This is a genomic window from Methanobrevibacter gottschalkii DSM 11977, from assembly GCF_003814835.1.
Taxonomy (GTDB): Archaea; Methanobacteriota; Methanobacteria; order Methanobacteriales; family Methanobacteriaceae; genus Methanocatella; species Methanocatella gottschalkii.
In genome coordinates, this window is record NZ_RKRG01000002.1 from 516093 (window position 1) to 573763 (window position 57671).

Genomic DNA, 57671 nt, shown 5'->3' on the forward strand with positions numbered 1-57671 from the left:
GTGAAGTTGAAGTTCCAAATGATTGGAATGATAATTTATCTTTAAGAAAAGCAATTTACAGGCCTTTTGGACAATCCTATCCTGAAGCTTATGTAATTGACATGGAAAACTGTTCTAAATGTGGAGATTGTTTTAGAGAGTGCACTATGAAAGCTATTAGACTTAAAGGAAAACCTGAAAGGATTCCGCTTCAAGTAGGTTCTGTTATTGTAGCAACAGGCCATAAGTTATTTGACATGGAAAAAAGACCGGAATATGGATACACCCGTTATGATGATGTAATAACACAATCTGAATTAGGTCGTATTACTGGTGTTAACGGACCAACCAAAGGTAAACTCTTAAAATCTAATGGTGAAGTTCCAAAACGTGTTGTTATGATTCAATGTGTTGGTTCAAGAGATGAAAAACCAGAAGGACATAGATATTGTTCTAAAATCTGCTGTACAATAGCACTAAAAAATGCCAATATCATTAAGCATAAATATCCGGATACTGATGTTTTAATTTGTTATACTGATGTTAGAACTCCTGGAATGTTTGAAAAATATTATAAGCACACTCAGGAAAATGAAGTTAGGTTTATTAGAGGACGTCCTGGTGAAGTAGTTAAAAAAGGAGATAACTTCATTGTAAGAACAGAAGATACAATTAAAGGTGAATTTGTAGAAATTGAAGCTGATATGGTAGTTTTATCAACTGCAATGGAACCATCTGAGGGCACAATAGAAATTGCTGAAATTTTAAATGTTGGTACTACTGAGGATGGATTTATTAAAGAATCACACCCTAAAATCAAACCGGTAGCGACTGATGTTCAAGGAATATTTGTATGTGGAACCGCACAAGATCCGAAAGATATCACTGATTCAATTATGCAGGCAACTGCAGCAGCATCAAAAGTAAATGAATACAATTATGGTGGAGTGGAAATTGAACCGTTCATTGCAGAAATTGACACTGAAAAATGTATAGTCTGTGGTGACTGTATAGAGAGATGTAAATATAAGTCTATGAGCATACAAAATGATGAGATTTATATCGATCCGATGAGTTGCACTGGTTGCGGAAAGTGCCTTGTTGGATGTAATCAAAGAGCAATTACAGTTAATGGTAACATTGATGAGAAAATCATGTCCACAATAAAAGGAGTATTGTCTAAAAAACAAGAGGGTCAACGTACAATATTGGTATTTTTAGATAACATTGGTTATACTGCTGCTGATAATATTGGTGTAAATAGATTGTCTTACCCTGAATCTATCCATATTATTAAAGTGATTTCAGTAAATCGTGTAAGGCCAAGACATATTCAATATGCTCTTGAAAATGGTGCTGATGGTGTATTTATTGGCGAATTCCCTGGAGATTTAATGTATGATGAAGTGGAACGTAAAATCCAAAGGGTAAAAGATAGAATTTATGAAATGGGTGAAAATCCGGAAAGAGTAACATTTTCGAAGGTATATATTCCATACTTCTCAGGATTAGCTCGCAAATTCGTTGATTTCGATAAAAAAATTGAAGAATTAGATGAAGCTGAATTATGATGAGGATAACCCTCATTATTTTTTTTAGATTTTAATTTTTAAGTTAAACAATATCCATGAATCTATTTTTAATTTCTACTGGACTTAAATCAATAATTGGAGCTTTTGAGTTTCCGGGTTCTGTGTGATATACAATAAAACTTGCATCATCACTTTTTATAAATTCCTTTAGATTAATATCTTCAAAATCATAACTATTTTTAAATCCAACTCCTCTTGCAACATCCACTAAATCAAGTTTTTGAGCATAAGTATCTTGATTACCAGTTGATCCGTATGCACCATTATCTATTACAATCCAAGTTAAGTTTTTCGGATTATTTGCAAATATGGTTACAAGTGATCCCATATTCATTAAAAGTGCTCCATCCCCATCAATTACAACAATGTTCCTGTTAGGCTGTGCTAATGCAAGACCAAGTCCAATTGAAGATGCAAGTCCCATTGATCCAATCATATAAAAGTTTTCTTTCCTATCTTTGATATCATATAATTCTCTTGATGGAAATCCAATATTGCAAACGACTAATTCATCGTCAATACAGTTAATTATGTTTTCAATAGCTTCTCTTCTTGCCATATTATCACCAATACTTAATTTCAAGTAATACACTTACAGGTTTTCCTTCTTCAACTGATAATTCCCAAGCTTCTTTTACATCTTCATATGCTCCTTCAGGAGTTCCTGGCTTGAAGAATTTATAATTCATTGCTTCCAATATTAATGGTGTTGACTCACCCATTGGGACCTGTCCACAAATATTTTCTCCTTCAGTACCTCTATGGCTCATTACCATAAGTAAAGGAAATTCATATAGTTCTGTTAGGGATTTTAATGCATTAATTGAATTTCCAAGCCCTGAATTCTGCATTAAAATTGCTGCTTTTTTACCTCCGAGATATGCTCCGGCACATATTCCTATTCCTTCTTCTTCACGAGTAACTGGAATATGAATAATATCCGGATCTTTATCAATCATATTTAATAATTTTGATAAGTTAACACATGGAACACTAACAATAAAGTTAATTCCTGCATCTTTAAGTCCATCAAATATAGCTTCACTACTATCCATTGTATCACTTTGTTACTTTACTTTATGACATATTTGTTAGATTTATTATAAAAAACTATTCAATTATGAATTTTTTAAGTTTAATTAGATTATATTTTTATAAATTCTTAAAATAGAATAGTAATCTTTTTATTTAATTTAAAACTAATAATGAATCATGTTTGATAGACTACCAATTTCTTCTAAAACAGAGAAGATTTTAACTAAATCTTTAGATGAACAAATAACTGTTGGGGAAGCAAATTACTTAATGAATATTAAAGGTGCTGATTTATACCCATTACTTGCAACTGCTGACTATTTAAGGCAAAAAATCGTTGGAGATAATGTAACATTCATTAATAATTGTAATATTAACTTTACAAACATTTGTACAGTTAGATGTGGATTTTGTGCATTTGGAAAAGATGCAGATAATCCTGATGCGTATATTCTGGATGATGAAGCAATCCTTAAAAAAGCTCAAAGCGCTATTAAAAAAGGCGCCCATGAATTCTGTGTAATGGGAGGGGTACTTCCTGATGCTGATATTGAATATTATGAACATTTAATGCACTTATTAAAAGACGAATATCCGAATGTAATGATTCATGGATTTTCACCAACTATGATTGCTGATGCATGTAAAGTATCCGGAATCAGTATTGCTGAAGGTTGTGAAAGATTAAAGGATGCTGGTCTTGATACATTACCAGGAACTGCCGCTGAAATTTTAACAGATCGTTCAAGAGCATTGATATGTCCTGAAAAAGTAAGTGTTGATGAGTGGATAAATATTATTAAAACAGCCCATGAAGTTGGAATTCCAGGTTCTGCAACTATTATGTATGGGCATGTTGAAACTTTAGAAGAAAGAGTGGAACATATTGATATTATTAGAAGGATACAAGAAGAAACCCATGGATTTACGGAATTTATTCCAATGACTTTCATGCATGAATATTCTCCAATCTTTTTAGAAGGTCAGTCAAACCTTGGAGCTAGTGGAACACAGGATTTAAAGTTATATGCTGTTTCAAGATTAATGCTTAGGGATTTAATTCCGAATATTCAAGTATCTTGGGTGAAAATGGGTTATAGATTTGCTCAAGTAGCTTTAACTGCAGGAACTAATGATTTAGGTGGTACTTTAGGTGGAGATGAATTATCTGAAGCTTCTGGCGCACCAGATGGAGTTGAAGCATCTATTGATACATTAAGTAGGATGGTTAAAGATTTAGGTAGAAATCCAATTGAAAGAAACTCTAAATATAGCGAGTTTTATCCAATTGAATAATTATTTTGGTGTTTTTAATGAAGAAGTTTATTGTCATTGACGGATTAGATGGATCTGGTAAAGATACGCAAGTGAAATTAATAGCCGAAATGTATGAAAAACAAGGACGTAATGTTGTTATTAGGTCACATCCATGTTTTGACAATAGGTATGGTAGAAAATCAAAAGAAGCACTATTAAAAACAGGTAAAATTAATCATTTGCTTGCAACTGTTTATTTTGGGCTTGATGCAATCAGATCTGTTGTTAAATACACACATGATGATAATGTTGATGTATTAATATTCTCCAGATACATTTTAGCAGTGATGTATCTTCCAAACGGAATAAATACTATTGTTTATAAAATTGTGGCATTTATTCTTCCAACATCAGATTGTATGTTCTTTTTAGATGTAAGTCCAGAAGAATCTCTTAGAAGAATTGGTTCTCGAAATGAAAACACTGAAATGTTTGAGAATATTGAATGTCTGAGAAAAAACCGTCTAAAATCACAAAAATTTACATATAACTGGAATGTAATTCCAGGCGATGATTCGGCTGAGGTAATTTCTGAAAAAATAAAAATGAAATGCATTGAAACAGACAAGTTACTTAATTAACTTTTTATAATACTTCCTTTATTCCTTCATTTGTTATAATCATTAATGAATTAAGATTTTCTAGAACAAGTGAAACAATTGGATGAGTTTGAATATCTTTATGCATGAATACTATCTCATTTTCAATTATGTCAATCCAGTTAACGTGATATACAACAACACCATTCACAATTAATCCTAAAAATTCAGGAACATATCTGTCAGGATTTATTTCTTCAAAATACTGATTATTTCTTAATATATCTCTTAAAACCTTATCCATATTATACACCTTTTCTTTCATAAACAAATTTAGGGACTGCCTTGTCTAGAGGATCAAAATTTTCTCTGTTTTTAACTTCCATACATTTCATACTTACTTTTGAGTGAAGTGATGATGGGAGTCTTAAAATTCTTTTTAAATCAATTGAAACTTTTGCATCAATAGTTGATAGATTAACACGAGCCATAGCAGCAACAAGATTTTTATATCTTCTAGGGCCAATATCTCTTTTAAAATAACCCCAATTATCATTATCTAAGTGATGTCTTGATGACAGGATATCTTTCATCAATTTTGGATTAATGCCATCAATTTTCTCATTTCCAACTAAATGCTGAATATTAAATTTCACTTTATCAGTGAATATTTTAGAGTATCCAACAGGGATTGTAAAATGCTCAAAGTTAAAACTTTTATTTGAAATTTCAGGATTAATAAATTGAGATTTCGGAACTTCTGCTCCTGCAGCATATTTTAAAACTTCAGATCTGAGTTCGCTATTAGCACTCATCATTTCTTCATCTAAAATTCTAATATGATATCCTCTTCCTGAATAAATTAAATGAATATTTTTTAATCCTAAATCTGACTGTAATGTGTCAATTAATGAGTTAACAATTTCTAAAGCTTCACCAAGACAAACCTCACAAACTCCATTGCATTGGCAAGTCCTAATTGGAATGTCTTTTGCATCTACATCAAAAATATATTCTGCTTTCAACCAGTCCTCCCTTCTTCTAGGATTATTATAAAATGCTACTGAAATATATGCTGCAAATGGGGATTTGAATTTTAAAAATTTTCCTAAAGATTCGGGTCCTCTAAATACTTTGTATCTATCATTAGGTCCTCTCCCATTATGGTCAAAACCGAATTCCCTTTTTTTTAAATCAGTAGCAATGAATTCTGGCAAGTCTTTTACTGACCATTCTTCACGATAATATTGTCTTCTTTCTTTAAGTGTAGCTTTAGAAAACATGTTTATAAATTACTCTTTTAAAGTATTTATTTATTAGGTAAGTGTGCATTTGCAAAGTAATTATTTTGCACACTTTTATTAATCAAGATAATTAAAAATAATTTTATGGAAGAAGTAGTTAAAGTAATTGGGATTGAACATTTAAAAGTTATATTATCTAGCCTTACACCTGAAGATATTGTAAAACCCGCTTATGAAAATTGGCAAACAGGTATGAAAACAGGTTATACTAGACTAAACTTAGAAACTGGTGAGATTTATGGGATAGGGGTTGAATTAAATAATCTTCCACTTCCAAATAATATTTTCATTGATTTGTTTAAAATAGATTCATATGATGATCCAATTGATGAAGAGGAATTTTTCTCTTCTTCGGAATATAATGAATTCTTAGAGTTTAGCAGCAGTGAACCTAGTGAATATATTCCGGATATTATCACAGAGTTTTGTGAGCTAAAAGGTATTGATGAGATGAAACGTAAAATAGGCCTTTTAGCATATAATTTTGAAAAAAATGAAAGATCTAATTATAATATGTGGGAATCATCCATTTTAAATAAGTATTATGATGCAATTTATGAAGACCATAATCCATTCATGTTTTCACAAAACAGTTTGTAGTTATTCTTTCTGTGCATTATCAAGCTGGAATTTTTTACGTCCATAACATGACAAAGGGTTATTAATACCTTTACAGGACTTGTCTGGATGACATAGATTAGGCAGATGTATTTTTATTTTCTCGCAACTCATTGGAGTGTACCATTTAGTTTCCCCTTCATGATTAATGTCTAGTCTATCATGCATTCCAAAACCTAATTTTGATATAATATTTATTTTTTCTTGTGGTTGATCTTCGAATAATGGTGGTGTACAGTTATCTGCTGCATCAAAAATTAAAGGTAAAATCTCATTTTCTGTAATTGTTAAATCAGGATCCATATCTGAAACTTTAACATTTTCCTCTGATGCAAAAATTCTTGGATACAATCTAGCATAGGATGCAAATGATGTTAATAATAATACAATAGCATCATTACGACCACCTGAAGATACTCCATTAACTGTTTCTTGAATACAAGGTGGAAAAGCATCTGGATTTAATTTTCCAGCTTGAACACTACCATAGATTCCTCCATTGCCTGCATAATATTGATTATATTTTCCAGTTTCATCGGGAATGAATTCTTTTAACTCCTCTCCAATTTTAATAATTGCAGGATGAATTTCAATTCTAGAAGACATCTCTTTAATTCTTTTAATGTATTCTTCGGTTTTTTGCATGACTAATCTTGATAATATTTGTTCTTTAACACTATCTCCAATCAATATGCTATACATTCTATCCGGACTTCTGTCATGGAATCTATCGGCAAATCTATTTAAAAAATCGTCTTGCTGAAGAACAATATCTCCACGATCTATTAATAAATCAGTTAATTTTAGCCTTTTGCTTGCAACAATATCTTTAAGTGATTTCCATTTAATGCTGCCATCAATTTTAACTTCATCAAGTACATCATCAATAATTTCAGCTCTTGACATTGGTGGTATTTTAGCGAGACGTTCTAGGATGAGTGTTCCTTGTGATTGGACAAATAATCTTGTTTCACGTGAACCTGTGTTAAACTGAACAGCAATTGCCTGACATAATATATGGAAAGTTACTACATCTTGTAAGTATAACTCATCATTTGTTAAAAATTCGAATTCCGCTTGAGTGAAGTTTTTGTTATTCTTTTTTTCTATTGCCCATTGGATACGCTTAAGAGCCAGATCATGGTATGATTTTGGAATATAATCATCTGAAAGTTTCTGATTTGCAGTATGAGTACAAATTTCAATTAAGGAATCATCCTCTTTAAAAATCTGATTTAAATCACCATAATTTCGAATGATTCCTCTTCCTTCGTTTGATAATGGGTTAATATAAGAAACTTCAGTCATGCTTTTAATTTTTTATTTTATATTTTAAATAGCTAACTCATTTTTAAAATCAATATTGCTATTGGGAAATTAATTAAACATAGGGAAAATTTTAATGAAATCAGATATTATGTTGATGGTTTTTGGAAAGGTATGATTAATCGGATTTTATCTGGTAAAATCATTCATGATGAATCAAATAAAGTATTTATGATATCTGCAGGTTTCAGCATTAAATTTAGAGTATAATGCAGATTCTTTAATATAATAACTTTTGTAATTGAATTTGAATTTTATATAGTTTATCAATAGGATTGATTTTGTTGAGTATTACAAATTTGATTAGTAATACTTTCTTTCTTTGTTTGAATAGGATATTAATCATTGAAATTTTTTATTATCGGCCTCAAATATTGTATTAAACTAAATAATACTAATTATATATAACAATTATTATATTAAACAGAATAATAATTTCATTGATATTTTTGTTAACATTTTATAAATACAAATTATTATTATTATTACTTTTACTTATCTTTTTCTTAAACAAATAATAACTTAAATATATATTATTATTACTATATTATATAATTCATTGCATGTTTAATGAGCATGTTATAAAAATTAAGGAGGTTTTTAGAATACCAAAAGTTTTGATTAGTGGAAGGGGAGGTTGTGGAAAAAGCACTATCGTTTCACTTCTTGCTCGAAAACTAAAGAATAATGGAAATAGAATTTTAGTTGTCGATTGTGATGAGTCTAATTTTGGCTTAAATAAAATTTTAGGTATAGAAAAACCAAAAAAAACATTAATGAATAATCTTGGAGGTAAATTAGCTGTCAGGGATAAATTGCTTGAAATTGTTCAGAAAGATGAAAATCATCTTAATATTTTTGATGTAATGTCATTAGATGATTTATCTAACGATTATGTTACTTGGGATGATAATTTAGGATTTCTTGAGATTGGTAAAATTGAACATTCAATGGAAGGTTGTGCATGTCCAATGGGGGCTTTATCACGAGATTTTTTAAATCATCTCACAATCAATGAAAATGAATGGATTTTAGTTGATACTGAAGCCGGAATTGAACATTTTGGAAGGGGTGTTTTGGAAGGAGCAGATTTTATAATTGCTATTGTTGATCCTTCTGAAGATGCAATATTGCTGGCAAATAAAGCATATAAATTATCTTTCGAAAATAATAAAAATTTCGGTGTTATTCTAAACAAAATTGATGATAATCTAGAAGAAATATTAAAAAGTAAATTAGATTCCAATATTGCTATTTTAGGAATCATTAATTATTCTTCAGATATAGCTATGTTAAATCTTCAAGGAAATTCAGTAGAATCTGTTTCTATCGGTGTATTGGATGACATTATAACATGCATTAATTAAAAGTGTATCTTTGTATGTGGGTGAATTTATGAAATTAAAAAATTTTAAAAGAGAAAACATGATTCCTCTTCCTGTGACTTTAATATCTACAGCAAATAAAGAAGGAATTAGAAATATTGCTCCTTATTCATGTGTAGTGACTATATTGAGACCAACAAATCTTGTTTGCATAGCTTCTGCAATGATGAGGGATACATATGTAAATATTGAAGAAACCGGTGAATTTGTTATTAACATGATATCTGCAGATATGGTGGATGCAGTTATACCAACTTCATCTCATGTGTCTTTTGAGGTGGATGAGTATGAACTGGCAGGTTTGGAAGCTACTGAATCAAAAAAAGTAAGTGCACCAGGTATTAAAGGAGCTTATTCGCAAATGGAGTGTAAACTAACAAAAATTTATAAAGACAAAGATCCAATTGGAATTCCATATTTGCTAATAATAGGGGAAGTAGTTCATCTTGAAGTTGATGACGATTGCTTGGATGAGGAATATGGTGTTTTGGATTTAAATAAAGTGAAACCGTTAATGATGCTGGAATCTGATAAAGGAATGCATTTCTGTACAATTGAAGATCTTAATAAATTCGAAACTTTTGGAGCGATGTTTTCAGATGGAAAAGATCCTTTGGAATGGATGTATGAAGGAGATTAAATGAAAATTGAAAGTATAACTGATTTTGAAAATTTAGATAGTCCTCGTGTTCAAAGAATACCCGGATTTTATGGTGAAAAACTTATAGATGGTGTTGTTATTAGAAAACTTCCAATGTTTAGTGATGAAAGAGGATTTTTATGTGAATTTATCAGATTAAATGATGAAGAACTAAAAGCTAGCAATATAAAACAAATGATTGCTTCATATTCTTATCCAGGCATGATAAAAGGATGGCACCTTCATTCTAAACAAGAAGACCATTTATTTTGTGTAAAAGGAATGGTTAAAGTTGTTCTTTACGACTTTAGGAAAGATTCTCAAACTTATGGTATGATAAATGAAATTTTCATGGGAGATAAATCTCCTATAATTGTATATATTCCACCGGGGATATTTCATGGAACAAAAAATATTGGAATTGATATGTCGATAGTTATTGGTATGCCTTCTTTGTTTTATGATATTGATGATGTAGATGAAAGAAGAGTTAATCCAATCGATAATGATATTATCCCCTATGAGTGGGATTGTAAAATGGAATAATTTAAAAAGAAGGAATCTAAATGAATAAAAAACTGTTGATTATAAGTGTTTTAGTAATATTTATATTCATTAATGCGGTATCAGCTGAAAATTCGACAGATATTAATTTAGAACTCAATCATAACAATGATGAATGCATTAAGGAAATATCTGATGAAAGTTCAACAGATATTGATTTAAAAATCAATTACGAATATGGGGATGAAATCAATCCGGAAATTTCCATATCTCATTGCAATAATAATATGAACTATACAAAAAATATAATTCATTCAAACAATTACAGAATTACCATGAATAAATTGAATGACGGAGCAGAATGTTCTGTTTCAGTTTCAGCTCTAGGGTACATAACTCAGATTCAAAATATAACCATAAATTCCCAATCAAACAAAACTACTATTTTTAATCTAAAAGCTACGGATATTTACAAAATGGGATATGATATGACAAAATCTGCAGATAGATTACTTAATTTTTCATCTGCTGATGATGTTCTGGTTATTACCACTGCTGGAATGACAAGGATTAATGATATTACTACAGAAAATGCATTGGATGGAATTTATAATGCTGCTGATGGCCATATAACTTATGGAAAAGGTAATCTTTTAACATTACATGCCATAAGAACAGATCCAACTAATTTTGCATTTTTTATTAAAAAAGGAAACAGGTTGACAATGGCATTCTATCAAAATGCTTCTACAACTCCAGTATATACTGGAATTGGAGGTGTTGGATTAACTACAAATCAATGGAAAAAATTAAAAGGATTAATAGGTGCTGATGATGCTTATACTTATGTAAGTATTGCTAATGCATGGAATGCTGGGTTATATTCAGATATTCTGACTTTAGCTTCGTATCATGGACATGTATGTACTGGTTTAATTAGTGGTCAGGCTATGGTTACTACTTTAATTAAATATTATCCGCCACGTGGTGAAACTGGCGCCCAGCCTCTTGAAAATACTGCTTATTATGTGTTGGGAGTTCCGGGTGGTTCTGATGACGATGCATTTACATGGACACTTGATATTACTCAGGGCAAAATGTCATACATTGGGTTTGACACTATGGAAAATAAAAATATGAATGGTTTCATTAGATGGAATTCCTCATCAAATACTGGACTTTTAATTATAATGTCTTATGATGAAGCAAAAATAAAAAATACATTTAAAAGTTTATATCCAAATATTAATCCAGACAATAGTGTTACTGAAGATTTAATATATCAAAATTGGTTGATTTCAACTTTGATGAGTAATCCTGAATCATTAGTCACAATTGAAGCAGCTTATAAAGATCTTACATTGGAACAAAAAAATCAGTTAATAGGAAATCAATTATGGAGTGCGTCGAATATTACTGCTCGGGGATTGGATTTGGATTACATTAACAGTTTAAATTTGCCAGATGCTGAAATGGAAACTGGAATCTTTAATAATGTACATTTATCTGATTCACAGTTAAAACAAATTGGTGTTGATGCTTCTTTAAAAGCTGTAGATTACTTTAAAAATATCAATGTTACTATAGAAAAAGACATGTCTAACTTTTATGTTTTGACTGGTGCGGGATTTGTACGTATTAATGATACTGCAACATCTATGGTATTTGATGGTATTGAAGATATTTTTGGTGCTAGATTAAGTAGAGGTAATCTATTACCAGTTCATACTGCATTGTGGAAAGATTTGATAATTGAATTTTATTGGTTGAATACTTCTGATATTTATAATTCAGTTACTTATAGTCTAAAATATAATTCAACAACTGGTCAATTATATGAATGTTCACAGCAATATAATATTCAGGATCGTAGTTTAAGGTATGACCCTCCTTATGATGCTTTAATGGGCTGGTTATTCCATAATCATGTTTGTACTGGTAGTTCTCCCGGCGTATTGTTGGCGGATAAAATATTTGATGATTTGCCTTTAGGTGAAAATGAAAGTTATGTTTTGGTTTCAACTTATACTTATTGTAAGGATGATATGTTATCCAGATTGCTTGGCGTGTCTCCGGGTATGGGTAATTATTATAACCTGGCTTATTCCAATAGTGATGTAAATGCAGGAGCATTATGGACTGCTGATTCTGATATAATTATCAGATGGAATTCAGAGACTAATACCGGAACTGCTACAATTATTAAGTTTGGTTATCCGATCTTTAAAGATGGTGCTGATGAATATGCGGAATGGATGAGATTTGTAAAAGGCGATTATTCTTCTGAAAATATTGTCTCTTTACCAACTTTAAGTTTTGAAGTTACTAAACCAATTACCAGAGATGATTATAATAAGATTATTTCCGGCAAATCCGATGATGAAGGAATTAATGTATTAAGTTATATTAGAGCTCTGCCAGATAAAATTCCTGCTGTTCTAATTGATAACAATGGAATTTCTAATGGAAATGATGGTAATTCCATTAATAAATATCCAAAAAAATCTAATAACAATAGTGCAAACACCAATAGTATTTTTTCATCTTCAAATAATTATAATTCCCCGAGCAAGGGATTAAATCCTAATGTTGGGGTTTCTTCCTATTCTCTTTCAGGCGATAGTGATGTTGAAGATAAAGGTGAAGCAAGTAGTAATGGAAAATCCTATGAAGTATCCAAGACTCCTGCAACTAAATCCATTGATTCTAATAGTTTAATTTACGCATTAGTTGGTGTTTTGGCTATTGGTATTTTAATCGGTTTAGGTTTTATGAAACGTAGAAAATAATTAATTTAATAAATATTAATAACTCTTAGAGTTATTATTCTTTTTTTATTTTTTTTAAGATTGGGAAATAGTGATCTAATTAAACCACTATGCATTTATTTAAGTAATTTTATTGTATTTTTTGTTATTGATTTAACATATGCTTATCCAGGACATGGCGAGTATATGGGAAGTCAAATCCAATAATCATGATTCAGCCGTTTTATTATTTTCATTTTACATAATAGCATGTTTGTTTAACTGAAAATTAAAATAATAGTTATGGGTGTCCGCCAAAAATCTAAAATTAATTTTTGAAACTGATTAAAAATACTTCAATTCAAAAACAAAGAAAAATTTACATCGAAAAAATTACTTTTGGCGAACAGTCTTATATTAAACAATAATTCTAATTTTAAGATAACTCGGCCAATAATCAATTTAATAGCTTAATATATATTTTTTCTTAAAAAATTACTATTTCTTTAATTTATAGTTTCTATTAAAAAGATTAAATATTATAAAAATATCCTAAAAAAAGCTAATTTTATTATACATGAATAACATAATTATTTAATGTTTAAACTTAAATATGGGGATTAGAAAATGTCAAAAATATTTATTTCATGTGCACTTCCTTATGCAAATGGGCCATGTCATTTAGGTCACATCCGTTCGACATATCTGCCTGCAGATATCTATGCAAGATATAATCGTATGGCTGGAAATGATGTGCTGATGGTTTGCGCTACTGATGAACATGGAACACCTATTGCTGTTAAAGCAGATAAGGAAAATAAAAAACCAATTGAAATTTCTAAAAGATATCATGATATGATTGTTCGTGATGTTGAATCAATGAACATATCTTTGGATAATTTTTCAAGAACTACTGATGAAAAACATTATGAAATTGCTCAAAATTTCTTTAAAGAATTATATGAAAAAGGATTAATTTACAGACAGGATTTAGAGCAGCTGTACTGTCCAAATTGTAAAAAATTCCTCCCGGACAGATATGTTGAAGGGTTATGCCCTGTTTGTGGAGCAGAAGCTCGTGGAGATCATTGTGAAAAATGCGGTAGGGCTCTAGATCCAACAGAACTTGATGAACCGCATTGCATTACCTGTGGAACTACTCCTGTTATTAAAGATACTTATCAATATGCATTCAAATTGTCCGAATTTGAAGATGAACTTAAAGAATATATTGATAATAATGAAAACCTTCCTTCTAATGTTAAGAACTATGCATCAAACTGGTTAAAAGAAGGATTGAAAGATTGGATTTTAACAAGAGATATGGATTGGGGTATTCCAGTACCGTTGGATGAAGCAAAAGGCAAAGTGTTATATGTATGGATTGAAGCATTCTTGGGTTATATTTCTTCTGCATCACAATGGTCAGCTCAGTCTGGCAAAAAATGGGAAGAATACTGGAATGACTTTGTAGTTCATTTCATTGGAAAAGATATTATTTATCATCATTCAATTTTCTGGCCAGGATTATTGAAGGCTGCAGGATGTAAATTACCTGATATGATTTATGCAGGCGAATTTTTATCTCTTGAAGGAGAAAAAATGTCTACAAGTAAAAATTGGGTTATTTGGATTGATGATTTTGTAAAAGAATATGATCCTGATATTCTTAGGTACTTTTTAACAATTAATGCTCCATTAAATAAAGATTCAGACTTTTCATGGGATGACTTCCAAAAAAGAAACAATGATGAACTTGCTGATGTGATTGGAAACTTCTTACATAGAACATTCACATTCACACGTAAATTCTTTGATAATAAAATTCCGGAATATGCAAATCCATCTCGGGAAGATGAGGAATTCAGAAAATCTATTGAAAGCTTACCGAAAGTTGCTGGTGAATTTATAGCTAACTTTGAATTTAGGGAAGGTTTACTTGAAATATTTAAAGTAGCTAAGAAAGGAAATAAATATTTCAATGATCAGGAACCCTGGAAAGCTGTAAAAGAAGACATGCAAAAAGCAGCTAACTGTTTATACTTATCTAACCAGTTAGCTAAAACATTAGCTTACACCTTAAAACCTTATCTGCCAACTAAAGCTGATGCAATAGCTAAAATATTAAATATTGATGAGTTATCTAACTGGGCAGATGCAGCAGTATTCCTCCCGTCAGGATATGAAATCAATAAAGCAAAACCTCTATTTAAAAAGATTGAAGATGAAGAAATAGAAGCTCAAAAAGAAAAATTACAAAAAAACTTAAAAAACAATGAGGATGAGAATATGAGTGACTTAATTACTATTGATCAATTTGATGAAGTTATAATTAAAATTGGACAGATCAAAGAAGCAGAAAAAATTGAAAAATCTGACAAATTATTAAAATTACAAGTTGAAATCGGTGAAGACAAACCCAGACAAATTGTTGCAGGTCTTGCAAAATTCTATTCTCCAGAAGAATTAATCAGCAGAAAAGTATGTGTTGTTGCAAACTTACAGTCTGCAAAATTATTCGGAACATTATCTGAAGGTATGATTCTTGCTACTGGAGAATCTGGTGCATTATTAACTCCAGATGTAAAAGCGGAAGTTGGGGAAAGAATTCAATAAATAGATTAAAATGCCTGAATCTGTCCTAGTAAACAAAGCCGAAAACTACTTAAAAGCAATAGCAAATGATGCTATTAGTCTTGATAATATCGAAGATTTCGAGTATTTCAAAGACCTGTACTTTAAACTAGATGACAGATTAAACTTTTTACAAGAATTAAAAGAGGATATGGATGCACAAGGTTACACTACACCTTTTACATCCCTAAATAAATATGGATCAAAAGCAGTAGCTGATATTGATGTTGAAGAAATGGGTGAAAACAGCCGACACAACAAAATATTTAGAATGAAAGCCAATGCTAAGAAAAACATTCTGGATAGAGTTAAATCAGCTATTGATTCACATAAAATTGCAATTGGTAACTTGGAACAATTTGGATATGTGAAATGTGATTCATGCTATAAAAAATATTCTATGAGCGAATATAAGCAAATAGAAGGTAAATGCAGTTGTGGATGCACTATTTTTTCATTTAAAATCCGAAAAGATGCAACCCATAGAATAGAAATAATTCCCTACTTGCCATTGTCTGGCAATTATATGGTTTTGCGAAACCAGCTTAATACATTTGGTCGTGAATCTCTTAAACAAGTTTTAAACATACTTAAACAGGAACGTAGAGGTGTTGTTAAAACAATAGCTCTCGTTATACGTTTTAGAGATAAAAACAATCGTTTAGTTAGAAAAAACATCACTTTAGATTCTGAATATATTAATAACTATGAAGAAGAAGTGAGAAGAATATATGGTAAACGTGTAAGAATTGAAGCATTAAGATTTCATAGAACAAAACCTGCCATTATCGATGATAAACATGCCAGAACTGCCCTGGCTATTGGTTATGTCAGATATAGCGAGCAAATAATCGATGATATTAAGGATGAAATATTAAAAAGAAAACTATCTGATTTTAAAAGAATTAATACTTATGATGAAATCTTTGCTGAATATGAAAATAAAACTCCCAACTTCATTGACAAATATGATTTGGAAGCAATTGATAAATGGAGAAAATCTCAGATTAAAGAGAATTTCAAACATTTGGGTTTTTATGATAAATATGGGAATATAAATAGGTCTCTTAGCCGTGATTTAAAGAAAAGGGAAAATATTTATAAAAACATTCTTAGAAACATAGCATCTGCATTGATTATTTGGGATATCTTCAGGTATTATATTACAACATCAAATAATTCACGTAAAATTGACATCAGCCCATTTCCCTATATCAGAGTGGAACTTGACCGTGAACAAAGAAAAGTATTCCAAACAACCCACAAAAAAGTAATCGAAACTTTAAATACCTATACGAATATTAAAATTATTCCTGTTTGTGAAATGGATTTGTTGTTGCATGATAAATTTAAATTTGAAAAGCAAATCAAAAATTCCAATATTAAATTCAATCATGTTGCATTGGGGGCTGCTTTAATTCATGAGAATTCAGACATTGAACTTGAAGACATTAGTAATGCGTTAAATATTAATGAATCTAAAATTAAAAAAGAAATTAAAAATATTGAAAATATTAAAAATCCAAAAAGTGACAAGTCAAAGAAATTCTTAGATTTAATTAAAAAATAGTGATTATATGGATGAAGATGTAAAAACAGTTCATATAACAAAAGCCTTAAGTTCTGCAGTTATTGTGAATCTGATTGAAAATTATCCCAATCTTGAAGTAATTACTTGTTCTCCTAGTGTGTATGATAGAACTTCAAGCAAATATATTGACGCACTTTCCCAGCTTGATATTGAAGTTAAAAAAAAATATAATTGGGGAGCTAAAAGCCAAACTAATGGTGCTGAGTTTGAAGTTTTAGAATTATCAGATAACGGTTTAAAACCAAAAGAAATAGCTCAAAAATTAGATTTAAAACTTAATCGCGTATATTATCTTTTAAAAAAAAGTAATGCAAAATATGACAATAGAAAAAGGAAACATGATCATGAAGAGATTAAAGAACTTAAAAATGAGGGATTATCTGCAAAAGAAATTTCCCAAAAATTAAATATTCCATTAAGGAGTGTTTATTATATTCTAAATAAAAAATAATTACTTTTTTTAATAATGAATTTTATATAGTTTATTATGATGATTTTACCACAAATTCCTTTGTATGGAATAGCCATAATCTGTGGATTACTATCTTTTTTTGTAAGCAGATTAACTATGCCGAGGATTATAAGAAAACTTGAAGCGGCTGATATTGTTGGGAAAGATATTCATAAATCCTGGAAACCCGTTGTTGCTGAGATGGGTGGATTCGGTATTCTTTTTGGATTTATTATAGGAATATTTTCCGGAATATATATGCATGACATTCTTACATTTAATTTAGTTGTTGTTCTTGTAGTAATATTGCTTGTTGGAATAATTGGTATTGTGGATGATTTACTTGCCTTATCTTCAAAGGAAAAGTTCTTTTTACTTTTCCTTGCAGGTCTTCCTTTAATCTGGGTGGCACCTCCCAATGTAGGATTATTATATCTGATTACAATTCCTATTGCATTATCTGTCGGATCTAATCTAACAAACATGCTTGCAGGTTTAAATGGAATTGAATCCGGTCTGGGCATTATTTCAATGGCATCACTTACAATAGCCTGTATTATTTTAGGCAAATATGATGTAACAATTATTTCCATGAGTATGCTTGGTGCATTAATTGCATTTTTATATTATAACAGATATCCCGCTAAAATTTTCCCTGGAGACACCGGTACATTAATTATCGGTGCTGCAATTGTTTGCATTGCATTCATTGGCCGTGTGAAATTAATTGCATTTATTGTATTAATGCCCAATATTATTGATGCAGCTTTAAAATTCTATTCTGCAGGTTTTATGAATCGTCAGCAGCAAAAACCAACACAATTAAACGATGAAGGTAAATTGGTAAGGCCTGATGTTGGTTTTAAATCATTGATCAGATTAATTTTAAGAAAACCGATTGCAGAAAAAGATGCCGTTAGATTAATCTGGGCTATTGGCTTTGTATTTGGCATATTGGGTATTGCTGTGGCTCTAACAATGCCGGGGGTACTTGAAAGCAAAACATTAATGAACTTCTTACAAATCAAGGAAATGTTGTATCATATTTAGGTGAATTAAATGATGCCCTATGTAATTTTAAGTGCAGCTATGACATTGGATGGTAAAATCGCAACAAAAACCGGAAGCTCAAATATTTCAGGAAAAAAAGATCTTTTAAGAGTTCATGAGCTTAGAAAAGAATGTGATGCGATTATGGTTGGAATCGGAACTGTAATTGCTGATGATCCGAGATTGACTGTTCACAAAGTTGATGCAAAACCGGATGATAATCCTGTACGTGTGGTTGTTGATAGTAAATTTAGAACCCCTGCTGATGCTAGAATTACAAATTCTGATGCTGAAACAATTATTGCCTGTGCAAGAGAATATAAAGATGAATTGATTGCATCTGATAAATACGAAACATTTAAAAAAAGAGGAGTTAAATTTTTCTACTCCGGAAGTAAAAGAGTGGATTTAAAGTCATTGATGAGTTACCTTCATGAAGAGGGGATTGATAAGCTAATGCTTGAAGGCGGTTCTACTTTAAACTTTTCCATGATAAAAGCAGGCCTTATTGATGAGATAAGAATTTGTGTTGCCCCAATGATAGTTGGTGGCTGTGATTCTAAAACATTTTTTGATGGTGAAGGTTTTGATCTGATGGGTGAAGCAGTTAAGCTTGAGTTAACTGACTCATATCAATTAGATAAGGATCTGATTCTAACTTATAAAGTTTTAAAATAAATCCATGAATCCGACATTTTTGCAGACACAGTATCTGCACAATGATTTTTCATCATGAATATATTTTATGCGGCCTCTGCAGTAGTAAGAGCCATTTGAATAGTAGACTTCATCTTTTTTATTTTCACCATAGGGATGAAGTGGCTTTTTAGCTATTAGTGCCAGGTAGAGTGAAATGTTCTCAGCAAATATCTTATGTTCATCTTCACCTCCGCCATACTTATCAAAATAAAATGCAATGTCTTCCCTTATTTTTTTAACTACCTTATCATTTATATCAAAATCATCTATTATGACTGTCTCATATATATCATCATATGCATTTGAGTTATATTCAGCAAGCTTTTTAGTTAAAGGATCTTTGTACCTATCATCGGCTACTTTATTTTTCAAATATTCAATGGGATAATACCTAATATTTTCCTTTATAGCCTCTAAAAGTTCAGATGCCTTCATAATATTCCTTTACTTTTAAGTAATCTGCGGGGATTGTCAACAATGGCTTTCATTGCATCGTCATGGTTTAAACCTGCACCTAATGCAATTTCATATGATTTTTCAAAGGTAATGATGTCATCAGGTGCATGGGTATCGGTATCAACAAGCAGTTTATTTCCAACTTCACAGGCAATGTTTGCTACATGACCATTTCCGAGGCAGTGTCCTTTACGAGCTGAAATTTCAAGATAAATATCATTTTTAAGGGCAATTTCCGCTTCCTTTTTAGTGATTAATCCGGGATGTCCTAAAATATCAACATGTTTTGATTCAACAGCGGCACGGTTTGTTCCGGGAGTTACAGGTTCATTTAATGTTTCGCCATGGACAACAACAATTTCGGCTCCTAACTCTTTTGCCCTTTCAGCTATTCCGTCAATGGATTCTACTGGTGCATGTGTTACTTCAGCTCCAAGTACAACAGTTATGTCCCAGTTAGCATTAATGTCGTCAATTGCATCCTGGATTGTTGGTATTGCTTCAACATTTGACCAGTCAACATGGTCAGTAATAGCTATTGCTTCATGGTTTAATTTCAAAGCTCTTCTTGCAAGTTCGGAAGGTAATAATTCCCCATCACTAAATAAGCTGTGCATATGTAAATCGATTCTTTTGTTCAAAATATGACCTCATTTATTAAATATAATATTAGTTTATATAATACCTACAATATAAATATTATATGAATTAAATTTTAGAGGTTATATAAATGAAAGCAAAAGCATTTAAAATAGCTGACGGTGTTTACTGGGTTGGTGTAATCCATTGGAATAGTAGAACTTTCCATGGTTATGGAATTCCCGGTACCACTTACAATGCATATTTGGTATTTGGTGAGGAAAAAAATGTATTGATTGATAATGTTTACAGGGGATTATTCGATCAGTTTGATGCAAGAGTAAAAGACGCATTCGAACAAGAAGGAAAAGAATTCAAAATCGATGTATTCGTTCAAAATCATTCAGAAATGGATCATTCAACATTTTTAAGAGATACAATCGCTAAATATAATCCAGATGCGGAAATTTATGCATCACAAAATTGTATTAACTTCTTGGAAGCTCAATATCATAACTTCTCTGATTTAGAACTCAATGCTGTAAATACTGGTGACGAGTTAGATATTGGTGGTAGAACTCTAAAATTCATATCTGCACCAATGCTTCACTGGCCTGACAGTATGTTTACTTTTTTAGCTGAAGATGGAATATTATTCTCAAATGATGCATTCGGCCAGCATTTATGTCATTCAAAAAGATTTGACAGGGATTATCCGTTGGAATATGTTTTAGGGGAAGCACAAAAATACTATGCTAATCTTGTAACTTTAGGCTCTCCAATGTTCAGAATGAAATTGCAAGAGTTAACTGACAATGGTATTTTAGATGAAATTAAAATGATTGCTCCATGCCATGGTCAGATCTGGACTAATCCGGCACCGATTGTGGAAAAATACTCTGAATGGGCATCCGGTGTATGTAAAGATAAGATTACTGTTATATATGATACCATGCATCACTCAACTGAGAAATTAGCATTCCAAATTGCTGAAGGTATTATGAGTGAAGGTGTCGAAGTCAAAATGTACTTTATGCAAGAAGATGGTCCTGATGATGTAATTACAGACATTTTAGACTCTAAAGCTATTGCAATCGGCGCTCCTACAATGATGAACAAACCATTCCCGAGAATCGGAAACATGATGTACTGGTTAGATTGTGTTAACTTCAAAGGAACTGGTAGTGAAAAAAATGCATTGATCTTCTCATCTAAAGGATGGGGTGGAGGAGCTGTAGATAAACTTCAAAAAGATTTGGAAAGTGCAGGATTTAATGTAACTGACACAATGGATATTTTATTTGTACCTGATGAAGATATGCTTGCTGAAGCATTCGAAAAAGGTGCAGAACTTGCTCGCTCTATTAAAGAATAATTTTTAATTATTCTTTTCTTTTTTTATCACTCGATTAATTGTTGCGATTAACAACATTAAAATAGTATGCTTTATAAAAAATAAAATAAAAGATTTAAACATGTCCGATTTAATTATTTATTTTTCAAGAGATGGTGAAAATTACTTCAGTGGAGAAATTAAAAGCATTGAAAAAGGAAACACCGAAGTAATTGCCGAGTATATTCAAGAGTTTACTGGTGCTGATATATTTAAAGTAATTCCAAAAAAGGATTATCCTAGCGATTACATGAAATGCATTGACATTGCTAAAAAGGAATTGAAAGCAAATGCAAGACCTGAAATTAAAGAAGAATTGAGTGACATTTCAGATTATGATATTATATACATTGGATTTCCGAACTGGTGGGGAACGCTTCCAATGCCTATGTGGACCCAGTTAGAAAAGCTAGATTTTACAGGAAAAGTCATAAAACCATTTGTTACCCATGAAGGATCAAGATTCGGTAAAAGCGGTAAGGATTTGAAGAGACTATGCAAAGATGCCATAATCAAAAAAGGTTTATCAATAAGCGGCAGTGATGTTTATGATTTAGCAGATATTGTAAAAATCTGGCTAGAGGAATAATTCTAATTCAAACCAACTTTTTTTTAAAATATTCCATTTTATTCTGTTTTATGGTATTGGTCTTTTTTAAACTTATTTTAGCTTAAATAATATATTCTCAAATTGAACATTAAAATATATCCTTTTAAACACAAACAAAGAATTTAAGCATCAAAATTGAATTATTTATTTTACTTTTTATGCTATTATTCAGGTTAATATCAAAGAAAAAATGGAAATTATATATTACAGAGATTAATTAAATAAATCAATCTCATCTCCAATGCTTCTGTTCATTTAAGAGAATTTAAACAGCTTATAATTTTTTAAAAAAATCTTTAAGAAATCAATGAAAAAATTAAATTAAGAAATGAACCGAATACTAAAAAACACGGTCAAAATTATAATATTTATATGTAATAAAAATCAAAATTATATATGCAAAATAATAATACTATATTATTAGTTTGTTTAGAAAAGTTAAATCTTTTCTTAAAATCAATTATAAAGGAGGTGAAAAAGAAGATGAAGATTAAAAGTATATATAAAATATTGATATTTTCAATAGTTTTACTTATTTCATTGTCTGCAGTTGCAGCCGAAGAGAGTATGGATAATACCACATCAAATGATGATGTTCTAACTTCAGATTCACATGATGATGTTTTAACTCTGAATTCAAATGATGATATTTTGACTTCTAGTGAAAAAACATGGTATGTTGGAAAAAATACGACTGTTGGAGGTAGCGGAACACAAGAAGACCCATTTAATAATATTGAATTGGCTTTAAATCATTCATCAAGTAATGATACAATATATATTAATCCGGGTGTTTATGATGGTCCGCATAATACTAATTTAAAAATTGATATTGATAATCTAACTATTAAAGCAAAACCAAATTCCGTATTATTAAATGCAAATATTAATAATACAAGAGTTTTTGAGGTTACTGGTAATGATGTTTCAATTTCAGGTTTAAACTTCTCCAATGTGTATATGGAATATGGTGGTGTTATTAAATGGGATGGTAATGGAGGATCATTAACTGATTCCACTATTAAAAATTCCAAGTCCCGTGTTGGTTCTATTCGTTGGGAAGGCAATAATGCAATAATTAATAACATAACTATTCTCAATTCTACTTCCGAAAATGGTATACTTGTCATATCAGGTACTTCTTCCAATATAACAAATTCCACTATTAGAGATACTAAAGGTTATTATGGTGCAGTTATGTTTGGTGGTAAATTCAATATAATTGATAACTGTACTTTTATAAACAACACTGCATGGATGAATGGTGGTGGAGTTTATGATTGGGGTGCAAATAACACTGTAAGTAATTCTTTATTTATAGCTAACAATGGAACTCGTGGTGGAGCAATTCTGACTTATGAAAATCAGCCAAATAGGATGAACATAATCAACAATACTTTTATTAACAATATTGGTGGACAAGCAGGTGCAATTGTAGTAAGAAGAGCAGGTGCAAACATTGATAACTGTACTTTTATCAATAATTCAGCCGGATCTGCTGGAGCTGTTTTAATATTGTCTGAAGCAAATATCACCAATTCCATTTTTGAGAATAACAGTGCTTCAACTGTTGGTGGTGCTGTATATATTACAGGTGATGGTTCCACTATTGATAATTCAATATTTATTAACAATACTGCAAATAACGATGGTGGTGCAATTTACTGGAGTGGTGAAAACGGTACTGTTACCAATACAATTTTCATTAATAACACAGTAAATAATGGGACTGGTGAAGCAATTGGTTATATTAATAATGTTACTTTAAATAATGTTACTTTGGTAAATAATAATATTGAACAAGTAATTGTTAACGAATCAACACCAACATTTGAATATGTGTTTAAACTTACTGAAGGATACAGTAATGTTAAATTAACTGATAATTATACTGCATTTTGTACTGAAAAGACTAAATGGTCCTCAAGTCCTAGAACTCCATTAATACCTCATAATGATTTATCCATATTAAAAAATCATATAACTGGTGAATCAGTAGCGGAGTATTTGAAAATACTGATATACAAATATCTGAAAGATCCAGACAGAATAAGAAATTTACAACAAAAAATCTGGATATTCACTGATGACAATTATATTGATAGTACTGATTCTATAATCAAAGAGGTTATTTCTGATTATAATTCTGGTTTCCGTATTCCTAATCAGGGATTTTCTGAAATTATAAATGATACAACCGTACTTAGAATTGATTTTAAATCATATAATATTACTAAACAAATCCAAAACATGATAGGATTTAAAAGTAGTATTGAAAATATTACTTATAATATGAGTGTTGTTAAAAATACATTAACTCCAGCTGTTATTTTAGGTAATCAAACAACTTTTGAAATCAAAGTTACTAATACTGGTAGTTACTATTTGACTAATGTTAGTGTTATTGAAGATGGCTATGATGGTTTAATCTACAACAGTTTTTCAGATCCTAGCGGAAAATGGATATTTTCAAGAAATAGTGATGGAAAACCAATGTGGACATATAATGGTACTCTTTATGTTGGTATTTCATATAGTTTTAATGTAACATTCAATACTACAAAAACTGGTAATTTCACTAATTTTGTAGTTGTCACATCTAATGAAACTGACAATAAAACCACTAACAATACTACTAAGGTTTATAAGCCGGATATGACTGTTGAGAAGCTTTCTTTGAATAGGACTGTTTATGTTGGTAATCAGACTGTCTTTACTATTGTTGTCCGTAATACTGGTGATTGTGATTTAGGTGATGTCTTTGTTGTTGAAAAAGCTCCAGAAGGACTTGTTTACAACTCATTTAAAGGCACCGACTGGTCATACAACAATGGCAAATTTACTTATGGTAAAGTTTTAAAAGTCAATGAGTCTGTTAGTTTTGAGATTGTATTCGATGCTGTTAGTCCTGGTAATTGGACTAATGTTGTTGTTGCAGGTTCCAATGAAACTGATAACAAAACAGGTAATAATACTACTAAAGTTTATAAGCCGGACATGACTGTTGAGAAGCTTTCTTTGAATAGGACTGTTTATGTTGGTAATCAGACTGTCTTTACTATTGTTGTTCGCAATACTGGTGATTGTGATTTAGGTGAGGTTTTCGTTGTTGAAAAAGCTCCGGAAGGACTTGTTTACAACTCATTTAAAGGCACAGACTGGTCATATGATGGCAATAAATTCATGTATGGTAAAACCTTAAAGGTTGGTGAGTCTGCTAGCTTTGATATAGTATTTGATACAATTAGTCCTGGTAATTGGACTAATGTTGTTGTTGCAGGTTCCAATGTAACCGATAACAAAACAGGTAATAATACTACTAAAGTTTATAAGCCGGATATGACTGTTGAGAAGCTTTCTTTGAATAGGACTGTTTATGTTGGTAATCAGACTGTCTTTACTATTGTTGTCCGTAATACTGGTGATTGTGATTTAGGTGAGGTTTTCATTGTTGAAAAAGCTCCAGAAGGACTTGTTTACAACTCATTTAAAGGCACAGACTGGTCATATGATGGCAATAAATTCACATATGCTAAGGTTTTAAAAGTCAATGAGTCTGTTAGTTTTGAGATTGTATTCGATGCTGTTAGTCCTGGTAATTGGACTAATGTTGTTGTTGCAGGTTCCAATGAAACTGATAACAAAACAGGTAATAATACTACTAAAGTTTATAAGCCGGATATGACTGTTGAGAAGCTTTCTTTGAATAGGACTGTTTATGTTGGTAATCAGACTGTCTTTACTATTGTTGTTCGCAATACTGGTGATTGTGATTTAGGTGAGGTTTTCATTGTTGAAAAAGCTCCAGAAGGACTTGTTTACAACTCATTTAAAGGCACAGACTGGTCATATGATGGCAATAAATTCACATATGCTAAGGTTTTAAAAGTCAATGAGTCTGTTAGTTTTGAGATTGTATTCGATGCTGTTAGTCCTGGTAATTGGACTAATGTTGTTGTTGCAGGTTCAAATTTAACAGGTAATAAGACTGGTAATAATACTACTAAGGTTTATAATCCTGGTTTGAAGGTTGAAAAAATCACTTTGGATCCTGTTGTGTCTGTTGGTGAGATTACATCTTTTGAGATTGTTGTCCGTAATACTGGTGATTGTAAACTTGGTGATGTTTTTGTTCATGAAGATAGTTATGAAGGTTTAAGGTTCCATAGTTTCAGGGGTGATATGTGGAAACAGAAAGGTGATACTTTCTATTATCAGGGTGTTTTAAATCCTGGTGAGTCAGTGTCATTTGTAATTTTATTTACTACTTTAAAACCTGGAAATTTCACTAATATTGTTACTGCTGGTTCCAATGTTACTAACAATACTACTACTGAAAACAAAACCAAAGTAATAGAAAATCACACTAACAACAATACTAATGGTACTAATAAAACAGTTAATAATGAAACCAAAGAGGTTAATGTTCATAAGGTTGATACTTCAAGAGCAACTGGTAATCCGTTACTCGCATTACTCATGGTTCTTTTAATGATTAGTGTGACTTCTGTTAGAAAATTCAAAAAATAAATATAAAAATTAAGGATTCATTATTATAAAACTCCTTAATTTTTTTCTTCTTTTTTTAGCAAAATTTAGATTAGATATTCAATTTAAGAGGTTATTTAAACCATGTTATCAAATCGACAATGATTTTATTAGTCAAAGCAGATATTTCACGAATTATAAAAAAGAAATTGAGAAATTTGCTAATGTGTTTTGGTGAAGTTGATCTGCCTGATATTAAAAGCATTAATTGGAAAATATGCTTCGAGAGAAACAATCAAATGCTTGTAAACATTTGTTATTGGTGATTAATGGCTTATTACACTCTGAAACTGGTGGTCTTAAATTAATGAATCTTAATGAAGAAAGGTTAAACATGCTGTATGAAAGGTTTCTTTTAAATTACTTTAAAAAAGAACATCCTTGCATTTTAACTCATGCTCCTCAGATTAAATTGATGAGGAATATGATGAATTGCTTCCGATGATGAACATTGTAATATGAAAATAAGATTCTGATTTTTGCTAAGTTTTACAAACACAATACTTCTGAAAATTATGGAAGGAATATACATCGCAACAATAAATTATATCAGATTTTCACTTATGTTTAAAATAAAGAGATTGAACTTAAAGAAAACGATGTTTAAATATCAGGAATGTTACTTTATTCAAGGACAAATGAAAATATTCAACAGGATAGTGACTATATAATGGGTGGAAATAAGATCAGCATGAAAATCCCGGATCAGAATCATGATTTTGAAATGATTAAACAGCAATTTGATAAAATTGCGACAGATTTCACTAACCACTAATTATATATCTCTTCCCAACATACTATATCCTAAGTAATAAGAGGGAAATTATGGATAATAGGAAAGTGATTATAATTGCACTAATAGCAGTTATTGTTGTTTTAGGAGGTTTAATTGCATATTCACTTTTTACTCAAAACCAAGTCCAATATCAGACAATAGCTGTTAGCAATGCAACAACAATGGAAGTGCCGGTCTCTAAAAATTCAACATTTTTCAATGACGCACTAGGAATCAAATACTATCAGGATGACAAAAGCGGCGTTCAGGTGATTAGCTGGAACGGCCAGGAACAAGCATCAGCTAAAGGAGCAGTCAATATTGCCTCTCAATTTGAAAAACAAAAGGCAGGAACAACACAGTCAATTGAAAACGGAGTGCCAGTTTATGAAAATAAAAAATTGCGTTGCTTTATAATTGAAGTTAAAAATGCAACAACAAATGACAACATTATAATCGTTGCAAAAGATAAGAACGTGGCTTTGCACATGCTTAAAAGCATCAAATTCGGCGTAAGCAACATTACAAATGCAGCTCAAGTCGAACCTTATGCTGAATCTGGTGGAAACCATTTAAATGACAATAATGACACTGTCTTTGTCTTTTATCCATGGTATGTATATGATGAAGGTGATTATGATGCATATGATGACTATTCTTCAAGGGATTCAGAATATGCAGATGACAGTTATTATGACTATTCTTCAAGTGATTCAGAATATGCAGATGACAGTTATTATGACTATTCTTCAAGTGATTCAGAATATGCAGATGACAGTTATGATGAGGAATATGACGAGTCAGATGAAGATTATGAAAGTTCAGAGGACTTTAATTAAAGTAATCTGAATGGCTTTTTTTGGTTGGTTTGACAGGTTATGACCTATTAAACCCTCAGTATGTTGAGTATAAAAAATAAATATTGGTACACAGCAAGGAGTGCAACTTCTGGATAAATATCTTTTTTAGAAATAAGTAAATATTCATAAATAGATATAATATTGTATTTAATATTGGTGTTATCTTATGGATGAATTAAAATCTGAAATTATTAAATTTCAAAAAGAAAGGGATTGGAAAAAGTTTCACACACCTGAAAACTTGGCAAAATCAATATCAATCGAAGCAGCTGAACTTCTAGAACATTTCCAATGGGGCAAAGATTACAGCATAAATGAGGTTGCCGATGAACTTGCAGATGTATTGAATTATTGTATTTTAATGGCTGATGCACTTGATTTAGATATTAAAGAAATTGTTTTAAATAAAATGAAAAAGAATGCTGTTAAATATCCTGTTGATAAAGCCCGAGGCAATGCAGCAAAGTATACGGAGTTATAGTATGATTGTTTATGAAGCAACCAAAGCAGAATTCATTGACTCTGTATTTTCCGGTTCGATTACAGATGAAATTTATGAAATTTATCAACAGAAAATAGGAAAATCTGGAAAATCACAGATCATGTCCTGGGAAAACTCAATGCAATATATGTACAGGGTGTTAGAAGATCCGGAAATTCCTGATGATTCAGGTGTTGCTATCGAGTTTACAATTCCAACAACATCAAAAAGAATTGATTTCATATTAACAGGTCTTAATCAGTTTCATGAGGATTCTGTTGTTATTATTGAACTTAAGCAGTGGATGGAAGCTCAGAAAGTTGAAGGCAAGGATGGTGTTGTAAAAACCATTCTTGGAGGAGGACTTCGAGAAACAACTCACCCATCTTATCAGGTTTGGTCATATGCATCATTAATTAAGAACTTTAATCAAACAGTTGATGAAGATGAAATTGGACTTTATCCATGTGCATATCTGCATAACTATGATTTTACAGATGCTGATGATCTTAGCGATGAAATTTATAAACCATACTATGATAAAGCTCCATTATATGGAAAAAGAGATGCGTTAAAACTTAGAAATTTCATTAAAAAATACATAAGGCATGGAGATAATTCAGATATTCTGTATCGCATTGATAATGGAAAAATCAGGCCTTCCAGGAAACTTCAGGATTCACTTTCAAGCATGCTTGAAGGCAACAAGGAATTTGTCATGATTGATGAACAGAAAATAGCATATGAAATGGCTATTAAAATGGCTCGTGAATCATATTTAGATGATAAAAAACGAGTTTTAATCATTGAAGGAGGACCGGGGACTGGTAAATCGGTAGTGGCTATTAATTTGCTAGTTGATATTATTGCCGATGATATGCTATCTTTATACGTTACAAAAAACTCCGCTCCAAGAAATGTATTTTTTGAAAAGTTGCGAGGAGACAAATACTCTTTAAGCTATTTAAAAAATTTATTTAAAGGTTCCGGATCCTTTACAAAATCTAAATCAAATGAATTCGATGCAATTATTGTTGATGAGGCACACAGACTGAATGAAAAGTCAGGACTATTTGGCAATTTAGGTGAAAACCAGGTAAAAGAAATAATGAATGCATCTAAATTTTCAGCATTTTTTATAGATAAACATCAAAAGATTTCATTAAAAGATTATGGCAGTGTTGAAGCTATAAGGAAATTTGCCCAAGAATTTGATGCTGAAGTTGAGCAAATTAAATTAACTTCCCAATTTAGATGCAATGGGTCAGATGGATACTTATCATGGCTTAATAATGTCTTGGAGATTGAAGAAACTGCAAATTTTGATGGATTTGACTTTGACTATGATTTTAGAGTTGTAGATTCTCCCAATGAACTGAAAAATCTGATTTTTGAAAAAAACAAAGAAAACAATAATGCACGCCTGCTTGCAGGATACTGCTGGAACTGGATAAAAGAAGGAAAAAACAATTCAGATGTACATGATATTGAAATTGATGACTTTTCAATGAGCTGGAACTTGGGAAACTCAGATACATGGGCAATTGATGATAATTCAGTAAATGAAGTGGGATGTATCCACACATCACAAGGTCTTGAATTTGATTATGTTGGTGTAATCATTGGAAATGATATGAGATTCGATGGTGAACACATCATAACTGATTTTAATCAACGTGCAAAGACAGATAAATCTTTATTTGGAATAAAAAAGAAACATAAAGAAAATCCAGATGAAGCCTTAAAAGTTGCAGATGAAATAATTAAAAATACTTATCGCACACTGATGACACGTGGAATGAAAGGATGTTATATTTACTGTGAGGATATGCTGCTTCAAGCTTATTTTAAAGAAAGATTTGGTAATTAATTTTTAGATTCAATATATTTAATCATTCCAAAGCCCATAAAAGTAATTCCAATAAGATAATGATTTTGACTTATTCATATTTATTTTATTACATGTGCATATTATCGATTGTATTCGGCAATTGCATTAATCTTAATAATATTATCGATTGTACTTGACAATTATATTAAAATTATCATTTTGTCAATTATACTGGACAAAACTTATATATTTTAAAATACAAAATTCCACATAACAAGCATTATCTGGGGAATAGCAATGATTAAAAGGAAATTGTACTTAAACCAAATTGAAAGGTTAATGGATAAAGAACCTATCAAAATTATAACTGGAGTTAGAAGAAGTGGTAAAACATATTTATTAAAAAGCATTCAAGAAGAACTAAAAAACAGGGGAATAAACGAAGAGAACATATTCATAATTTCATTTGAATCCATGAAATACAACAAAATAGAAAACTTCAGAGAGCTTGATGAATGCATCATCAACCTGACCAGAAATACAAAAGGCAAAATCTACTTATTATTTGACGAAATACAAAATGTAAAAAACTGGGAAAAAAGCATAAATGCATGCAGAGTAGACCTCGACTGCGACATATACATCACAGGATCCAACTCAGAACTGCTATCCGGTGAAATGGCAACACTGATATCTGGAAGATACTATCAAATAAATATTTACCCATTTTCATTTTCAGAATTCATACAATACAAAAAGGAAATAGAAAAAACAGATATTGATGACTTGGAAGAACTATTTAAAGAGTATGTGGAATATGGTGGAATGCCTCCAATACAACAGGTAGCAACAGAAGACAAGTATTCCTATCTGGGAGACATATACAATACAATACTTCTAAAAGACATTATTGCACGGCACAACATCAGAAACACAGACATGTTAAACCGTATACTTGACTATGTAATAATGAACCTTGGAAAAAACTTCTCAGCAACCAATATTGTCAAATACATGAAATACGAGAGAAGAAAGATATCAAAAGATACTATACTCGATTACATACTATACTCCAAAAATGCATGCTTCATACATCAAGCACCAAGGGAGGACATAAAAGGAAAGAAAGTACTGAAGCACAATGAGAAATATTTCCTGGTCGATCACGGATTCTACCAAGCAAAATACGGCGAAATTGAAAATATGGGTTCCATCCTTGAAAACATAGTCTACATAGAACTACTTAGAAGAGGATACGATGTAAAAGTGGGAATAATCAATAAAAAAGAAATAGATTTCGTCTGCACTAAAGATAAAAAAAGAATATATATTCAGGTAACATATAAATTGGAAAATGATGAAACAATTGAAAGGGAATTTTCAGGGCTTGTAAAAATCAACGACAACTTTGACAAATACGTTTTAAGCATGGATAAACTAGATTTCTCCGGAAGCGGATTAAAGCACAGAAACATCATAGACTTTTTAACATCAGACTATATTTAATGAATGTAAAATAGCATTTTTTACTGTATGGAAATATCCTGCATTTTCATTTAATGCTATTGCGAATATAATAGAAGTGCTTGATAATAAATAAATATCCAATTAACATAATTTAAATAATTTAGATACAATATTGTTATACATAAACAATTAAGGTAATCATATGGAGTTCAATGAAAACCAAAAAAGAGTAATTGCACATGAAAAAGGTCCTCTTCTTGTTGAGGCGGGTCCGGGTTCTGGAAAAACTACTGTTATTGTTGAAAGAATTAAATATCTACTTAACAATTTAAACATTGCCCCTGAGTCTATTTTGGTCATTACTTTTACAAGAAAGGCCACTGAAAATCTGAGAAATAGATTGAACGACTATATTTCAAAAGATGATTTGTCCAAAATGCATATTTCCACTATTCATTCCTTTTGTCTTGAATATTTAAAGTCAAAAGAGGGGTTTTTAAAGCTTTTAGATGATGATAATTCAGAAAAAAAGGAGTTATTTATTCAAAAACATAAAAGAGCATTGGGATTTGTTGGTTCTGCAACTTTATTTGATTATCAAATTCCAGCTATTATCGATAAATTTGGTGAATACACTTCATTTAATGTGAATACAGATAAATTAATCAATTATATTAAAGAGACAAAACCAATTTCTAAGGATTATTTGGATTTCATTGAATCTGAAATCTATTTTTCTAAAAAGAGAATTGAAGATAATGACTTTAAGGATGATTGGTATAATGCAAGATATCTGCAAACTCCAAAGGCATATCTTAAATACCTTGAAGTTTTAGATAACAACAGTTATGTTGATTATGATACTTTGCAGCTTAAAACTCTAAAACACTTAACAAGAGATCCGAAAACACAATTCAATGCTGTTTTGATTGATGAGTTTCAAGACACTGACCCTTTGCAAATTAGAATTTTTGAGATTCTCTTAAAGCAAAGCGATTATTTTACAGCTGTGGGGGATGTTGATCAACATATTTACGCTTTTAGAAGTTCATTTAGAGATTATTTTAAAGACATGAAAGAAAGATTTGATGCTGAGATTATAAGTTTGGATGTAAACTACAGGTCAACCGCCAATATAGTTCGTGTTACTGATTCATTTATCAAGCATCAGAGAAGTGATTACACCCAAAAACATCTGGTCAGTAATAATGACAATTATGATAATGATACGTTCTTAATTGAAAGTGAAGATTCACAAGATGAAGCTAGTAAAATTTTCAACATCATCGCAGAGTTAAAAAGACTAAATAAGATAGAGGATTATGGTGAAGTTGCGGTTTTATATAGAAAACATAATACAAGGACTATTGCTAATTTAATTGAACTTTTAGATGAGAACAATATTGAATTTGTAATTCGTGGGCAAAATGATTTGGCAGATCAAAACGAAATCAGATCCATCCTTTTGTTGTTGTGGTATCTTACTAGAAACATGGATGAAGGCCATGTTTTATCTGGTGATGAATTAGATGAATTGAACCTAAAAGCATTTTGTGGAGAGTACTTTGAACCTACATTCTGGTCACTTGAAGATGAAACTAAAACATACCTTACAACTCTTCAAGATTTATTCTATGAGAATATACTAAAAGTTGAAAATGAAATTAGATCTCTTCAAGGAAAACGTCCAGTCAAATCATATAAACGTGTAAGGGTTAATGAAAGCTATGAAAACTTAATTAGGATATTTAATAAGGTAACTCCACCGGTTATTGACTTAAGACATGTTCACGAGGCAGATAGGGAATTCTTCAATAATCTTAATAATTTAAGAAAAAGAATTTTAAATAATGAATTAACAATATTGGATGTTTATTATGAATTGATATCCCTTAATTTCAATAAATTAAGTCAGGATAAAGTTAGAAATCTTTCCATGTTAACTCGAACTATTTATAATTATGAGTCTTTTATCTCACAGACTGATGTTAAGGGCCTATTTTACTTTTTAAATAGGATAATCAAAAATTATGGTTCAAATTATTCATCACAAAATGGTGTTCAGCTAATGACTGTTCATGCAGCAAAAGGATTGGAGTTTCCAGTAGCAATTGTTGCATCACTTGAAAAAGACAAGTTTCCAATGAAAATAAAAGATCCTAAAAGAGAAAAAAGAACAATATTTATGAAAGACACTTTCTACACTCCAAATGAGTTTTTAAAATATAAAGAAGTGACACTTGATGAGGAAAATGAACTAGACAGACAAGAAGAAGAGCGAATCATTTATGTTGCAATGACACGGGCTGCAGATTTATTAATATTATCTTGTGTTGGAAAAACTCCTGATGTGATAAATAACATCAAAAATTATCTAAAAAAACCTAATTTAAATAATGTGATAATCAATAGGCATTTTACAAATAATGATACAGAAAAACTCAAATTAAACTATTCAAGTTTTTCAACATATAATTTATGCCCATATATGTATGATTTAGTTTATAATTATGGTTTTAAAGTTTCAAGTGAAAAAGTAACAAATTTTGGAACAGTATTCCACGAAGTAATGGAGACAGTAAACTTAAAACTTAAAGATGGTGAAAAAATATCAAAAGAAGAACTGATTTTGATTACTCAAGATATTTATAAGTCAATGTTTGATATTAAAGAGACAGAAGATGAATTTAACATGCTGATAGATTCCATTTTAAATTATTATAACACATATTCACTTAATCAAGAAGTAGTGGAATGTGAACTTCCTTTTGAGTTAGAACATGAAAATTATATTTTAAATGGTGAAATTGATTTAATATATAAAATTAAAGATTCTGAAATTGCAATTTTGGATTATAAAAATGCAGAGCATGATGATAATAAAATAGCCCACTATGAAAAACAGTTGTATATTTATGCTTCAGCTTTAAAAGAAATGACTGAATTTGATAAATATGAAATCAAAAAAGGAATAACACATTTTGTTAAAACGGATTACCGTCATGAAGTTGATATAACAGATGAAAAGATCAATAAGCAGTTATATAAATTAAATGAAGTAGCTTTAAAAATACAAAATAACGAGTATCCTAAAAGAGAAAGCGGATTCTGTAATGTTTGTAAGTTTCAGGTTATTTGTCAAAATTAAAGTATTAATAGTATGGATTTATCATTACAATTATTCAAAATGACTATAAATTTATTAAATCACTTCAATTTTAAAATAAGCTTTTTTCAACTCTTTATTTTTAGAAATATTTAAATATATCAAGTTTCATAACTAACTTTGGTGATAATAATATGAATACCACAAAAAACCAATCCATTGTATATGATGAAAAAACAATATTTAAAGTTAAAGAAATGATAGTGGCAGGATTAAATAAACTTAAACTGTTTAAATGCAAAAAATCAGGGAATTTAGACTTTTACAATGATTTAAAAGAAACGTTTACTGAAATTGCATTAAATCTAAAAGAACTGAAATTGTGGAATGAATTAGATTATTTTCTTTCAATTTCACTTTATATTGAATATATTGTCTATAAAAATTCCATTGACTCCTCTTTTGGGCACTGCTCTTTTGCAATTGAGTTGTTAAATTTTTACATTAATCTAATTAAAACTAGTTCTGATTATTATCTAAATTTAACCGAAATGTCCATAAAAGATTTTGGAATATATCAAAATGAAACAAAAACTAGATACAGGCAATATAGGCGCAAATTTCATACTGATGTTTATGTGTTAAGTGGAAATTTCACTGAAGATCAAATGTATGAAATTCATGCAAGTTTAAGGGAGTGATTTAGTGTATTTCTTGGATACAAATGTGCCTATTGGATATACAATTATCCATGATAGATGGCATGAAAACTCAAAAAATTTCATTGACAATAATAAAAATTCTATCTTCTGGTCTAATTTTGTTAAAAGTGAGTATTATAATAAATTAGATAATATACTTGATTATATTGTAAAATTTTTAAAATCAATTGTCTGTATTTTAAAAGTTAATGAAATGGATTTTTATAGTTATAATAGTTTTGAAGAGCATATATTGAACGAAACTAGATTTTGCAAACTAGATTATTTTAAAAAACAAAAGATTTTGGAAAATTTTTGGAATGAATATGACTTTATTGTTGGTATTTCCACTAAGCTATATGATTGTTTTTATAATTATGCTTTTGATTTTGTAAATAATTATAATAATAGAGATTTAAGATTAAATGAAATCATGAGATTGCATGACTGTGGTTTAGATAACTATTTAAAATACTATGATTATGCTTTAAAATTATATAAAAATGGAATTCACCCTCCTGATTGTAAAATTATCATTGATGCACATGACTGTGGTTTAACTCATGATGATTTAAAATTCATTTCAAATGATAATAAATTAATTGATGCTTTATCTAAAATAGATACTTCTAATTTAAGAATTATTGAGTTTGGATTATGTAATTCATGACCAAAAATTTTATTAATTACATTATACCAATGATTTATACATACTATTAATAAATTGTGTATACTTTGGTATTTATGGAAGTGATAAAATGTCAGTAAAGGAATTATTAAAGGAATGTGGTTTTTTATATTTCAAGGAAGACTATAAAAATTTACTTATAAAATGTGAAGAAGTGTTAAAAATAGATGAAAAAAATCCCATTGCCTTAAACTATAAAGCAATTGCTTTTTACTACTTTGATATGGATGATATAGCTTTAAAAATACTAAATGATACTCAAAAACTATATCCTAAAAACTACTACACACTAAGCATTAAATCATTAGTATATATTGCATTAAAAGAATACAGAAAAGCTCTTGATTGTTGTAATGAAGGTTTAAAAATTAAAAATTTCGATTTGCTTGAAATAAATAAAATTAAAGCATTAATTTATCTAGATAAAATTGATGATGCATACAATTTCTATAATACTATTGAATGTCCTAACTTTAAATTCGAAGAAATATTGATAGAATGTGAAAAGTACAGTGAAGCTTTAAATTCTTACAATAGCAAGTTAAAAGAAAATTCACAAGATTTGGAGTTAATTGATAATGTCAAAACATTAATGGTGAAATATGACCTAAATGTCAAGCCAAACTGGGATGAAGAGTTTTATATTTCATGGATATATCACATCAAACATAATGACAACAAAAATTGTCCTAAATGTGGATCTAAATTAATTCCAATTGTTTATGGTTATCCACTTGAAGAGGCATTAAAACAAGAAAAAAACGGTGAAATAATACTTGGAGGATGTTGCATCAATGATGAAATGGGTAACCTCCATTGTCCAAATTGTAAAAATGATTTTTACATAGATGCACTGCATATTGATGCAAAAGGCCCATTATATGATTATATTGTCTTAAAAATCAATAATCTGGATGAATTGTTATTCGATGAGATATGCTGTTCCATTTACAAAATAAGAGAGGATATTGAATACTTTGATGATGATGAGTTTAAAGCGTTCATAAATCATTTAATATCGATTGGCTACCTATATGAGCCTGTTAAAGGTTATATTAAGCTGGTTGATATTCATTAAATATGATTTATTCAAATACACGGCTTATCCTTAAATAGCCATATTTCCAATTGCATGCTACAGAAAATCAGCTAAATGCATGATGCGATTGAATTCATCAATATTACTTTTCAAATGCTCTTGGATTAATTGATTTAATTATTAGATTTAAATACCTAACTATAATGATGGACTGGCAATATAGTGATTACTCAAAAATTAACCCTAATGCAAAAAAGCATTTTCCCTTTGACAATCCTCGTGATAATCAATTAGAAACTGTTTCTGAGATTGCTGATGCTATTAATCATGGTTATAAATATATTGTACTTGAAGCCGGAACTGGTACGGGCAAATCAGCAATTGCAGCTACACTATCCAATATGTCAGACTCATCATACATTTTAACCATCACCAAACAACTCCAGGACCAGTATTTAAGAGATTTTAAAGATTTCAAAGTAGTTAAAGGAAGATCAAACTTCAGATGTCAAAATTATATTAATAAATCTTGCAGTGAAGGCAAATGCCTTACTGAAGGTTTTGAATGCAGATTCTCTTTGAAAAATAGGGAAAATGAAATTAGGAAGGACAATACCTGCCCGTATTATTATCAGAAATATTTGGCTTTACATGCAAAAACTGTTGTTTCTAATTATTATTACATGTTTTTGGAGCTTAATTATGTTAAGGACTTTCAAAAAAGGGATTTATTAATTTTTGATGAAGCCCATAACTTAGAGTCGACTTTAATGGATGAGTTAACCCTAGAATTTTCTAAAAGTGATCTTGAAGAATACCTTGATTATAATTTAAGATGTGAAAAGATTGAAGAATTAAACAGTAATAATTATTTAAATTGGATTGAATTTATCAATGAGATTAAGGAAGGTTACTTGGAGGAGCTGAATAAACTTGAAAGATTAGACAAATTGGAACTTGCTGAGAAAATAGCTTTCATCAAACATCAAATTAACGATTGCAGCCGTTTTATTGAACATTTAACTCATGATCCGAAAATTTGGATTTTTGATTGGGATGATGATTATCAAACAGCCCAATTTAAACCTCTAAAAGTTGATAATTATGCTAAAAATACATTGTTTGATTATGCTGATGTTTGTATATTCATGAGTGCAACAATCCTTGACTGGAAATTGTTTTCTAAATGGTTAGGAATACCGGAAGATGAAATATATGCAATAAGACATAAAAGTCCATTCGATATTAATAATAATCCAATAACTGCATATGATGAATATAATTTATCAAGGAAATTCATTAAAGTTAATGCGCAAAAAAGCATTGGTTCAATAAATGAGATCTTAGATAAACATAAAAATGAAAAAGGAATAATTCATACAGTAAGCGGAAAATGCAGAGATTTTTTAATTGACAATATTGCCGATGAAAGATTGATTGCTCATGACAGACATAACAGATCAGAAATGCTTGAGGAATTCATCTCCTCAGATGAACCGTTAGTTTTGATTTCACCATCTATGAGTGAAGGTGTTGATCTTCCGGGGGATTTATGTCGTTTTCAAGTAATATACAAGTTACCATTTCCAGACTGGGGTGATAAGCAGATAAATCAAAGAGCAGGTATTGATAGGGAATGGTATGATTATAGAACATGCCTCAACCTTGTTCAAACACACGGGCGGGGTGTGAGATACGATGGGGATTACTGCCATACTTACGTTATTGACAGCCGTTTTAGATCATATATCCGAGAAGCGTTTCCATCTAAATTTTTACCGGATACATTTAAAGAGTCAATTGAAGGCAGGGAGTTTGATTTAAAAGAAAAGAAAAGGTTAATGGAAATTGGTGATTTTCATATTGAAAATAATGATTATGAATCTGCAATTATATTCTTTAAGGAGTTGTTGAATAATGAATTATTCAAAAATGATATATATCCCTACCTTAAATTATCAAATCTTTATCATGAAACTGGGTTGTTTGAATGCGAGGTTCAAGTTATCATGCGATTTTTAAGTTCTGGTGCTGAATATAATCACTTTGAAAAACGACTAAAGGAGCTTGCAGATATGGGTTATTTTGATTTTAATTAAAATATTTCCAGAATAAAAATCTTAGAATGTTATTTAACACAACTTATATTAACTTTTTAGACATATAATTATATTATTAAAAAATAAATAGGTATTTTTCTATGTTGGAGTGGAATATTTGTAAAAATTGTGGTGCAATTCTGGATAATTCTCAAAATACTTGCCTGAATTGCCAAGGGGATGTTGAAAAAGTAAACATTGATTATTTAAAAAAATATTTGGATAATTTAAACTTTGTTGTTAAAACGCTGAACATCTTCACCCCATATTGTACGTTAACAAAAGATATGGGCAATATTGCTTTGGAAAGTCTGATAATGGATGATTTATTTAAGTATTTCTCATATCTTGGCCTTGGAGATAACGAAATTACTGACAATGAGGTTGAATTTATCAATTCACTTCTCGATACCAATTTTTCAAAAGAAGACATTCAAACCCTAACAGATGCCGAACTTGACAAATCACTTCCAGCATCATTTAAATGCCTGCAGGAAATAGACGAATATGGTCAAAACTTTGATATGTATCAGTTAAACTCCTGCAGCGAATTATTCAACTGTTTTAAATTATTCGGAAAATTTTTTATCACTGCTGACAATGAACTTGATGGCGATGTCCTGAAGATATATTCACAATACATCAATTATCTGGAAAGTTCTCTTAAAAGTAAAAACACTGCTCTAAAACCGATTGATCATCTGAATTATAAACCATCAAAAAAGGAAGAAACACATTCACTTGATGAATATTTAAATGAATTAAATAAACTTGTCGGTCTTGAAAAAGTCAAAAAAGACGTTAATTCACTTATTAATCTTGTACAGATTAGAAAACTAAGAGAAAAAAGAGGCATAAAGCAGCCTCCAATGAGCCTTCATTTAGTTTTCTCAGGCAATCCCGGAACTGGCAAAACTACAGTTGCAAGATTGCTATCGAAAATTTATCATGAAATTGGGTTGTTATCAGAAGGGCATTTAATTGAAACTGACAGATCGGGTCTTGTTGGCGGTTATGTTGGTCAAACTGCAATCAAGACCCAGGAAGTAATACAATCTGCCCTCGGTGGAATATTGTTTATTGATGAAGCATATTCACTGACATCCAAAAGTGAAAATGACTATGGTCTGGAAGCTGTTGACACATTACTTAAGGCAATGGAGGATCATCGGGACAATCTGATTGTTATTGTTGCCGGTTATCCTGCATTAATGGAAAAATTTTTATACTCAAATCCAGGTTTGGAGTCAAGGTTTAATAAGTTCATATACTTTGAAGATTATAATGAGGAGGAATTATATAATATATTCTGGTTAATGTGTGAGGAGTCAAATCTCACATTGGATGAGGCGGGAGATAATTATATAAAAGAATATTTCAAAAGAATATATGACAACAGGTCAAATAATTTTGCTAATGGAAGAGCTGTTAGGAATCTGTTTGAAGAAGTAATAACTAATCAGGCAAACCGTTTAGCTCCAAAAAAAGAAATAAGTGATGTGGAATTGAATACATTAACATACCAGGATTTTTTAGTTGATGAAAATGAGTGAGAAAATCTGTAGTAACTGTGGAAATAAAGTGGATGGCAGTGCAAACTTCTGTCCAAAGTGCAAATCACAATCATTTAGAAATATTAATGAGGTTGCAAAACCTAAAAGTGGTGTTGTTCATAAGTTATTTTATAAATATCAGGGAGGTTACTTTGCAGTATCCAAGTCAAAGATAGCTGCAATCACTACATTTATTTTATTTGCTTCATTAGGCTTTGAATCCCCAAACCTAATCATATCCTCAGTGATAATTGCATTTTTGGTTTATATTATAGGATTTGCTATAAGAAGGATCAATATTATTAACCAAAATTCAAAAATGTTTTTTAGGAATAATAATTTAGGTTTAATCACCGATCTGATGCATCTGTTTGCTTTTTGGCAGGACAGGGAAACCGGTAAATTTGCATTGTCAAAAACAAAACTAATTTCCATTTTAATATTTTTTGTTTTTGCAACATCCGGACTTTCACTGCCTAATGCTACACCTATTTTAGCAGCAGTATTTGGTTTGATATTTGCCCTGCCTGTATTTGTAGTCGGATATGGAATTCACAGACTTACAACTTCAAGACCTGTTAAAAAGATAGTCAAACAAGCTGAACCAGATACCGGAAAAAAACATGATGATGCCAGCAATGCAAAAAAAGACATTCATATACATGAATTTGACAAGTATAGGGCAAAATTAAATGAATTAAAAGTAAGGTATGAGATTAAGGAAAAAAATGCCCGTAATCTGATTGCAAAACGTTTTACTCCGCCCCAATTGACTTATGATAAGTTTATTGCATCTGTTGACAAGTCCACTATGATGTTTAACAGTCATGCTGAGGTAATTTCAAATATTCTTGATTTGGCTTCCCAGGACAGCAAGAAGATTGATGATGAACTCAATGACCGATTCGATATTCTGGAAGCTCTTGTTGAGAAAATTGATGAGTTGATTGATGAGCTAGTATTAAGCTTAAACGATGATGAAAAAGAGGGAAATCCCTCAAATCTATTAAATGACTTAGATGATTTAATTGATTCTGTAAAAAATTACTGATGATTTATGTTTAAAAAAATTCTGATTATATCACTTTCCATATTCATATTAATGAATGGTGCTGGTGCTATTGACTCTGCTAATTGGACTAGTGCTGATGTAGGTTATGAAACATTTAAAATACCTCCCCAATATGAAAATCCATACAGCAGTGACTTTGACATGTATGAATTTGATGAAGACATTGATGTTTTTACAATCAGATATGTAAATCCGAATCTGATGGATTTATATGGTCATTTTCTAAATGAATACCATGGAAAAAAGGTTAATGTTGCAGGCCATGATGCTGTACACTTCACATATTATGATAGGCATGACAAGACCAACAATTCAGTATTATGGTTTTCAGCAGGTGAGGAATTCTATTATATCAATTGGATTGGCAGCAATATTACACCGGCAATTAAGGAAGTTGTTAAAAGTTCCTTAAAATCAAACTACACTCATAAGGAGTTTTACAGTATATTAAATGATAATATAAAAATTACAATACTGTCAATTCCATTGAATCTCAAAGGTTTGATTATCCTACTGAGTTCTACTCATACAACTTCAGAAATGGTTTAAGTATTGGAAAGATATATTGAAACCCGTGAATAGTCCGGCTATGGGATAATCAAATGTTCATTAAAGAAAATATTAGGAAGCTCTGAGCTTTAGTGGATAAATATTATAAGAACAATCAACAAAATACAAGTAATGACTAATCACAAACACCTGCGCACTGTTATTGAAGATATATATTCGAATGGAAATAAGCTAACTGAAGAACTCACTGCCCGCCTAATACATGAATTCAGATACTCCAATTTGTATATTCCCTCTAAAAAAGAGGACAATAAGCTGAATTTTATTATTTATGAGGATGATGATTCCAAACTTACTCCATTATTTACTGATTTGGATGAATTTAGAAAATTCTATAAGGATGAGGATGTTCGGGCATTGCAAAATCCATTTGAATTGTATCAGAATGTCTTAAAGACAACGGATATTGAAGGTTACATCTTAAATCCTGCTTCTGAAAAGTATTTGTTTAAAAAAGAATTTATTTTAGCTATTAACAATATTCCAAAGACTGATTTTTACACTACCAATCCCTACTCGGAAGAGGAATTATTAAATATGAAAAGGTCAGTTGATAATAAAAATTTGGAAAGATTTATTGAAAATAGAGCAAATATTGGGGATTTTGAGGGTTTATTTGAACAGATGGCAAATTCACAGTTATTTGCTTTAATGTTGTCTGATTTAAAACTTAATAAGGAGATGATTTCACTTAAAAAAAGTGGTCCTGTTGCGGCAATGTATACTGATAATGTAGGTGGCATCTATGCAACTTTATTTACATCTGAGAGAAAAATGGATGCAGTAAAGACAAAAAAATACAAATATTCCCAATTAGTTAATCTTGCAACACTTGTTAATTTTATCCTGACTGAGGATATGGACGGCCTTATTGTAAATCCGGAAAGTGACAATGTGTTAGTTCCAAGAACCACTCTTCTTAGATACTCTCTTGGTTTTGAGATGTATGCAAATGATGAAAGACTATCAGAATCAATGTTTTATCTCTTTAGGATTGAATGAACTCATTATTATTAAAACAATATATAATATGATTAAAATATTAATCTAAAATTTTAATAATCATGTAATATATATTCATAATTATGTCCGAATTATCACAATTAATTCAAATCAATAAAAATATTGAAAAACAGAATGAGGAAATAATTCGTCTTTTAAAAGTAATTGCTTGCGAAAAACAAGAAGGAGAAAATTCAGATAAATCAGTTATTGATTTAGGCGAGCTGTATTTGGAAGATGATGCAAGTTTTGAAGCAGAGCCAAAAGAAGGGGAAATTGAAAACCTTTGGAGAGTTGGATCTCTTCTGGATAATTCAATTGATGTTGGTGAAGTCTATTTTATTGAAGGTACTGACATCTTCAGGTTATCAGTTAAAAATAATGAAACAAGCATTGATAATTTAACAGGTGATGGTCAGGCAAATATATTTGCATTAGAAGAAACAATTGCAAATGAATCCGTCAAAAACAATAAAAGTTTAGAAGACAGTACAGTAATACTGAGCAGCGAACATTCACAAAATTTACCTGAAACTTTAAAGATTTGTGTAGAACAAGGTGCTAAAAAAGTATATATGCATTTATTTGCATCATCCCAATTAGTAGGAGCACCACAATCATTAATGGAACTGATTAAATTTGATTTTTATAAAAATAATGAACATTTAGTTGAAAAATTGTTTAAATAGGTGATATATATGTCTAAATTTTGTCCGAAATGCGGTGAAGAGTTAGTAGATGATGCGAAATTCTGTAAAAACTGTGGTGAAACTATAAAAACAGAACAGGAAACACAAAACAATGAAGTTCAAAATGTTGAAAATGACCATAAAATAGCTTTAATTTTAGGATATGTCTGTGCTATTTTAATTCCATTATTTGGATTAATATTTGGTATTTATTTAGTGACCCGTAAAGACTCCTCCAAAGCTAATTATCATGGGAAAATCATCATTGGAATAGCTATTGTAATATGGATCATTTCATTTTTATTGATGATGTGAAATCTGAGTGTGGAAATTATTTGGAGGTTGATTAAAAAATCAGCCTCTAATCAACCATTGCAGATGTTCACTAAAGCACAGGTTCTGCCAATGAGAGAAATATCCATAGATTCTGATTTTGACGTAGGTGAAATTACATCTAAAATCAATAAATTAATGTCAGAATGGCCTATTCAGCTTTTAGATATCATTGGACCTAATTGGATTGTGTTTGGCTATGACATGAAAGTTAAATTCGTTTTAATATTCGATGCTGACTTTAATGATTTGGAAACCCAAATAAAATTAGAAGATTTAAGATTAAATGTTATCCATCATATTGAAAGTTTAAAAGGACTGCATATAGGGATAACCTGATAAATGCTGTTTTTTTCGATTAAAAAAAAGAAAGAATTAATTGGTTAATTAATTCTTGTATTGTAGTATCTGACACCCTGATCATCGTAAGTATACCATCTGTTTACTTCTTCATCGAATTTTTCACCAATAACCGGTACATATGAATCAGACTGGGGATTGTATACTTTATATGTTGTATTATTGTTGGTTAAATTCTCAAGTGGAGAATTATCTCCGACAACAGTCGTATTATTATCAATGCCGGTGCTATTGTCTATTCCAGTGGTGTTGTCTGTAACGTTTAAATGAGTATTGCCATTAAACATTGTGTAAGCTCCCACTGCTATTAATGCAACAACAAGAACTGCTATTGCAATGAGCAATATATTTTTATTTTTCATAATTACACCTTAATCTAAGTTTTAAATAAACTAGTATATTAATCTGATATGTCATAGTCATCAATAATATAATAGTCAAGTTCGGGATGTTTGGATTTGATTTCACTGTAAATCCTTTCTTTTACCTTCTCACGGTCAGCATCAAAATCAACGATAATGTCAAATGTTGCATAGTCCTCATCTTTATTTACAATAAAACCGTGAATTTCAATGATTTCCTCATATTTTGAAGCTATATTATATAAATCTTCACGGACATCCTTATAATCATTGTTTCTTGCATAAATTCCAATAGTTAAAACTATTGAGAACTCGTCATATACCTTATATACAATATTTCTAGTTAAGCTGTGTATATCAAAAGCTGTCAGATCGTCATCCACTTCAATATGCACAGACCCGCGCATATCTTCAGGACCATAATTATGTAAACTCAAATCATATGCCCCATACACTTCGGGAATTTCACAGATATACTCTTTCAGTTTACGGGAAAGCTCTGAGTCAACTCTTGAACCAATCATGCTGTCAATTGTTTCTCTAAGCATGTCAACACTTGCCTTGATAATCACGATAGAAATGACCACTCCCAGAATTCCTTCAAGAGAAACATGGAAAAATACTGAAATGACAGCAGCTATTAATGTTGAAAGAGACAGCACTGCATCGAAAAATGCATCGCTTCCAGATGCAACAAGAGCCTGTGAATTAATATCCTCACCTACATTCTTAACATATTTTCCAAGAGCAAACTTAACTAAAACGGCAACAGCAATTATGACAAGTGAAACAGCAGTATATGAAGTTGCATCCGGATTAAGTATTTTAGGCCATGATTCCATAAATGCAGTAATACCCGCCCAAAGCACAATAGCTGCAATGATTACCGAAGCAAAATATTCAACACGACCATATCCATAAGGATGATTCTTATCCGGCGCTTTACCTGCAAGCTTTGTCCCAATAATCGTAATAATGGAAGATAACGCATCAGTTAAATTATTAACAGCATCCAATGTAATGGCAATTGAATTAACAAGCATTCCAATTGTTGCTTTAAATGCAACAAGGATCAGGTTAACAACAATCCCTATCACACTTGTTTTAATGATTTTTTCTTGTCTAGTCATGATTAAAAATATCAATTTAAAATAACTTATACTTTTTTGTGTAAAAAGTTTAAATATGTCCAATCTTAATATATTGATTAAAGGAGGATTATGTCATGTCAATATATGATTTTGAAGTTAAAGATGGTGAAGGCAATACTATTTCACTCTCACAATATAAAGATAAAGTACTTTTAATTGTAAACTCAGCAACAGAATGTGGATTTACACCACAATATACACAGTTAAATGAAATTTATTCAGAATTCAATGAAGATGGTTTTGAAATTCTAGATTTCCCATGCAATCAATTTGGAGGACAGGCACCAGGAACAACAGAAGAAATCACAGAAGTCTGCCGTTCAAAATGGTTAGTCCCATATGCTATCTTTGATAAAATTGAAGTGAACGGGGAAAATGAATCACCATTATATACATATCTTAAAAAAGAACAGCCATTTAAAGATATTACTGGTGAAGGCTCAGAAGAATTCAAAAAGATTTTAGAATCAATTAATCCAAATTATATGGATAATGATGATATTAAATGGAATTTCACTAAGTTTCTGGTAGATAGAAAAGGCAATGCAATTCAAAGATTTGAACCAACTGAAGATTTAAATGATGTAAAGGAAGCTATTAAAGCTCTTTTATAATTAATATTCAATTCATGTTTTTAGTTAATTAATGAATATGATATTTAAATTTCTTGTTTTATTTTACTTTACTTTTTAATTTATAAACTTAGTTTTGAATTTAATTATTAATAAATTTCATATTCAATTACATTAGTTATTTCGTATATCTTTTACTGCTAATGAGTTAAAAAGAGAGCTATGTGAAATTATATTTGATAGAAAATATTATAATAAATTATTTTCATTTGATAATTTAATTTAAAAATTAAATAGTTATAAATTATATACATTATAAGTATAAATTAATATTATATGGAACATTATTGAAATGGAGATGATAAGATTATTGTTAAAAGTTTTAAAAAAAGTTTAATAATTTTTTATATTATTTTAATATTATTTTGTTCTATTGGATTTATTTCAGCTAGTGAAAATATTTCATCCAATTGTTCATTAGAACATGTAAATGTAAATAATATACATACAATAAATGTTGATAATAATATAGAATCCACTTTAGAAAATAATTTGGAATCAGATAATGTAAGTAAGAATATTTCTACTTCATTAAATAAAACACAAAATAAAACATTAATTAATAATGAAACATACAAAAAAACAACATTAGAATTTTCCCCTATTATAACTGAATATACTTCAGGAAACATAATTTATACAGTTAAAGCTTATTCATTATTGAATTATAATGGAATGAAATATAAAGATCCTAAATACAATTCCCTTATTAAGATAAAACTATATACAGGTAATTCTTTTAAAAGTTATTCATCACATATAGACAATAATGGCATTGCTTCTATCAAAGTACCTGATTTATCTATTGGCTATCATAAGGTTGAGATTTTTATTGATAATGTGCAAGGAGCAACATCATACATAAAAGTAATTAAATCTACTACTAAAGTATATGCTCCAACTACAATTATAAAATTTAAGAAAAATATGAATTATAAAATTAAAGTCGTAGATAGTCATAATAATCCTGTAAAAAATATTATACTTAAAGTTAAAGTTTATACTGATAGCAAATATAATATTTATAGCATTAAAACAAATTCTAAAGGGTTAGCAACACTTAAAATTAATAAATTATCTTTAAAGACTCATAAAATTGTTATTACAACTAATAATAAAAATTATAAAATTAATAAAAATTCAAAAATTTTAATTAAAAAAACAATTCCTAAAAAAATTGAAACATTAACAGTATCCTCTCCAAATAAAACAATACAAAGAGGTACTTCTTTCACGATTAAACTTACAGATGATTATAATGATATTGTGAAAAAAGTTTCAATTAAAGTCAATATATACACAGGTAAAAAATTTAAAACTTTTAAAATTACAACAAATAATAACGGTGTGGCAAAACTTAAAACAGATAAACTCTCATTAGGAACTCATAACTTAAAAATTGCATCCAATAATAAAAATTACAAATTTCATAAAACTTTTAAAATAACACTCGTTAAAACAATTATTCATGATGATATTAAAACTTTAGTGTTAAAAAATATTACTTACTACCAAACAAAAGATGGAAAATTCAATGCTAAATTAGGTTGGTATTCTAAAGTTGGAAGTTCATATCAAATTTTAAGAAAAACAAATGAAAATTATAACATAATTTCTACAGTCAAATCAAATTCATCATTTACAACATTCTATGATAAAATTGATGGAAATGCTTCATACACATATTCTGTTAGAGAGATTATTGTGAAAAATAATGATATTATATTAGGGCCATATGATAAAGAAGGTTTAAAATTATTGAAGAGTCCTAATATTACTGCTGATTTTCAGAATTTAAAAGCTGAAATTACTTGGAATAAAGTTGAAGGTGCAACAAAGTATATTATATTTAGAAAAATTGGTCGTGATGCTAATTTTAAAGCTATTGGTATTGTTAATAGCAATGTATTAAATTACACTGATTTTTATTATAAAACCCCAAAACAATTAAGAAGTATTCTTAATAGTAATACTTTTGTAGATCCAAGTTTTAATAACTTGTTTTATACAGTACGTGCATGTACTGTCAAAAATACATCTGGAATCAATCAAATAAGTTATGGATCCTATTTAATTGATGGAGATTTCCATTTAGAAGCACCAAGTATTATTTCCCTTAAAGATAATGAAATTAAATGGGGTAAAGTTCCAAATGCTGATGGTTATTTAATTCTTAAAAAGAATAGTGATGATGATGAATGGACCATTATTAATCAAGTTGCACAAAATGAATCCAATACTATTACATTGAAGTTAAATAATATTGAAAATAGTTCTTATTATTCTGTTAAAGCATTTGCTAAAAAAAATGGTGAAATCATTTACAGTAAATTTGATTCTGGATTTAGTCTAAAAAATTACTCAAAAGATAATTCTAAATATAAAATTTTATATTTTGGAGATAGTATTACATATGGTTCACCTTACAAATCAAATTCAAACAAACACATTTTTTCTATTCCCTATAGAGTAGGAGAATTACTTGGATGTGTTTACTATAATCCTTCTATTCCAGGTTCCACTTATCATGATTTAGGGCAAAAAGATGGAAAGAATATTGAAAATACAAAATATTATAGATATCGTATTTGTAGAGAGGTTGTTGACCAAATATCTATTGGTGAACTTCCTGGAAATTGGAAAGAACTTGATAATTTAAAAAATAGTGAAGGTATAACAAATACATATATTGATGACTATAATATTGTTGTATTAGCCGCAGGAACCAATGATTATCTTGATAATTCCATATTAGGCTCTATAAATTCTGTTGATACACATACATTCAATGGTGCACTTAATCATATTCTTAATAAAATAGAAACTGCGAGCAAAACACGTGTTGAAAGAGGTGAATCCCCTATTAAAGTAATATTTGTAGATTTATGTTATTCAGATCGTGCATATGATAAAACAATAAAAGAAAATAGAGATGTAACCAAAAATAAAATTGGTTTAACATTGAATGATTATCAAAATGCATTAAATAAACAGTACAATAAATGGAAAAATAATAACTTTTTAACATTATATAATTTTAAAACAAGAGATTATAATATTGTTAATCAAGAAAACTGTCCATATACTACATCAGATAATTTACATTTTTCAAAATTCACTTATGGCCAATATGGTAATGCATTTGCAAGTTTTCTTAAAGAAAATATTTTTTATAATTAGTATTAAATATTAAAACTTAATATTTTGATTATCAAAATCATTCTTTTATTCTTAAGAGTGTTTAGCAAAACTCAAAAATTAATTTTTGATAAATGCAAAGATTGATCCAATTGTAAATAAAGAAAATTTTGCATAGTCAATTTATTTTTAGCAGATACTTTAAAATAAATCAATAATTTAGTAGATATAATGGACTTTGCAGATTAATACTAATATTACTTAAAAATTTAGGGATATACTATGAAAAACCACACAAAATAAATATGAATTCACGAATGATCTTATTATTCACAAACAATAAAAAAACAGTAGAGTGTTCACCAAAAGTAATTTTTTCGATACAAATTTTTCTTTGTTTTTGAATTGAAGTATTTTTAATTAGTTTTAAAAATTAATTTTAGATTTTTGGCGGACACCTAGTAATATAAAAGAAAATTCACATGATAACAAGCTTAAAAAATATATACTGGACTGGCTCTTTCTATGATAATTATTAATAGTTTAAAAAATATATTATATATTTAATACATGATAGGGGATAATAATGAAGAAAATTATTACATATGGAACATTTGATTTATTCCATAAAGGACATTATAACATATTAAAAAGAGCTAAGATGTACGGTGATTACTTAATTGTAGGAGTCACTGGAGAAAATTATGATATAGGTCGTGGAAAATTAAATGTTAATGATTCTCTTGCAACAAGAATTGAAAATGTTCAAAAAACTGGTTTTGCAGATGAAATAATTGTTGAAGAATATCTTGGACAAAAAATTGGCGATATAATAAAATATGATATTGATTCTTTTGTAATTGGTGATGATTGGAAAGGAAAATTTGATCATTTATCTAAATATTGTAATATGATTTATCTTGAGCGAACTAAAGGTATCTCAAGTACACAAATCCGTGAAGAAACATTTAATCAATATACTATAGGTATTGTTTGTGATTTTGTTGACGATAATCAAATTATCAATGAAGCAAAATTGGTTAATGGATTTGAAGTAAAAAATATTTTTTGTGAAGATGAAGAAATTAAAAATAAATTTCAAGAGAAATATCATTTAGAAAATTCATGTGAAGAATTTTCAGAATTGTTAGAATTATCCGATATTATTTATGTTCGTTGCAATATCTCCAAAAGATTCAATTATATTCAAAAAGCTTTAAATGCAGGTAAACATGTGATATATGACCCACCTGCAACATTTAATTATAATGAATTAGATGAACTAATACACTTAGCAGAACAAAAAAATGTAATTTTAATGGAAAATATTAAAATGGTGCATATTTATGTATTTAATCAATTGTTATGGATGACACAAGGTGGACTAATTGGAGATATATTAAGTTTTAACTGTTCAATTTCTAAAATTGATATAAATCGTCCTAATTTATTTTATGATTTAAGTGTTTATACATTATTACCTATGTTAAAAATCATGGGTCAAGATTATGAAAAGTATGATTTCATTGTAAAAAAAGATGGAGAAGATATTGAATTTGCATCAATGAATTTTGTTTATTCTAATGGAAGATCAATTATTAATGTTGGAAATAAAATTCGTGTTGATAATCAATTAGAGATTATCGGGACTGAAGGAACTATTAGGATGAAAGGCGAATGGTGGAGAAGTAGGAACTTTGAAATTCATTATCCAGAGTCACAGGAAATACAGTTATATAATACAAATTTTGAAGGAAATGGATTTAAATATCTATTACGTGAGTTATCCAGAATGTTAGATAATAATCGTATTGATACTAGAAGTATTTTTAAAGATGAATCTTTAAAAATTGTTAAAATTTTAGAACAAGTTAAAAAAATTGAGAACAATAATGGAGATTGAATATGAAACATTTATTTACTATTGGACCAGTTGAAATGTATCCGGAAACATTAAAAATTGGTGGAAAACAAGTACCTTATTTTAGAAATGATGAATTTTCTAATATCATATTATCTATTAATAAAGGATTAAAAAAATTATTATTTAATAAAAATGGTGAAATAATCTTACTAACATCTTCAGGAACAGGTGCTATGGAAGCAACAATTATGAACTGCTTTACAAAAGAAGATAATTTAATAATTATTAATGGAGGTTCATTTGGTCATCGTTTTACTCAAATATGTGATGTACATGGGATTCCATATGAATCTGTTAATATTATTTTTGGTGAAACATTAACTAGAGAAATGATTGAAGATAAATTAAATAATGGTAAATTTACTGGTTTGCTTGTAAATTTAGATGAAACATCAAATGGTCAATTATATGATATAAAAATGTTATCTGATGTTTGTAAAAAAAATAATTTAGTTTTTGTTGTTGATGCCATTAGTGCTTTTTTAGCCGATGAAGTAAATATGGATAAATATTCTATTGATGCTGTTATTTTAAGTTCTCAAAAAGCTTTATCATTAGCTCCAGGTTTATCAATAGTAGCTTTAAGTGAAAAAATGTTAAAAAGAGTAGAAGTTATTGATTCAGAATCCATCTATTTTGATTTTAAAGATTATTTAAAAAATGCTGAACGTGGACAAACACCTTTTACTCCAGCTGTACGAGTTATTATTGAGCTTGAAGATATGATTAAACGCTTAGAAAAAAAAGGCATATATAACATTATAAAACATACAAATGATATTGCTTCTTACTTTAGAAAAAGAGTTAATGAAATTGGACTTGAATATCCTTCATATCCACTGTCTAATGCAGTTACACCTATAATTTTCCCAAAAAATAATGCTGACTTAGTATATAAAAGATTAATTGAAGATTATGGATTTGTTGTTAATCCAAGTGGTGGTAACTTTGCTAAATCAATGTTTCGTGTTTCACATGTTGGAAACCAATCTATTGAAGATTGTGAAGAATTAATTTTAGCAATATCTGAAATAATCAAAAAATTATAATGGAGAGAGTTAATTGAGTAATATGAACTCCATACAGAAAAATTTATTTCAATTACTTGTTGAATTTGATGAAATTTGTAAAAAGTATGATATCAAATATCTTTTAGCAGCTGGTGCTTCATTAGGTGCAGTTAGAAATCATAGATTTATGCCATGGGATGATGATATTGATTTATATATTACAAGGGAGAATTGGAATAAATTAAGACATATTTTAGAAACAGAAAAAGATGTTCTTCCTAATGGCCGTTCTTTTGTTTATAAAGAAAATACTCCATATTATTCCAATCCACTTCCAAGATATATCAATGATACCACAACAACAATGTACAGAAACCAAGCATTAGCTGGAAAAGCATGTGGACAACATTTAGAAATATTTATTTTTGATCCTATTCCTCGTGGCGAGAAAGAAAAACAAAAATACCTTGATTTATTACATGTTTATACAGAATTACTTTCACCTTATTTTATAGTAAATAAACATGCTACTTATGAAGATTGGGAAAAACATTACAAGCTCTATAAAAAGTATTGTGATAGAATAGATAAAGAAGGTGAAGAAAAAGTATTGAACGAACTTGAAAATACATTGCAGCAATACTCAATTGAAGATTGTGATGAATATTGTATGTGTTGGGGAACAAAAGATTATATTTATGATAAAGAACTTTTCCAGGAAGGACAAATGGGACTGTTTGAAGGTAAAGAATTTCCGATTGGTAAACATCCAGAAGGTATTCTTAGAATTGCTTATGGTGATAGTTGGATGTATATTCCTGAAATTGATGAACAAATTGTTCATGGTGGAATAAAATATGATAATATCTCTTTCAAAGAATATACTGATAAATATCTTCATAAAATAAATCGTGATTCTGCATTTGAAAAATTTAAGATTAATAAACGAAATAATGTAGATTTATATAATGTTCGTGAAAAAGTACGAATGTTAATTGCAAAAGAAAAAGTCCAAGTTGGATGCATGCATTTCAAAAATAATTTAAAAGAAAATGAAGAGTTATTGCGTTCATTATTAGAAAATGGAGATTATTTAGAATTATCTGAACGATTTGAGGAATATTCAATTTTGCAATCAATGAATGAAGTGCAAAAATTTAAAATTTTTGTTCCAATTACAGATAAAAATCTTGCAACATTTTTATTAAATTTATTGAAACAAGGAAAATATTATCAAATAAATAAATATTTAAATATTCGTAAATTAAATGAATCTCCACTTACTAAAGAGTTAATAACTATTGAAAATGAAGTTGAATTTTGTAGGAAATTATCAATAGCTCGATATGATAATAAAGATGAAGAATTAGTTCAAAGTATCATTGATAAATATGACGGCATATTCTCAGATTTATTAGATATTTATAGAGCAAAATTATGGATTAAAGAAATTAATGCAAAATCTAGTAAAGATTATAAAGATATTAATAATTTATGTAATGAAATATTAAAAAAATATCCATTTGATGGAGAGACAATGGCTATACAAGCAAAAGCTAAATCTGAATTAGGCCAGGAAAATGAATCATTAGAACTTTATAAAAAATCTATTTTAAATACTAGAAATGGATTAATATGGCAAAAAGTTGAAGACGAAAGTGGAATTAGCCGTATGGAAATGGAACGTGAATTAATTGAGGAGGAAAATTAATGAAATCAAAACAAGATATTCAATTAGAATTACTTCAAGAAATTGATGATATATGTTCTAAAAATGATTTAAAATATATATTTGTCGGAAAAAATGCTTTTAATGCTTATGTTAATCATACAATAAAAAATAATAATGCTCACGTTTCAGTTGCTATGACATTAGGGGATATTAATCGTTTTTGCAATATTATTGAAAAACAAAATAATCCTAATCGTTATGTTGAAAGTATGTTTACCAATCCAAAATATATTCCATTGTATATATCTTATGGTAATGAAAATACAACTGATTACCATATGATTATCTTAAATAATAATCTCCATCATGGAATCAATATTCGTATTTATCCAATCATCAAATCCGTTACATTAGATGATGAAAAAATTAAGATAATGGATTCTAAAATATATAAAGAATATAAATTTCGTAAATTTTTAAATAAGAAGATTATAAACAAAAAATTCTTGCCTATAAAAATAGGTATCTCATTATTAAATAATATCTACAATATTTCTGGTTTTAGAAAAAAATATCCTGATAAAATTTTTAATAAAATATACATTGATAATTGGGATGATATTCAAAACTATTCCAAAGTAAGAATTGGAAAAAAAATAATTAATTCAGAATATTTTAAAGAACTTACAAGATACAAAGTGGACAATATAGAATTAAATTATCCTAAAGATACAGATAACTATTTTAAACAAATTTACGGTAGAAATATAGAAAATGTAAATGTTGTGCTTAAACCAGAAAGAAAAAATGCAATTGTTGATACTGAAATAGGTTACAAAAAGATTATTAATGAAACAAAAGATTTATTAGATGAAATTCGGTCTACTCATGAAGAATTGGTTTGGGGGAGATTTAAAGTTCGCAGAGAAAAAAAATGTGTTGATGATGTTTGGAAATTAGTTAAAATGACTAATTCTCAAATTAAATATATTGACTTTTTTGAAGAAAATATCGATTATTTATTAAGTTTGGATTTAAATGATAAATCTCAATTTGAAGAAATGGAAATTATTTTAAATCCAATTATTAAAAAATTACAAAAGTATGCTAATAAAGGTATGACCTTTTCTATTGATGAAAAAACTGATTCATTAATTAGAAAATTTTTATTATTAAAAAACAATGAAAAATTAATTAATAAAATAGACGAAATTAACAAACTTAAATATTTCGTTGAATAATTTGAATATTAATTGTTAGATAAATAATTCAAAGTGATAATATTATTAATATTCATAATATATACACAAAAGAATAAACTTATTAAAGCATATGAAGAAAATAATATCGAAGTATTATGAATAAATGTCTTGCTTTAAACTATTCTTATTCAACATGTGAATATTTAAGAAAAAAACAGATATTAACTAAAAAAATTGATAAATTCAGAATTAATATTTAATTAATAAATAAAGATAGTGAATAGAGTTATATGATAATCGAATGTACAAATGACAATATTAAAACTGTATTTAATTATATTGGGGAAGATTATGGAAAATGTTTATATATTTTCATCGATTTAAAAAAATATGGTTTGGATGATGATAATTTTAATGTTTGGATTCAGTATAATAATGATAAAATTTGTGCCATAATTAGTGAATACTATAATGGAATCCAGATTTATAGTAAATTTGAAGATCTCATAATTGAAGAAATCGTCAAATTTATTAAACAAAAAGATGTTAAAACATTATTTTCAATTAAACCAATTATTAATAAAATTAATGAATTTTTACCCAATTATAAACAAGAAACTGGAATAGTTGGTGAGTTAAAAAAATTGATTTTTGAACCAAATGTCCATGCATATTCAGCACCAATATCTGAATTAGAAGAAATTGTCAAATTAGTTTCAGAAGATGAAAATATTGGAAAACCCTATGGATATGATTCATTATTTTCACAGTATTATGAAAGAAAAACCAGTAATTTTGGTCGTAATTTTGTTTTACGTGATAAAATTAATAATGAAATTATCTGTCATGCTGGTACCTATGCTGAACTTCCAGAATTTGCAGTGATAGGTGGTGTGATTACTTCAAAACAATACCGAGGAAAAGGATTTTCTAAAGGAACATTATCTGCTCTTTGTC

The 57671-nt window shown here is 29.3% G+C and carries 48 protein-coding genes (2 of these 48 cut by a window edge); 39 read left to right on the top strand and 9 right to left on the bottom strand.

The features are described 5' to 3' along the window. A protein-coding gene (hdrA, locus tag EDC42_RS06425; protein ID WP_069574322.1) for a ferredoxin:CoB-CoM heterodisulfide reductase subunit HdrA crosses the window boundary here: on the top strand, positions 1-1550 show its 3' portion. 760 nt of this gene lie to the left of the window's left edge; only the last 1550 of its 2310 coding nucleotides appear in the window; its start codon lies beyond the left edge, outside the window; the stop codon is at positions 1548-1550. Positions 1551-1593: 43 nt separating this feature from the next. Here the strand turns inward: hdrA and comE are convergent, their stop codons facing one another. After that, positions 1594-2130, bottom strand: coding sequence for a sulfopyruvate decarboxylase subunit beta (comE, locus tag EDC42_RS06430; protein WP_069574408.1), 537 nt, complete (start codon positions 2128-2130; stop codon positions 1594-1596). A 4-nt stretch (positions 2131-2134) separates the two neighbouring features. Beyond that, positions 2135-2626, bottom strand: coding sequence for a sulfopyruvate decarboxylase subunit alpha (gene comD, locus EDC42_RS06435; RefSeq protein WP_069574320.1), 492 nt, complete (start codon positions 2624-2626; stop codon positions 2135-2137). A 157-nt stretch (positions 2627-2783) separates the two neighbouring features. On the opposite strand from comD, the gene cofH reads away from it, so the two are divergent. Further along, on the top strand, positions 2784-3902 hold the full coding sequence (cofH, locus tag EDC42_RS06440; RefSeq protein WP_069574318.1) for a 5-amino-6-(D-ribitylamino)uracil--L-tyrosine 4-hydroxyphenyl transferase CofH: 1119 nt from the start codon (positions 2784-2786) through the stop codon (positions 3900-3902). A 17-nt stretch (positions 3903-3919) separates the two neighbouring features. Then, a complete protein-coding gene (locus tag EDC42_RS06445) occupies positions 3920-4504 on the top strand; it encodes a nucleoside/nucleotide kinase family protein (protein ID WP_069574316.1) in 585 nt (194 codons plus the stop codon). A 4-nt stretch (positions 4505-4508) separates the two neighbouring features. Here the strand turns inward: EDC42_RS06445 and EDC42_RS06450 are convergent, their stop codons facing one another. Continuing rightward, positions 4509-4766 (bottom strand): hypothetical protein, encoded by a 258-nt coding sequence (locus tag EDC42_RS06450; RefSeq protein WP_069574311.1) that lies wholly within the window; start codon positions 4764-4766, stop codon positions 4509-4511. Between the two features lies 1 nt (position 4767). Continuing rightward, on the bottom strand, positions 4768-5745 hold the full coding sequence (priS, locus tag EDC42_RS06455) for a DNA primase catalytic subunit PriS (protein WP_069574308.1): 978 nt from the start codon (positions 5743-5745) through the stop codon (positions 4768-4770). Between the two features lie 105 nt (positions 5746-5850). Here priS and EDC42_RS06460 point away from each other — a divergent pair, with 105 nt between their 5' ends. After that, on the top strand, positions 5851-6366 hold the full coding sequence (locus tag EDC42_RS06460) for a hypothetical protein (protein ID WP_069574305.1): 516 nt from the start codon (positions 5851-5853) through the stop codon (positions 6364-6366). On the opposite strand, the gene priL is transcribed toward EDC42_RS06460, so the two are convergent. After that, positions 6367-7692 carry a DNA primase large subunit PriL gene (gene priL, locus EDC42_RS06465; protein ID WP_069574304.1) on the bottom strand — a complete coding sequence of 442 codons (1326 nt, stop codon included), beginning with the start codon at positions 7690-7692 and terminating at the stop codon, positions 6367-6369. A gap of 635 nt (positions 7693-8327) precedes the next feature. Here priL and EDC42_RS06470 point away from each other — a divergent pair. The 9 genes from EDC42_RS06470 to EDC42_RS06510 all read left to right on the top strand — a co-directional run bounded on the left by EDC42_RS06470 (position 8328) and on the right by EDC42_RS06510 (position 19390). Next, positions 8328-9077 (top strand): ATP-binding protein, encoded by a 750-nt coding sequence (locus tag EDC42_RS06470; RefSeq protein ID WP_245988575.1) that lies wholly within the window; start codon positions 8328-8330, stop codon positions 9075-9077. A 28-nt stretch (positions 9078-9105) separates the two neighbouring features. Continuing rightward, positions 9106-9735, top strand: a complete 630-nt coding sequence (locus EDC42_RS06475; RefSeq protein ID WP_069574303.1) for a flavin reductase family protein — start codon at positions 9106-9108, stop codon at positions 9733-9735. Next, positions 9736-10281: a dTDP-4-dehydrorhamnose 3,5-epimerase family protein gene (locus EDC42_RS06480; RefSeq protein WP_069574301.1), complete on the top strand. Its 546-nt coding sequence runs from the start codon at positions 9736-9738 to the stop codon at positions 10279-10281. It begins immediately after the preceding gene. A gap of 20 nt (positions 10282-10301) precedes the next feature. After that, positions 10302-13028 carry an FmdE family protein gene (locus tag EDC42_RS06485; RefSeq protein WP_069574299.1) on the top strand — a complete coding sequence of 909 codons (2727 nt, stop codon included), beginning with the start codon at positions 10302-10304 and terminating at the stop codon, positions 13026-13028. A gap of 585 nt (positions 13029-13613) precedes the next feature. Further along, on the top strand, positions 13614-15602 hold the full coding sequence (gene metG, locus EDC42_RS06490; protein WP_069575398.1) for a methionine--tRNA ligase: 1989 nt from the start codon (positions 13614-13616) through the stop codon (positions 15600-15602). A gap of 10 nt (positions 15603-15612) precedes the next feature. Continuing rightward, positions 15613-17190 carry a DUF530 domain-containing protein gene (locus EDC42_RS06495; protein ID WP_069575397.1) on the top strand — a complete coding sequence of 526 codons (1578 nt, stop codon included), beginning with the start codon at positions 15613-15615 and terminating at the stop codon, positions 17188-17190. 7 nt (positions 17191-17197) lie between these two features. Next, positions 17198-17662 (top strand): hypothetical protein, encoded by a 465-nt coding sequence (locus EDC42_RS06500; RefSeq protein ID WP_069575396.1) that lies wholly within the window; start codon positions 17198-17200, stop codon positions 17660-17662. Between the two features lie 36 nt (positions 17663-17698). After that, a complete protein-coding gene (locus tag EDC42_RS06505; protein WP_069575395.1) occupies positions 17699-18712 on the top strand; it encodes an MraY family glycosyltransferase in 1014 nt (337 codons plus the stop codon). A gap of 9 nt (positions 18713-18721) precedes the next feature. Then, positions 18722-19390 carry a 2,5-diamino-6-(ribosylamino)-4(3H)-pyrimidinone 5'-phosphate reductase gene (locus EDC42_RS06510; protein WP_069575394.1) on the top strand — a complete coding sequence of 223 codons (669 nt, stop codon included), beginning with the start codon at positions 18722-18724 and terminating at the stop codon, positions 19388-19390. On the opposite strand, the gene EDC42_RS06515 is transcribed toward EDC42_RS06510, so the two are convergent. Next, entirely contained in the window at positions 19382-19846 is a 465-nt protein-coding gene (locus EDC42_RS06515; RefSeq protein ID WP_069575393.1) for a DUF2115 family protein, read from the bottom strand. The two genes, EDC42_RS06510 and EDC42_RS06515, sit on opposite strands and share 9 nt — an antisense overlap. Next, on the bottom strand, positions 19843-20508 hold the full coding sequence (locus EDC42_RS06520) for a histidinol phosphate phosphatase domain-containing protein (protein WP_069575391.1): 666 nt from the start codon (positions 20506-20508) through the stop codon (positions 19843-19845). Before EDC42_RS06520 ends, EDC42_RS06515 begins: the two co-directional genes overlap by 4 nt. 89 nt (positions 20509-20597) lie before the next feature. On the opposite strand from EDC42_RS06520, the gene EDC42_RS06525 reads away from it, so the two are divergent. The 19 genes from EDC42_RS06525 to EDC42_RS06615 all read left to right on the top strand — a co-directional run bounded on the left by EDC42_RS06525 (position 20598) and on the right by EDC42_RS06615 (position 45602). Beyond that, on the top strand, positions 20598-21821 hold the full coding sequence (locus EDC42_RS06525; RefSeq protein ID WP_069575390.1) for an FprA family A-type flavoprotein: 1224 nt from the start codon (positions 20598-20600) through the stop codon (positions 21819-21821). A gap of 100 nt (positions 21822-21921) precedes the next feature. Then, positions 21922-22428, top strand: a complete 507-nt coding sequence (locus EDC42_RS06530; RefSeq protein ID WP_069575388.1) for a flavodoxin — start codon at positions 21922-21924, stop codon at positions 22426-22428. A 504-nt stretch (positions 22429-22932) separates the two neighbouring features. Next, positions 22933-26979, top strand: coding sequence for a right-handed parallel beta-helix repeat-containing protein (locus tag EDC42_RS06535; protein ID WP_170151651.1), 4047 nt, complete (start codon positions 22933-22935; stop codon positions 26977-26979). Positions 26980-27822: 843 nt separating this feature from the next. Next, positions 27823-28611, top strand: coding sequence for a hypothetical protein (locus tag EDC42_RS06540; protein WP_123833417.1), 789 nt, complete (start codon positions 27823-27825; stop codon positions 28609-28611). A 187-nt stretch (positions 28612-28798) separates the two neighbouring features. Beyond that, positions 28799-29113, top strand: a complete 315-nt coding sequence (locus EDC42_RS06545) for a nucleotide pyrophosphohydrolase (protein WP_069574621.1) — start codon at positions 28799-28801, stop codon at positions 29111-29113. A 1-nt stretch (position 29114) separates the two neighbouring features. Continuing rightward, entirely contained in the window at positions 29115-30983 is a 1869-nt protein-coding gene (locus EDC42_RS06550) for a DUF2075 domain-containing protein (RefSeq protein WP_069574622.1), read from the top strand. A gap of 258 nt (positions 30984-31241) precedes the next feature. Continuing rightward, positions 31242-32450, top strand: coding sequence for an ATP-binding protein (locus tag EDC42_RS06555; protein WP_069574623.1), 1209 nt, complete (start codon positions 31242-31244; stop codon positions 32448-32450). A gap of 163 nt (positions 32451-32613) precedes the next feature. After that, positions 32614-35559, top strand: coding sequence for an ATP-dependent DNA helicase (locus EDC42_RS06560; RefSeq protein ID WP_069574624.1), 2946 nt, complete (start codon positions 32614-32616; stop codon positions 35557-35559). 152 nt (positions 35560-35711) lie between these two features. Then, positions 35712-36218: a hypothetical protein gene (locus EDC42_RS06565; protein ID WP_069574625.1), complete on the top strand. Its 507-nt coding sequence runs from the start codon at positions 35712-35714 to the stop codon at positions 36216-36218. 13 nt (positions 36219-36231) lie between these two features. Further along, a complete protein-coding gene (locus EDC42_RS06570; protein ID WP_069574626.1) occupies positions 36232-36888 on the top strand; it encodes a hypothetical protein in 657 nt (218 codons plus the stop codon). Between the two features lie 88 nt (positions 36889-36976). Beyond that, on the top strand, positions 36977-37984 hold the full coding sequence (locus EDC42_RS06575; RefSeq protein ID WP_069574627.1) for a hypothetical protein: 1008 nt from the start codon (positions 36977-36979) through the stop codon (positions 37982-37984). Positions 37985-38151: 167 nt separating this feature from the next. Further along, positions 38152-40044: a helicase C-terminal domain-containing protein gene (locus EDC42_RS06580; protein WP_158005586.1), complete on the top strand. Its 1893-nt coding sequence runs from the start codon at positions 38152-38154 to the stop codon at positions 40042-40044. 101 nt (positions 40045-40145) lie between these two features. Then, the gene (locus tag EDC42_RS06585; RefSeq protein WP_123833418.1) at positions 40146-41597 is read left to right on the top strand and encodes an AAA family ATPase; all 1452 of its coding nucleotides are present in this window, start codon (positions 40146-40148) and stop codon (positions 41595-41597) included. Continuing rightward, positions 41590-42648 (top strand): zinc ribbon domain-containing protein, encoded by a 1059-nt coding sequence (locus tag EDC42_RS06590; protein ID WP_123833419.1) that lies wholly within the window; start codon positions 41590-41592, stop codon positions 42646-42648. Before EDC42_RS06585 ends, EDC42_RS06590 begins: the two co-directional genes overlap by 8 nt. 6 nt (positions 42649-42654) lie before the next feature. Next, on the top strand, positions 42655-43218 hold the full coding sequence (locus EDC42_RS06595) for a hypothetical protein (protein ID WP_069574630.1): 564 nt from the start codon (positions 42655-42657) through the stop codon (positions 43216-43218). A 132-nt stretch (positions 43219-43350) separates the two neighbouring features. Continuing rightward, positions 43351-44241 carry an SseB family protein gene (locus EDC42_RS06600; protein ID WP_069574631.1) on the top strand — a complete coding sequence of 297 codons (891 nt, stop codon included), beginning with the start codon at positions 43351-43353 and terminating at the stop codon, positions 44239-44241. Between the two features lie 83 nt (positions 44242-44324). Further along, positions 44325-44930, top strand: a complete 606-nt coding sequence (locus EDC42_RS06605) for a hypothetical protein (RefSeq protein ID WP_069574632.1) — start codon at positions 44325-44327, stop codon at positions 44928-44930. A 9-nt stretch (positions 44931-44939) separates the two neighbouring features. After that, complete coding sequence (locus tag EDC42_RS06610; RefSeq protein WP_069574633.1) at positions 44940-45245, top strand: zinc-ribbon domain-containing protein; 306 nt, start codon at positions 44940-44942, stop codon at positions 45243-45245. A 9-nt stretch (positions 45246-45254) separates the two neighbouring features. Then, positions 45255-45602 (top strand): hypothetical protein, encoded by a 348-nt coding sequence (locus EDC42_RS06615; protein ID WP_069574634.1) that lies wholly within the window; start codon positions 45255-45257, stop codon positions 45600-45602. A 44-nt stretch (positions 45603-45646) separates the two neighbouring features. On the opposite strand, the gene EDC42_RS06620 is transcribed toward EDC42_RS06615, so the two are convergent. Further along, the gene (locus tag EDC42_RS06620; protein WP_069574635.1) at positions 45647-45985 is read right to left on the bottom strand and encodes a hypothetical protein; all 339 of its coding nucleotides are present in this window, start codon (positions 45983-45985) and stop codon (positions 45647-45649) included. Between the two features lie 38 nt (positions 45986-46023). Then, entirely contained in the window at positions 46024-47115 is a 1092-nt protein-coding gene (locus EDC42_RS06625) for a cation diffusion facilitator family transporter (protein ID WP_069574636.1), read from the bottom strand. Between the two features lie 95 nt (positions 47116-47210). Here EDC42_RS06625 and EDC42_RS06630 point away from each other — a divergent pair, with 95 nt between their 5' ends. The 7 genes from EDC42_RS06630 to EDC42_RS06660 all read left to right on the top strand — a co-directional run. Then, entirely contained in the window at positions 47211-47750 is a 540-nt protein-coding gene (locus EDC42_RS06630) for a glutathione peroxidase (protein ID WP_069574638.1), read from the top strand. Positions 47751-48260: 510 nt separating this feature from the next. Beyond that, positions 48261-50948 carry an SGNH/GDSL hydrolase family protein gene (locus EDC42_RS06635; RefSeq protein WP_069574639.1) on the top strand — a complete coding sequence of 896 codons (2688 nt, stop codon included), beginning with the start codon at positions 48261-48263 and terminating at the stop codon, positions 50946-50948. Positions 50949-51492: 544 nt separating this feature from the next. Next, complete coding sequence (locus EDC42_RS09640; RefSeq protein ID WP_069574640.1) at positions 51493-52809, top strand: Gfo/Idh/MocA family oxidoreductase; 1317 nt, start codon at positions 51493-51495, stop codon at positions 52807-52809. A 2-nt stretch (positions 52810-52811) separates the two neighbouring features. Further along, positions 52812-53879 (top strand): pyridoxal-phosphate-dependent aminotransferase family protein, encoded by a 1068-nt coding sequence (locus EDC42_RS06645; protein ID WP_083234853.1) that lies wholly within the window; start codon positions 52812-52814, stop codon positions 53877-53879. A gap of 22 nt (positions 53880-53901) precedes the next feature. Continuing rightward, positions 53902-55551, top strand: a complete 1650-nt coding sequence (locus EDC42_RS06650; protein ID WP_069574641.1) for a LicD family protein — start codon at positions 53902-53904, stop codon at positions 55549-55551. Further along, positions 55551-56753: a hypothetical protein gene (locus tag EDC42_RS06655; protein WP_069574643.1), complete on the top strand. Its 1203-nt coding sequence runs from the start codon at positions 55551-55553 to the stop codon at positions 56751-56753. Before EDC42_RS06650 ends, EDC42_RS06655 begins: the two co-directional genes overlap by 1 nt. Before the next feature lie 251 nt (positions 56754-57004). Beyond that, positions 57005-57671: the 5' portion of a GNAT family N-acetyltransferase gene (locus tag EDC42_RS06660; protein ID WP_069574645.1), read on the top strand. The gene runs 125 nt beyond the window's last position; 667 of the gene's 792 nt are visible here — the first part of the coding sequence; it begins with the start codon at positions 57005-57007; its stop codon lies off the right edge, out of view.

Coding starts and splice junctions, on each gene's coding strand:
- EDC42_RS06480 (WP_069574301.1), top strand. CDS start 9,736: ATGAAAATTGAAAGTATAACTGATTTTGAAAATTTAGATAGTCCTCGT.
- EDC42_RS06535 (WP_170151651.1), top strand. CDS start 22,933: ATGAAGATTAAAAGTATATATAAAATATTGATATTTTCAATAGTTTTA.
- comD (WP_069574320.1), bottom strand. CDS start 2,626: ATGGATAGTAGTGAAGCTATATTTGATGGACTTAAAGATGCAGGAATT.
- EDC42_RS06545 (WP_069574621.1), top strand. CDS start 28,799: ATGGATGAATTAAAATCTGAAATTATTAAATTTCAAAAAGAAAGGGAT.
- EDC42_RS06580 (WP_158005586.1), top strand. CDS start 38,152: ATGGACTGGCAATATAGTGATTACTCAAAAATTAACCCTAATGCAAAA.
- EDC42_RS09640 (WP_069574640.1), top strand. CDS start 51,493: ATGAAGAAAATTATTACATATGGAACATTTGATTTATTCCATAAAGGA.
- EDC42_RS06475 (WP_069574303.1), top strand. CDS start 9,106: ATGAAATTAAAAAATTTTAAAAGAGAAAACATGATTCCTCTTCCTGTG.
- EDC42_RS06495 (WP_069575397.1), top strand. CDS start 15,613: ATGCCTGAATCTGTCCTAGTAAACAAAGCCGAAAACTACTTAAAAGCA.
- cofH (WP_069574318.1), top strand. CDS start 2,784: ATGTTTGATAGACTACCAATTTCTTCTAAAACAGAGAAGATTTTAACT.
- EDC42_RS06590 (WP_123833419.1), top strand. CDS start 41,590: ATGAGTGAGAAAATCTGTAGTAACTGTGGAAATAAAGTGGATGGCAGT.
- EDC42_RS06500 (WP_069575396.1), top strand. CDS start 17,198: ATGGATGAAGATGTAAAAACAGTTCATATAACAAAAGCCTTAAGTTCT.
- EDC42_RS06600 (WP_069574631.1), top strand. CDS start 43,351: ATGACTAATCACAAACACCTGCGCACTGTTATTGAAGATATATATTCG.
- EDC42_RS06560 (WP_069574624.1), top strand. CDS start 32,614: ATGGAGTTCAATGAAAACCAAAAAAGAGTAATTGCACATGAAAAAGGT.
- EDC42_RS06645 (WP_083234853.1), top strand. CDS start 52,812: ATGAAACATTTATTTACTATTGGACCAGTTGAAATGTATCCGGAAACA.
- EDC42_RS06575 (WP_069574627.1), top strand. CDS start 36,977: ATGTCAGTAAAGGAATTATTAAAGGAATGTGGTTTTTTATATTTCAAG.
- comE (WP_069574408.1), bottom strand. CDS start 2,130: ATGGCAAGAAGAGAAGCTATTGAAAACATAATTAACTGTATTGACGAT.
- EDC42_RS06530 (WP_069575388.1), top strand. CDS start 21,922: ATGTCCGATTTAATTATTTATTTTTCAAGAGATGGTGAAAATTACTTC.
- EDC42_RS06595 (WP_069574630.1), top strand. CDS start 42,655: ATGTTTAAAAAAATTCTGATTATATCACTTTCCATATTCATATTAATG.
- EDC42_RS06450 (WP_069574311.1), bottom strand. CDS start 4,766: ATGGATAAGGTTTTAAGAGATATATTAAGAAATAATCAGTATTTTGAA.
- priL (WP_069574304.1), bottom strand. CDS start 7,692: ATGACTGAAGTTTCTTATATTAACCCATTATCAAACGAAGGAAGAGGA.
- EDC42_RS06485 (WP_069574299.1), top strand. CDS start 10,302: ATGAATAAAAAACTGTTGATTATAAGTGTTTTAGTAATATTTATATTC.
- EDC42_RS06555 (WP_069574623.1), top strand. CDS start 31,242: ATGATTAAAAGGAAATTGTACTTAAACCAAATTGAAAGGTTAATGGAT.
- EDC42_RS06605 (WP_069574632.1), top strand. CDS start 44,325: ATGTCCGAATTATCACAATTAATTCAAATCAATAAAAATATTGAAAAA.
- EDC42_RS06510 (WP_069575394.1), top strand. CDS start 18,722: ATGATGCCCTATGTAATTTTAAGTGCAGCTATGACATTGGATGGTAAA.
- EDC42_RS06460 (WP_069574305.1), top strand. CDS start 5,851: ATGGAAGAAGTAGTTAAAGTAATTGGGATTGAACATTTAAAAGTTATA.
- EDC42_RS06610 (WP_069574633.1), top strand. CDS start 44,940: ATGTCTAAATTTTGTCCGAAATGCGGTGAAGAGTTAGTAGATGATGCG.
- EDC42_RS06515 (WP_069575393.1), bottom strand. CDS start 19,846: ATGAAGGCATCTGAACTTTTAGAGGCTATAAAGGAAAATATTAGGTAT.
- EDC42_RS06445 (WP_069574316.1), top strand. CDS start 3,920: ATGAAGAAGTTTATTGTCATTGACGGATTAGATGGATCTGGTAAAGAT.
- EDC42_RS06620 (WP_069574635.1), bottom strand. CDS start 45,985: ATGAAAAATAAAAATATATTGCTCATTGCAATAGCAGTTCTTGTTGTT.
- EDC42_RS06630 (WP_069574638.1), top strand. CDS start 47,211: ATGTCAATATATGATTTTGAAGTTAAAGATGGTGAAGGCAATACTATT.
- EDC42_RS06505 (WP_069575395.1), top strand. CDS start 17,699: ATGATGATTTTACCACAAATTCCTTTGTATGGAATAGCCATAATCTGT.
- priS (WP_069574308.1), bottom strand. CDS start 5,745: ATGTTTTCTAAAGCTACACTTAAAGAAAGAAGACAATATTATCGTGAA.
- EDC42_RS06625 (WP_069574636.1), bottom strand. CDS start 47,115: ATGACTAGACAAGAAAAAATCATTAAAACAAGTGTGATAGGGATTGTT.
- EDC42_RS06565 (WP_069574625.1), top strand. CDS start 35,712: ATGAATACCACAAAAAACCAATCCATTGTATATGATGAAAAAACAATA.
- EDC42_RS06650 (WP_069574641.1), top strand. CDS start 53,902: ATGAACTCCATACAGAAAAATTTATTTCAATTACTTGTTGAATTTGAT.
- EDC42_RS06585 (WP_123833418.1), top strand. CDS start 40,146: ATGTTGGAGTGGAATATTTGTAAAAATTGTGGTGCAATTCTGGATAAT.
- EDC42_RS06655 (WP_069574643.1), top strand. CDS start 55,551: ATGAAATCAAAACAAGATATTCAATTAGAATTACTTCAAGAAATTGAT.
- metG (WP_069575398.1), top strand. CDS start 13,614: ATGTCAAAAATATTTATTTCATGTGCACTTCCTTATGCAAATGGGCCA.
- EDC42_RS06525 (WP_069575390.1), top strand. CDS start 20,598: ATGAAAGCAAAAGCATTTAAAATAGCTGACGGTGTTTACTGGGTTGGT.
- EDC42_RS06540 (WP_123833417.1), top strand. CDS start 27,823: ATGGATAATAGGAAAGTGATTATAATTGCACTAATAGCAGTTATTGTT.
- EDC42_RS06550 (WP_069574622.1), top strand. CDS start 29,115: ATGATTGTTTATGAAGCAACCAAAGCAGAATTCATTGACTCTGTATTT.